Raw genomic sequence first — 57671 nt, 5'->3', positions numbered from 1 at the left:
CGGCGCAGGTTACCAGTTCGCCGGTTAAACGCGGGTAGGCGGTAGACGTGTAGGCGAAGCAGGCGGCGTCAGACCGGCTCCACCCTTCTTCCAGCTTGACTACCATGGTTTCAATGGTGATAATGGCATCGTCAACCAAGAGCCCCAGGGCGATAATGAGCGCGCCCAGCGAAATTCTTTGCAGATCAATTCCCATGAGGCTCATGAAGGTAAAGACAACAGCAATAACCAAAGGAATGCAGAGCGCCACGATAATGCCGGAACGCAGGCCCAGACTGGCAAAACTGACAATAAGCACAATGACGATGGCTTCCGACAGTGACTTGACGAACTCATCAATCGAAGTTTTTACCACTTTCGGCTGATTGACAGTCTGATGAACTTCCAGTCCTGCCGGCAGTTCTTTTTTAATCTGCTCTATGGTTTTCTCCAGGTTTTCCCCCAGGGTCAAAATATTGCCGCCTGGCTCCATCGCCAGGGAAATACCGATCGCCGGTTCGCCGTTATAGTAAAATTTCGGATCACTGGGCTCGGCGTAAGCACGGGTAACCTTGGCGATATCTCCCAGACGGAAGGTGCGGCCGCTGGCCTGAATCGGCGTATTTTTAATGTTGTCAAGGTTCTCAAACATCCCCGTTACCCGCAGGTACACATTATCGGCGACCGTTTCCAGCATCCCGGCTGCCGCCAGTGTATTTTGCGTCTGCAGCGTAGAGGTGATGAGGCTTGGGTCGATTCCTAACTGCGCCAGCTTACGGTTTTCTATTTCTATGTAAATTTTCTCGGTTTGCACGCCTAAGAGCTGTACTTTCTTTACACTGGGGGTATCCAGGAGAATACGGCGAATCTTCTCGGCTTTTTCCCGCATTTCTTCATAGGAATAGCCATCCCCGGTCAGGGCGTAGACAACGCCGTAAACTTCGTCAAACCGGTCATTGAATTGGGGAGCCATGACGCCTGAAGGCAAGGAAGAAGCCATGTCATTAACCATATTCCGGGCCTCCAGCCAGCGGCTGCGGACATCTTTTTTCAAAACGGTGTCTTTTAGATTGACGTAGATGACACTGTACCCCGGTGTGGAATAGCTTTTCAGATAATCGAGGCCAGGCAGGTCCTGGAGTTTTTTCTCTACCTTATCGGTAACCTGCTCTTCCATTTGCCGGGCTGTAGCTCCCGGCCAGGCCACCGTCACCACCATTTGCTTGATGGTAAAATCGGGATCTTCCATCCGGCCTAATTTATTATAAGAAACGATGCCGGCCAGGAAAAACAGGACAATAAAAAAATAAATAAACTGCTTGTGTTCAAGCGCCCATTTGGTTAAATTAAAACCTGTCATAAAGAATCACCGCCGGTTTTTACCTTTTGTCCTTCTTTCAGTTTATGAACACCGGCAACTACAATCCGTTCACCGGTCTTAAGCCCGCCTGCCACTTGAATGGCGCCATTGCCAAAGCTGCCTGTTTGAATGGGACGGAGTGTAACTAAATCGTCCCTCACTACCCATACTTTCGGTGTGTCACCGTCCTGATAAACGGCAGCCAGCGGTATGCTCATAACCGGCTGGGCGCCCGTGTCCGCCAATGTGACGGCTGCCGTCATTCCCAGTTTTATTTCCGGCGGGGGATTGAGTAAACTGATGCGGACTTTGAAGGTCCGGGTGGTTTGATCGGCCATAGGGGCAATTTCCCGGACCTTGCCATCTACCGCTACGTTGGGTAACGCCCAGAAAGATACTTTTATCTGGCCGGCTTTACGCAATTCTTCAATACGATTTTCCGGGACACTGATTTCCACTTCCCGCTCGCCGTCCTGCACTACAGTAACAACTACCTGACCCGCATTCACCACTTGTCCCCTTTCCGCCGTTATACCGGCAACGACACCCGGTTTATCGGCTCTGAGCAGACTGTAGTCCAGTTGATTGGAGCCCTGGGCATATTGGGCGGAAGCTTGCCGGACGCCGGCAAGGGCCACTTCATACGAACTGGCATACTGATCATATTGCGCCCGGCTGATAGCACCGGTCTCCAATAGCTGACGGTAGCGGTTCAAATTGCTTTGGGCCAGCTTAAGCTGGGATTCGGCTGAATACACTTGGGCCGAGCTGCTGTTAACCGTCTGTTCAATATCCTTGGCGTCAATTTGCATTAAGACATCGCCGGCGTTAACGGTGCTGCCAAGCTCGACATTTCTCTTAATGATTTTGCCGCCAACCTGAAAAGCTAACTGACTCTCAAACCGGCCGCGAACTTCGCCGGAATAGGTGTATCCCTGAGCCGTCCCGGCGGCGCCGACGACAGCTGTCCGCACCATGACAACGTCCTGGACAGCCGCTTTCGGTTCGGTTTGCTTGGCCCAAACCAGACTGCCGCCGGCCACGCATAAACCAAGGCCTGCGGCGATTAGCCCGTAATATAATTTCTTGTTGGGCTTTGTAGTAAGAAAATTAAGCTGTTTCATGCAATTACTCCTCCAATGCTTTGTTTAAGGCAACTACCTGCAAGGCCGGCTTTTCATAGGCCAGGATTTCAATCATCTGTCCGACCCGGCTGAGTTCAATCCTGCAGACCTGCCGTCCCTCCCAGCTCCAGGTCTGCTTTAAGTCATTAACAAGCCTGTTAACCTGCGCCTGTGGCAATACAGGATCGGCGGCAACAGGAATTCCCTGAATAATGGTAGTACACACTTTACTCTCCTCCTTACTTTACTGCATAACCTTCGCATCTGAGCGCGCTAAAATGGATTGATAGCTATTTGACTTAAGTCAGTTAATTGCCTCTTAAAACACATTCGGCATTTTACCGAACGGCGTTTTAAGAGGCTATGGTGTTATGTTGTCGATGGTGAACTGCAGAGATCCTTTGGGAGCGCCTAATGCGTAGGCAATCACTTCCTCGGACAGTTTAAACTGGCAATGCAATTGTTCCGCCGGTAAATTTTCATAGATGGCGGTAATTAAAGAATCCAGGATGGCATCGATGATATTTACTACGACTCGCGGCTGCGGCGTACGAAAACACTTCTCCTGATTCCCGGCCTCAATAATTTCCAGTAAGGTGGGCGCTAGCAGTTGTTTCCCCTGCCGTGACAGCCTGTCGAGAAAATGTATCGCCCGTTCGTTATGGAGATATTCAAAAACCAATCCTTCTTCCCGGTGCAGCGACTGCAACAAGGTCTGTATGGCAATTTGCATTTTACCGGTTGGAGTTGCATTCCCGGCATGAACCGTCAGTTTGATTCTGGCGATCAAATCGGCCATTTCCCGGTTTATTAACGCTTCTAACAAATCCTCTTTGGAGGCAAAATAATAATAGATTGTGCCTTGCGCAACACCTAATTTTTTCGCAATATCACTGATTGCCGTCTCATGATATCCTTGGCTATAGAACAGCGGTTCAGCCGCATCAAGTATTTCATTAATTCGGATTTGCGGGTCTTGCGGCGGTCGGGCCATAGTATCACCCCATTAATTGACTCAATTCAAATTATAAAATAAATTTACAGGATTAGTCAATATTTTTTTTATAAACATTTCTCCGAGCGTCTCCTATTTACCAGCTGCCATTAGGAAACCTGATTCGGCATTGCGCTTATAATACGGCTGAGCTGATCTCCGGAAATTACTTCCTGTTCTTTTAAGAACTTGGCTACTTCATGTAAAACTGCAAGATGATGTGTTAGGATTTCCCGGGCTGTGTTTTGCGCCTCCTCTAATAGACGGTGTATTTCTTCGTCAATTTGGGCAATGGTGGCAGGTCCCAAATCCTCCCGGCCTGAAATACCGCTTCTTAGGTAAGCGCCGGCTGCATGGGCATAGCGAACCGGCCCCAGTTTGGGAGACATCCCGAACTCAGTCACCATGCGCCGCGCCATTTCAGTAGCCCGTTCCAGGTCATTCGCGGCGCCGGTTGAACCTTCCTGAAAAATAATAAGTTCGGCTGCTCTGCCGCCAAGCATTACAGCCATGCGGGCCTTGAGCTCGTTTTCGCCGATAAGATAACGGTCTTCCTCCGGCATCTGCATAGTATAGCCTAATGCCCCCTTGGCGGTGGGAATAATACTTATTTTATGAACCGGATCAGTTCCGGCAAGATAATAAGCAGTGAGAGCGTGGCCGACTTCGTGATAGGCAACTTTCGTCCGGATATCATCGGAAAGCGGTGTTTTCCGCTGCAGGCCGGCGACCACCCGTTCTATGGCCAAATCAAAATCATCCATGGAAATAGTTTTAGCTTCCCGCCGGATGGCCAGCAGAGCGGCTTCATTAGCGATATTGGCCAGTTCGGCTCCGGAAAACCCGGCAGTTATTTTGGCAAGCCGTTCAAGGTTTACGTCATTGCCAAGCGACATGCTGCGGGTATGAATTTTAAGAATTTCAAGCCGTCCGGGCTCGGTAGGCAAGGTTATCTGGATCTGCCGGTCAAAGCGGCCCGGCCGTATCAAGGCGGGATCCAGTATTTCCGGACGATTGGTAGCCGCCATGATAACTACGCCCGAATTAGCCTGAAACCCATCCATTTCGGCTAACAACTGATTAAGCGTGTTCTCCTGTTCGCTGTTGCCCCCTATTCGCCCAACACTGGTACGGGCCTGACCAATCGCATCAATTTCATCAATAAAGATTATGCAGGGCGATTTTTTCTGGGCCTGTTCAAAGAGATCGCGTACTCTGGCCGCCCCCACACCGACAAACATTTCGACAAAACTGGAGCCTGTAAGAAAGAAAAACGGTACTCCCGCCTCTCCCGCCGTCGCTTTGGCCAGCAGGGTTTTACCTGTTCCGGGCGAGCCGGCCAGCAGCACTCCTTTGGGCAGCCTGGCCCCCATTTTGCTGAATTTTTCAGGATCTTTCAGGTATTCAATGATTTCCTTCAGCTCAGTTTCGGCTTCGCCCACCCCGCCGACATCGCTGAATTTGATGCCAATCATCTCTCCCTGAATCTCGTGCGCTTTACTTTTCCCTAACGACATGGCGTTAGGGCCGCCCCCGCCCATCCGGTTGAAAATGAAATACCAGATTAAGAGTAAAGGCAACAAGGGCAAAATCCAGCCCAGTAAGGTTGACAGCAAACTTTTCGTTGGCGCCTGCGCAGAAAAATCCACCCCTGCAGCGATTAGACGTTCAATCAGGTCAGGATCATTGACGGTTACCACATTCGCGACAGTTTCTTTCTGAGCTTCCGTAGCTTTCAGTATATAAACAATACGGTCACCGTTCAAAATAACCTTATCGATCTTATGCTCATTTAAATTCTGGAGAAAAACATTATAGCCGACTTCTGTTTCGCGAATGATGAACGGCTTATAAACAAAGTCATTAAAAACCCAGGTCGCCAGCATGGCTAAAATAAGATACCAGGCAGAAAAATTCCATTGTTTTTTATCCATATGATCCTTCCTTTGTTGCCGTAATTCCATCCTGGCCATATTGGCTTAGCTGATGCTCTATTAAGGGCAATCTGCCACGTCATTATAATGTTGACCGCCTGTTGACACAGTGCGATTACGCAGTTTTTTGACCTTATTATGTTTTGCATAATCATAAAATATATTAGTTACGGCCCGGCATCGATAATACAAAAAACCTTCCCCAACTCACAACTGTTACATTAATAACGCTGGTTAAGCCCATCGTATGGCTCAAAAACAAACCACGGAGCCAAATTCAGCTCCGCAATGAAAAAAAACAGCCATGAACATTTGTAAATTTTAGCCTAACCGGAATGCGGGGGAATTTACTGAAAATATTCCCATTCATTGACAACAACAATTTTTTTTTGATAGTATAAATGAGTTGAGTTGTATAGACTTCATCAAACTTAAATTCTATTTCGATGTGCTAGGGGATAATTGCAATATGTTTAAGGGTTCCTTGTTTAAATTGGCATGGCCAATATTCTTAGAACAGTTTCTCATTATGTTGGTTGGATTTGTAAACGTATATATATTAAGCAAATATGATAATTTGGCTGCAGCCGGAGTAGAAGCCACCAATCAAATTGTTTGGAATTTTCTACTGGTGTTTGCCATTATTTCTATGGGCACTTCAGTATTGGTGGCACAAAATTTTGGGGCCAAAAGACAAGAGGCGATTGACAAAATTGCAGCTGTATCGCTGCTTTTTAACGCCTTTTTGGGAACTGCGATCAGTCTTATCCTGGTGACCTTCGGTAATAGTATTCTCATACGGTTGGGTGTAGAGAATACATTACTAAGTTATGCTCACACCTACATGCAGATCGTAGGTGGTTTTATTTTTTTTGATGCTCTCTTATCTTCTGCGGACGCTATCTTAAAAGGCTTGGGCCGGACCAGGCAATGTTTGGCGATTACCGCTTTCATGAATGTATTAAATTTAATTGGTTCGTTTGTACTAGGCCTGGGATTATCGGAAATTCCGGCTCTGGGCGTGCAAGGCGTTGCCATAGCCGCTGTTTGCAGTAAGGGAATTGCCGTTGCCTCAGCTTTGTTTTATATATTTACGAAACTGTTGAAGATTAATTTCAAGAAATATTTGCAGGTGTTTCCCACCCATGAATTAAAGCAATTGCTTACCATTGGTTTTCCGGCAGCCATGGAAAATATGTCTTATAACCTGAGTCAGACCATGCTCATGATGATTATTATTGTCCACCTGGGGTCTGATGCTTACATTACCCGTACATATGCCTGGTCAGTAATTAAAATGGCTTTTTTATTTTCACTGTCTATCGGGCAAGCCAATATTATTATGATAGGGCAATTGGTAGGAGCCGGAAGATTTACAGAGGCAGAAAAAACCGGTATGCAAAATTTCAAGATTGCCTTTGGCGTGGCCTGGGCTATTGGCGGACTATTGTTCTTATTTCGCTATCAATTAATGGAAATATTTACTCACGATCCGGAAATTATTGCACTAGGTGCAATGGTATTTATGATTGATGCCTTTTTAGAACCGGGACGAACGTTTAACATTGTGTTTATCTATGGACTACGGGGAGCTGGCGATGTTATTTTTCCAGTAATTATGGCTATTTTTTCCATGTGGCTGATTACCATTGGGCTAGGCTATTATTTGGGAGTTGTCATGGGTTATGGATTGGCTGGAATTTGGATGGTCATGCTCGTTGATGAATGGTTTCGCGGTCTGGCTATGCTGTGGCGCTGGAGAAGCGGAACCTGGAAGTCAAAAGTTATGATCTGACAGCACTTTCTTATGCCAACAGCTGTTACATAAAATCAGAATTTAATAACACAATATAATCGCACGAGTACTTTATCTTTTTCGCAATGCAAGGCGGAGGAGCCGCGCATATCGGACATATGTAAGGCGACGACAACGACGCAGTGCGGAAAAAGATGCGCAATCTATCATTGGTTTTAGGGGAGCTGAAGTACTAGTTAATGAGTGTCCTGTCCAGGTACTCCGGAATCAGTCCATCCGGTCAAATTAGCAGTGCTGCTTAAAAAATACAGACAAAACAAGAGGGAACTATGTTTAGCAAGCGAATGCGACACATTAACCGCTATCATGAAATTGCTGTTGTTTTGGCGAATCACGGCTTTGGCTATCTCATTGAGGAAATAGATTTAATTCAAAAACTTCCTTATCATGAACGGCTGCGGGTAACTCCCCGGGACGCAAACCCTGCCGATCTTAGTGAGAGAATCCGAATGGTTCTGCAGGAGTTGGGGCCTACCTATATAAAACTTGGCCAGATCGCCAGCACCAGGCCGGATATTTTTCCGCATGAAATCATTGCCAATTTAGAAAAACTGCAGGACAATGTAGCTGCGTTTCCCTTTGAACAGGTCCAAAATTTAATCAGCAAGGAACTAGGCGCTGACATTGAGGAGATCTTTCAGGACTTCGAGGCGCAACCGCTAGCTGCAGCTTCTATTGGGCAGGTTCATGCCGCAACTTTAAAATCCGGACAAAAAGTTGCCGTAAAAATTCAGCGTCCTGATATTGCCGCCGTAATCGAAACAGACCTGGAAATTTTACTCGAGCTGGCCGTAACAGCGCAGAATCGCTTGCAATGGGCGAAAAAATATCAAATTGCCGATCTGATTGATGAATTCGCCAAAGCTCTGCGCAAAGAGCTTGACTATAGCATAGAAGCGCGCAATACCGATAAATTTGCTATGCAGTTAAAAAAGCAACCCTACTTTTATATTCCTCAAGTCCATTGGGATTATTCCACAAAAAGAATACTCACGACCGAGTTTCTTCAAGGCATAAAAATAAACCAGAGCGATATGCTCTCACAACAAGGATACAATCTTTCAGCAATAGCGAATCGGTTGGCCAAAGGTATCTTCCAGCAGATATTTGTGGAAGGTTTTTTCCATGGTGACCCGCATCCGGGAAATATTGTCGTAATGCCCCAAGAGGTCATTGCATTATTAGATTTTGGTATGGTAGGGAGACTTGGCTCCGATATGAAAAACTGCTTGTCGGCATTAGTGATCGGGCTTAAGCGCAATAACACGGATGATTTGTTAAAAGCTATTCTTTGCATGGAAATCGTCCCCGCGCAGGTCGACCTGCGCCAATTACGCGATGACATTGAGCTCTTTAAAGATACCTACTATGGGATTCCGCTTAGCAAAATCAGTATCGGTGAAGTAATTACCAATTTCTTCAGTCTGACACAAAAACACGCCATCCGGGTCCCTGCAGACCTGGTACTGGTCGGCAAAACGCTGCTTACTATAGAAAGCATTGTGAAAAGACTTGACCCTGTTTTGAGTCTGTTGGATATTGCCGAGCCCTTTGGGGAAAAATTGCTGCTGGAAAGAATGAATCCCAAAACAATTGCTGAATCGGTATGGAAAACCATAATTGAATTTGGCGATCTCTTTAACAATATTCCCAAAAGTGTTAAGGAATTGAGCGCTATTATCAAGCAAGGACGTTTGCATATAGATGTATCGCTTACCGAAACAGAACTTATCTTAAGACATCAGGACCGCATCAGCAACCGATTGTCGGTAAGCATAATGCTATTAGCCTTCAGCATTATCATGGGCAGTATTATTATTAGCCAATCACTTCGCGGGCAGTCTTCCTTGTCAAGCAACCTGCCCATTATTGAAATCGGCTTTTTTATTGCCGTATTTATGTTTGCCTGGATACTATATGCAATAATCCGTTCCGGAAAATTATGAATCCTGACGCCGTCCTACAGCAAAGACAGGGATCATGTCCATCACTTCGAATTAAGAAGAATAGAACATGCCCCCTGTCCTTTTAGATCGCCGCCTAACGCTGTCGTTAGATATGACTGTTGTTAATATCCACTTTTAAATCCAGCACATCGGTAAAGAATTCTACAGGTACAAGTGTTTTGCCATTAATAATTTCCGGTGCACGCTCCAGTAGAACAGCCATTTTCAACTTGCCATAAGTTTTGCTGCCTATTGTCAGGGTTGCCATTGTACATGCACCGTTTTGCAGATCGACCGTCCTGTTTTCCCCGTTCCAAACTATGTCATAACCCAAGCCTTCGGCAATGACGCTCAGCGGCAGCATTACCGCGCCGCCATCAGTTTTAATAATATCCTGTTCACTTAAGGCCAGTTCTTTTCCGTTTAGAACGATAGTGCCTGCGCCGGTATGAACTTTTATATCGGCTTTAGCAGGCAGTAATACCACCTTGGTTGCCTTAGCCTGAGCAGGCATGCTCATTGTCATTATGTCGTACCATACAATTAATTCCGAGCCCTCTTTAATGTCTGCAGTTTGGGCAAATACGTCCGGACTAATTGTCACAATTCTGTCAGCATTGGTGCACAGTGCCTTTATACTGCTGTCTTGATTTTTTTCCAGTTGGGCCACCTGCATATACATTCCTGCGCTGCCGGTCTTGGGTGTTCCCACAAGCAGAGCGATCGCATTGCCCTGCGGCGGTATACTTTTAGTAACCGCAGGACCGTAGTAAGCTGTTACTTTATCGCCCTTTTTTAAGTCTTGCAAGCCGATTTGTGCGCCATCCTCCGCATTTAGAATATAGGCGCCGGCCTGTACATTTAAAACGATTTCCCGGTAGGCACCTTCTCCTGAAATTCGTACCTGATCTTGGTTGATTTCTTTAATCGCGCCTGTGGTAAAAATCACATTTTGGCTTGGCTTCCCGCTAAGCGTGCAGAATTAACGTCTGCATTCTGTGCAAACACTACCGGCATAGTTAAAATCACTGCCATTGCTAAAATTGCTGCTACAAGTTTTTTCATTGTTCCCTCCGGGTGTGTTTTTGAGCGCCAGCCTGCTTACTGGTGCTCTCTTTATATTATTTAACGCTTATTTCAGCATAAGGTAACGCTGGCTGAGCCGATTCGCAATTTGAAGTTTCTCTATATTGCGCTATAGACCATATACCCGGCCGATCCCCAAATAAAAACCGCGGAAAGCTTATTTATCCAGCGAATTCCGGCTGTGAGCTGCGCCTCGCCGCTTACCAACCGCGCTGTAGCCGCCAGGAAAAAAAACCAAAACCACGATACAAGAATACAGGCCATTGTAAAGAAAAATTTTTCAGTTCCTTCATAGCTGGCCGAGCTGGTGCCGATTACCCCAATGGTATCCATGATGGCGTGCGGGTTCAATAAGGAAACGGTAGCCGCAAAAACAATCTGCTGCTTAACCGATAAGCTCGTGGCTTCCGCCTCCCTATATTCCATGGTGCTATTCCAGGTAAGCCAGCCCATATACAGTAAAAATACTACCCCCAGCCCGATCAGGACTACTTTTAACACAGCAAACTTCAGTAAAAATAAAGAAACCCCATTTACGGCCAGCAGGATCAACAGGGTGTCACAGACAGACGCGGCAATCACGGCAGGCAATGCCCTTAGGAGACTTGGCTGAGTTACACCTTGATTAAAAACGAATAAATTCTGCACTCCCAAAGGCAGTATTAAGCCCAGGGCGAGCAATGCGCCATGTAATAATGCTTGCATTCTTTTATCTCCCTATAACGTTTTTTATCATTATAAAAAGATTTTTTGCCAATGTCTCCAACCAATTGGATTGATACCACCCCAGCCAATTTGTTATAATAAAAAAAATAAATTTAGGGGAATAACTATGCTGCCTATCGACTGGACTCCCAATCCCAAAGACCGTATGCCTTTATACGTACAAATTATTGAATTTATAAGAAACAAAATTCGTCTTGGCGACTGGCCGGTAAACAGCAAGCTGCCTCCGCAGCGCGAGCTTGCCCGTATTTTTCAGGTAAACAGAAGCACACTGGCAACCGCGCTGGATGAGTTAATTGCTGACGGGCTGCTGGAGAGTAAAATAGGGAGCAGTATATGGGTAGCCAATAATACTTGGTCGGTATTGACTTCCCCGCCGCAAGTCAATTGGCATTCTTACGCTGAGTCCGGCATCTACCTGCCTAACTTTCCAACCATTCAGCAAATCAACCTGGAAGAATTCAATCTTAAAAATGTTAGACTGGGAACCGGCGAACTTTCACCCGAACTGATCCCTGCCGAGCTGCTAAAAGGCGTTGTAAGCAAAGTGCCTGACAAAATACAGTCATTCGGCTATGAGGAGCCCCGGGGTCTCCTGTATTTACGCCAGCAGTTAAGCCATTATCTGAGGGATTTTGGTATTATCGCAGCGCCGGAATCCATTTTAATCGTATCCGGCGCTTTGCAGGCTCTCCAACTTATATGCTTTGGGCTGCTGCCGAAAGATGCCACTATTTTACTGGAAAAGCCTTCCTACCTGCTGTCGCTTAAGTTATTTCAATCCCTGAGCATGCAATTTTCGGGAATACCGCTTGATGACGAGGGAATTCAGGTCACTTCGATTACTAATCATAAGAAATGCCAGAAAGCCTCCCTGTTGTATACCATCCCCTGTTTTCACAATCCTACGGGAACACTCATGACCAATCAGCGTCGCCAGGACCTCATCGTCCTGTCGCAAAATGAACTGCTGCCAATCATTGAGGATGATGTGTACCGGGAACTCTGGATCGATGCTCCGCCGCCTGCGCCGCTCAAAGCCCGAGATACCGACGGGCGCGTAATTTATATAGGCAGCTTATCCAAATCAGTCAGTCCCGGACTTAGAATCGGCTGGATTGTCGGTCCCGAACCAGTTATCGAACGACTAGCGGATATTAAAATGCAGAACGATTATGGTTCCAGTTCCCTGTCACAATGGGCGGCGGCGGAATGGCTTGCCAGCGGCCTTAATGAACAGCATCTGCACCAAATAAGAAAACAACTAAAAATTCGCCGTGATACTGCGATCGAAGCTTTGGAGAAGCACTTTGCCGGTATTGCCACCTGGACTATTCCCAAAGGGGGTTTTTATATCTGGCTCACGCTCACTCAGCCGGTTTCTATGCATAAATTATTTAAGGCTGCGCTGGATACGGGTCTTTTAATTAATCCCGGAAACATATATGACCCTCTCTCAAACCAGCATCTCCGCCTGTCTTATTCTTATGCCGCCTTACCTGATTTAAAAAAGGGACTATACCGGCTCGCCGGCATTATCAGGCAGCTCAATCGTTAAGACCACCGCTGCGGTATCTGCTAAATAGCGGGCGGATAAATTCACGCCTTACAGCTAAAAGTCCTTAGCCTTATGAACGAACATAATGGCTAAGGACTTTGTTAATCCTATAAGCTTTCAAACAGCCGATTGGCCGGACATTATATAACAAAAGATAGTTATATAATGAGCACCGCTTCCCGCAAGAACAAACAGATGCCAGACGGCATGATTATAGGGAAACCAGCGGCAAAGATAAATTAAAGCGCCAATTGTATACAAGAGCCCGCCGCCAATCAGCCAGTACAGCCCGGCAGCAGGTAACGCATCCATAAGCGGCTTTATTAACACAATCATCAGCCAGCCCATTACGAGATAACATATGGTTGATAAAAGTTTGAACCTTTTCACAAAAAAGATCTTAAAAACTGTGCCAATTAAAGCTAATGTCCAAACTACCCCGAATATCGTCCAGCCTAAAGCGCCGCGAAACAGCACGAGCGCAAAAGGGGTATATGTTCCGGCAATTAACAAATAGATGGCCGTATGGTCGAAAATTTTAAAAATATATTTGAGTCTTTCGTCACGAAAGCTATGGTATAGTGTTGAAGCCAGAAACAGCAAAACAAGTGACGTGCCGTAGATACCGGAACTTACAAGCTGCCAGATATCACCATGCAGCCAAGATGACATAAGCAACACAATAAGCCCGGCGAAAGCAAAGATTGCACCCACACCATGAGTTAGCGCATTTAAGTTTTCTTCCATACAAGCCTCCAGAACGTAAATTTTTACTCCCAACCGGCTGTATCTCCCGTTTGGGTGGTCATAAGCATTGCTTTCACCAAACATCCCTCGAGAAATGCCAGACATTCAAACTCCATAAAGCAAGAAGCATTTCGATCAAACAAAATCTGAACTTCGCAAGGAAATTCATCATCGCCGTCATGATAAACGATTTGGAGGGGGATCTTCGGCAATGCGTTCAGCAGCCACGAATAGCCGCCCGCTTTCAACTTACCGTCAAAAACACCGCCTAATCTGCACATGGTTTCACTGAATGTTGAATAATCTCCGGCGAATTGTTTACCGAGCGGATCGGTCATCCATTTTAAATTTGCAGTGAATATTATTCCGGCGCCGGCGTGATAAGAAATCGGCACATAGGAGCATGCCGGCTCGCCCACGCCCGGAGACAGCGTATAGTAAGCCAGAACACTGCGATTGTTGACATTAACCGGCTTCCCGTCCGCCGGTTTAACCCCCTGGGAACTAATCGAGTATTCCCGGCCAAGAAAATTGACGAACAGGGTACCCTCCGATTTCTGTGACAGGCCAAGCCGTTTTGCGATCTCTACAAAATCGCATTTGCTTAATTTGGGTATAAGGCTTTCATAAATCTGTTCATAACCACTGCTCATAAAACACTCCTTTCATTGCGCCGCCGCTGCTTAGAGCTCTTACCGGCAATGAGAATAGGGAATGTCGGAGGTCAGCCAAGCGCCTTAAAGATTTTGCCAGATCGCTGAGCTACGCTGAAAGCTCCAGTTTTTTTATTGCCCACGCTGCCATTTCTCTCACCTTCTCATTACTATCATAGCATGCTTTTAAAATATATTCTTTATAATGCTCCTGATAGTCATTAACCATGGCATTAATGGCATTGACCTTCCATTTCCAGACATCTTGCTTGTCTATATACCAAAACTTTGGCTGCACTTTTTCTTCTAAAAAACTATAGTCCATAGTAAGAATCTTTTCCGGCGAGATATGCGAGCTCAACTCGCTTAGCGCCGGAAACTCTTCTTTCGCCTGCCAACGGTTTTTGTTCATGGGACAAACATCCTGGCAAACATCACAGCCGAAAAGCCAGCAGCCGATTTGCGCATTATACTTGTCATTTGGCAAATCCCGGCCGCCGAATGTGGTAAGAAATGAAACACAGGCTAAAGGATTCATAATGTGGGGTTGTGATAAAGATGCCGTGGGGCAGGATTTTACACACCTGTTACAGTTTTCAGGGCAGGCCTTCAATGCGGGTGTCTCTATAGCTTCTAATTCCTGGTCAATAAGCCAGGCCTCCAGATGCAGCCATGAACCGGATTCTGTATAAAAAAAATTATTCCGGCGGGTTAACCCAAGCCCCGCTTTAAAAGCAGCCCAGCGTAAGGCAGTAATCCCAAATTTCCGTTCAGTTTCTGTTTTCAGTCCCAATTCCTTAAGATATGCTTCAAATTTCAAACTGTCCTGAAAGTCCCGGGAGTGTTTGTCTCTTCGGCTATCAAATAAATAGTATTTGCCAATCCGGCCTTGCAGATGCTCTGGAACTTTATATTTCCCATATTGTCTGACGCATACTACAACCGACTTTGCCCATGGATATGTCTTTTGCAAATAAGCAAAACGCTGAAATTTTTCATCAAAAGCCTTGGCTTCCGGAACATGCTCGCTTCGTTCCTTAAGTTTCCCTTCATAGTCTGCCATATCTGCAATTTTAATAATACCGCACTTTTCATACCCCATGCGCAACGCAGCTGTTTTTATTTGGTTCGAAAGTGAATTCATCTGTTCAACACCCTCCTTATAGAATATCATACTGTACTATTCGCCTTTAAGTGTATATGCACATTATTGATTACACAATCTCCCCCTTATTTTACAATAACTTAACTCTATTTTACGTGTATATGCACTGATAGTTTTATTATAGACTGCCTAATTTAGGGTGTCAAGCACTTGCAAGCTTGCTAATTCAACATAACTGCTGTTCTTTCATCTTGCAGAACACAGAAAAGAGCACTCTCACTAAACAAGAGTGCTCTTTTCCGTTATCACTTTATTAATAATTCCCGCTACAGCTCATAACTGCTGTCCTAAGTGAACGGCTACCGGCTATGCCAGTGTCCAATCCTTTCGTTGTCCGTAGCGGCCGGTTTATTTTCCAATGCATTTGCGGCAGGAGATTGCTGCACCAAATTATCTACCAGTTTTTTGGCTACGCGGGCATTAGCCAGTCCGCCGGGACCACCAATGCAGCCGCCAGGGCACGACATTCCCTCCAAAAAATTTGCCTCTGTTTTGCCGGACCGGAGCTGGATAACCGCTTCCGCGCAGTTCTCAAGGCCTTCCGCATTCAGCGGCTTGACTACAACAGCCGGATCAATACCGCCCACTGCAGCCTGAACTGCTTTAGCTACCCCGCCGGCGCAAGCAAAGCCATTCGCCGTACTGGAAGCTGACGACTGAAATTCCTTATCAAGCATAAAATCCATATCCATGCCCTTACCGGTAATCATAGCAGCAAGTTCTTCAAAGGTCAGGGCATAATCCACAAGTTCGGCATATTTGCGGGCTTCAGCTTTTTTGGCGATACACGGCCCGATAAACACGGTAACCGCTTCCGGGTTACTTGCTTTAGTTAGACGGGCGGTGGCTATCATGGGCGAAACAGTAGACGATACCATTGGCGTTACATCCGGATAATGCTTTTCAACCATACTTACGAAAGCCGGACAGCAGGAGGATGTCATAAACGGGCGCTCATTGGGCACAGTCGCCAAAAACTCCTCGGCTTCGTTAAGAGTTACAATATCGGCCCCGTAGGCTACTTCTTTTACCTCAGAAAAACCAAGCTGTTTGATGGCATCCACGATTTGACCCGGTTTGGTCCGGGGACCGAAATGCCCGGCAAAAGCAGGCGCAAGCATCGCGTATACTTGCTTACCGGCTAAAATCTGCTGGATAACCTGAACTAACACCGAGCTATCACTGATGGCTCCGAACGGACAGGCTTCACGGCAGCTGCCGCACTCCACGCATTTTTCCTGATCGATAACGGCCTTGCGGTCCCCGCCGGCGACAATCGCTTTGACAGCACATGCTCGCTCGCAGGGACGGCTTATCTCGATAATAGCGCCGTATTGGCAGGATCTTTTGCACAAACCGCATTCCACACAGCGGCTTTTGTCAATATAAGCCCTGTTCTGCACTACCATAATTGCTTTTTTGGGGCAACTGTTGATACAATTATGCGCTAAGCAGTTGCGGCAGGCATCGGTAACCAAATATTTATCAATAGGGCACTGGTCGCAGGCTTCCGGCAGCACCGAGATTACCGGCATAGCTTCCACTTTACCGGCCATAGCCCCCTCTGCGGCCTCTTCCTGGGTAATGTTTAGCGGTTGACTCAAAGTCAGATTAATACGTTGCCTGAGTACTGCTTTTTCTTTATGAACACAGCATCGGTACCTGGGCCCCTCTTCAGATACGATGATATCCATCACACCTGCAATGTCTTTTTCAAGACGGTTCTCATAGGTCAGTTTTGTAATTTCGGCCAAAACCTTGCTGCGAATCCTTACAACTTCCGTAGTTTGAGATATTGCCATGTATTCGGTCCTCCATTAGTTGAAATAAATAAGGTATGATTATTGCTGCAACTATACCAAAAGGGTCCTAGTTTATTTTCAACAAAAAAGTTCTATCCCCTTCTACTCCTCAGATAATCCTAACAAAAACGTCCCACCGGTTTAATTAAAATTCCTTATATACGTAAAACAGGGGGACAGGGGAAGTGTTTCACGATACAAGAAACAACTATTGATCTCTTAGCAGCTATTCGCCAGTAGTCCCGCGAAACACTGTCCCTGTCCCCGTGTTTTTTACCGGCGGTAATGGTTGCATACTGGGTATCTGTGAGGAAATACTAAAAAATGTTTTAGCAGGCACTCGCGGGGTTATTGGGGGCGATGTATTGAATAAAGATGATTGGAGCATTGCCGCGCTGATCGCCGGCAGTCTTCTGCTGTTAATTGTGCTTGGCCGCAAAGATAGGCTGCGTGAAAGTGTGTTTGCCTTCTCTGTAGCCCAATCGCTCAATTGGCCGCTCACTATTTTGCTAGTCTATTGGGGTAAACTCGAAAGTCCGGTACGTTTATTTGCTAAAGCCACCGACAGCAACTTCATGTTTTCTTTTGTTTTCTTGCCGTCCGTATTTGTTATTTATTACTTGTATTATCCACGCGCAAAAGGCCCTAGCCTTCAGCTCGCATTTACGCTGCTTGCAGCCGGCGGTATTGCCTTAGTGCATGTCGCTATCCAGGAATATACCAATTTGATAAAATATATCTCTTTCTCAGGTTACAAACTTTGGTTGATAGGAATTTTATCATTTTATATCACCCGCGTCTACATTGATTGGTACTTTAGACAATTAACAAAAAAAGGAACAGGCGGCCCACAATGATTTTAGAAGGCATTTTGCTGGCAGCAGCGGCTATCGTTTCTATACTTTCGCTTATTGCAACTCCGAAAGATAAGTTACTTCAAATGCAATTTATTCTTTTCTTAGTACAGGTGCCAACCTGGCTGCTTGGCCTGACCATGGTAGAGTTCGGGCTGCTGGAATATCCTTACAGGGAACTCGCCAGTGTCAATAGAACAAGTTTCATCTTCGAATATATTGTTTTTCCGGTAATATGCGTTCATGTAAACAATTATTTTCCCTGGCAGGCAACGCCTTTCCTAAAAACCATTTATCTGGCGACTATAGGTCTGTTGCTCACAGGCTTCGAATTCATGCTTGAGCATTATACCATGCTGATCAAATATACTGGCTGGCAATGGTACTGGACCTGGGGCAGCGAAGTATTAATATTTGGCCTGACCCAGAAAACAGTAGCCTGGTTCTTTCGCCTGCATGATAAACAATGACGCCTGATCAAATTTTCAGTTATTGCTCTCTTGCTCACGGAAAAGCTGAGACGGCTTTCTGCATTTTTGGGAAAACACGGGGACAGGGGAAGTGTTTTCGGGCTATTGGCAGGAAAAACGCAGCAATTGGGGACACCGTGTAATCTTTGGGCCGATAGTGCAAAAACACGGTCCCTGTCCCCGTGTTTTTTGCACCATCTGAAAATTATCAGCATATTATGTAATGTGATTGTAATATAAAGGAGGTTTTTGCCATGACAAATTGTGATGAGCATGGCGATTTAGGATTGCCCAGTAAAGCTAACAGTTGTTGTTTAAGTGAAATGGAACTTTATTTAAACGATAAGTTTCGCTTGCTGTGGGAACAACATATCTATTGGACAAGAATGGTTATTCTGGGCATTGCTTTTAAGTCACCGGATTTAAAATACACTACCAATCGGCTTCTCCGTAATGCAACTGATTTTGCCAAGGTTTTTTTACCGTTTTACGGGGACAGCGTCGCGTCTGAGTTTAAAAACCTTATACATGATCATCTGACTATTGCTGCCGAGCTTGTAACAACTGCCAAGGCCGGCGACAGCGAAGCCATGGAAGACAGCGAAAAACGCTGGTACGGAAATGCGAATGAAATTGCCTGTTTTCTAACCCATATCAACCATTGCTGGACATATCCAAGCGTAAAAGCGATGTGGTTTGAACATCTGGATTTAACTAAAGAAGAAGCCGTTGCCATACTTAACAAAAAATATAATAGAAGTATTCAAGTATTCGGGAAGATTGAAAATCTGGCTCTCAGAATGGCGGATGATTTTACTAATGCTTTTGTTTGTCAATTCGGCTGCAAATAATTAGAATTCAATTGCACTACTACTATTTTGATGCACTATATACTTGGCGCACGTACCGTTAAATCTGTCCACAATTAAGCCTTCAATGGCTTCCATGGCATTAGCCAGAGTAGCTTCCGTATTATCAAAGCCAACAAGCTGAAAAAAAACGTCTTTACTATCAACCGTAGTTTTACCCAGCTCGCTTTGGCGCCAAATCCACTTTCTGGTTTGAACTATGTTGCCGCTTGTGAAAACCAGCTCACCGGCATCCACGTTTTCATATTCTGTAGCGCCAAAGGGAAGAAATATATCTTCCCCATTGCTAAAGCGGACTTCCAGGTCTTTATGAATGTCCTTTAAGTCATGGGCGCCTAATGATATCATCTGTTCTATTGATACAGCATTGCATAGATCCACCAGGGCGTTAATTACCGGCAAAGCCCCGCCTTTAAGAATTCTTTTAAACATGGCTTCCACAGAAGGAAGATATTTGTTGGGATTAATGCCTGCATTTGTCATGAAATCTCTATATAAAGCAACGTTTGGCAGCGCTCTTACCAGGTCGGCCTGCAAACTTTCCCGCATCCTTTGCTCTGCAAATCTGAGGCGGCTTTCATCCGCAGCCGTTGTCTCTGAATTCTCAATGTCCCTGCCTATTAAAATGCCTATTTTTAGATTGGGATTAATATTAAAAACCGCTTTATCTACAGTATATCGCATAGCAGCCTCCAGCCAGCTGTATTTTCTAGTATTGATGCATATCAGCCATTATTTTCCTTTAATAACCTCGACCATTGTACGCTTCGGCTGACAGAACAATTCCTTAACACTTTCCCTAAATTGTTCATGGGTCACATGGGCGTCATGCGTGCCAATGATAATATCAATATCCGGGAATTTTTCTTTTAACAGGGCCTGATACTTGGTTTTATAGGGACATAAAGCATCAATGCAATAAGAAAAGTGGATTGCATCCACCCGGAAGTCTACTAATGACCGAATTCTGCCTAGCAATTTTTCCGGACCGGCCAAAGTTGGACATCCTGCACAATTTATAATGCCTATTAATTCTAAGCTCTGCTCGCCATAGCTTGCAAAAGCACCTTTTTTCTTTCGCAAATCATGCAGGCAGCAGACAGATGAGCAGCCTAAATCCTGCGTTGCCGCAGAGCAGGTTAATATAGCAATTCGCATTATCACACACTTCCTTTACACCTCTGCCTTGAACAGGCATTCACCGATATACAGTTTCTTTATCTGAAAATAAGTATATAACGAAATTCAATATACTGTAAACATATACAAACTTTTCAATTCACCATATCAATAGTCAAGCCACATATTAAAACGCTGCCTGATGTTAGGGCAGCGTTTTAACTAAACAGGAAAATGTATTGTGTGATGTTGCCGTTAGGTCTATTTTTTTATGGATCAGTAGCCCGCACTTTCGCCCATAATGACTACAGTTATATCGGTTACCATCGGCTTCTTCTTTATTACCGAATACACTCTACAGATTCTGGATTTTAACTGGCAATTGACACAGCCGCCTGTTTTGGTACATGGGTTCGGGGTATCCAGCCGTTTATTATTCATGGGTGCCGCAACGCCTTCCAGCCTTTCAAAGGCGGCTTCTTCATCTTTGCAAATTTTATCAGTGCTAACTACAACTATAACTTTTTTAGGACCAAAGCTCATCGCGCTTACTCTGTTACCCATGCCGTCAATATTGACAAGCGTACCGTCCAGCGTAATGGCATTGCTGCTGCACAAGTAGAGGTCGCTTAATATTTCTTCTTTAGCGATGGCAACCCTTTCCTCCAGTGTAAGGCCTGGCGCGCCGTGGTCAATGACCGTACCGCCGGCAGCTTTTACTTTTTCCTGGATCCCCATGCTGTTTATTGTCATTGACCCGCCAAATCCGACTTTAGTTCCCGGCTTAACATGCTGCATGATAAAAGTGGCTGCTTCTTGCGCATTTGCTGCATATATAGCATCAAATTCATTTTTAATCAATGCTTCAACTACCTTTTTGCCAACGGCTTCTTTATGCCATCCTTGTACTGTCATGCTTATCCCTCCTGAAGATTATTTATAAGTTATTTATAAATGATATTGTTCCCCGAGGCAAGTACGCACTTATTTGTGCTTTAGTATGCATTTGTATACCAGATGGAATTCTTTGATCGCGCAGCGCCAGCAGCGTGGCCAAACATTCGCTTTCAGATTTATAATATAAAAAAGTCCCAACCAATCCATGCAGGCGGTTGAGACGAAAGGTAACTAATTACAGACTTTTATTCAGCTCTGTAATTGGCTGGTATATATCTAATTCGCAATAATTATCTTTTGAAAGCGAACTGTCGATAAGTTCAAACCGGAAAGTATCTGCAAAGGTAAAGCCGGAACTGTAAATCCACTTAGAATACATGTGAACAAGCAGTCTCCCTACCTGTCTGCCGTTTATATCATCCGGCCGAAAGAAACCGACAAAGCGAAAAACCACATATTTGTGCGCTGGAATTTCGACGCCGGCCATTCCGGGCGGAACCTTTGATAAATCCCTGACTTGCACAGAAGGGACGTAATAGATATAGCCTTCGTTGCTCCAATCCGTATAGCCGAAGTAGACCTCCGGATTAACGGCGTTGGCTATTTTTTCTCTATGGTTATAGAAAAAGTCTCTTCCCAGAAGATTAGCGGCTCGATCGCCTGATTTGCTCATAATCTTATGTCTGGTACCTACCAGGCACAGTTTTTGCCTAAAGACAAAGAACGGCTTATATATAGCGGAGTTATTGACTGCGTAAATATCATTAATGTTTAATTTCTCGGTGATTCTTAATGATAGCTGTCCTGTCCTGACTTTTTGGGGTGTATGCCCAAACTTTTTGCGGAACGCTCTAATATACGACTGCTCATAATCGAATCCACAGTTTAAGGCGATGTCAATCACCCGCATCCTGGTATGAATCAGATCATTGATACTTGCCGAAAGCTTGCGGGACTGGACATAATCCATTATCGCCTCGCCGGTGAGCGATTTAAACATTCTGTGCAGATGGTATTTAGATATTTTACAGTGCATGGCAACGTCATCGAGGCTAATCTTATTAAAAATATTAGCCTCAATGAAATTAATGCACATTGCGATAGTCTCTTTTACGTCTATCATGGTACCCTCTCAGCTTACACGTATTTTCTGTTGGCGTGTAAATCAGTCTTAGAACCGCTTTAATACCAGTGTAGCATTTTGTCCGCCAAAACCAAAAGAATTTGTCATTGCATACGCAATATCAGACTTTCTGCTATCATTGGGAATATAATCCAAGTCGCAGGCCGGATCAGGGTTCTGATAATTAATGGTAGGCGGTAAGAGCCCATCCCGGAGGGCAGAGGCTGTAATTATGGCCTCAGTAGCCCCTGCCGCTCCCAATAAGTGCCCGGTCATTGATTTTGTGGAACTTACCGGAACCTGATTGGCATATTCTGCAAAAACCGATTTTATAGCGGCAGTTTCATTTTGATCCCCTATAGGCGTTGAAGTTCCGTGCGCATTAATATAGCCAATAGCCGATGCAGGTATGCCTGCATCGTTCAAGGCTAACCTCATACAATTCGCCGCGCCCTCCTGGTCGCTTGCAGTGATATGATACGCATCATTTGTACAACCGTATCCCACCACTTCCGCTATGATATTTGCCCCGCGGCTTACAGCATGATTCAGTTCTTCCAGAATCAGTACCCCGGCTCCTTCGCCGATGACAAATCCGTCCCGGTTCAAGTCGAATGGCCTGCTGGCCGCAGCCGCATCTGGATTTGTGGTCATAGCCTTCATTGCGCAAAAGCCCGCCATAGCCAGCCTGGTAATTGGCGCTTCCGTCCCTCCTGCCAGCATAACATCAGCCGCATCGCGCTGGATTACTTTATACGCGTCACCAATTGCATTGGCCGAAGATGCACAAGCCGTAACAATACACTCGGTAAAACCTTTGATGCCATACTTAATGGCGACAAGCCCGTTTGCCATATTAGGCAGCATCATGGGGATAAAGAAAGGACTAACCCTGTCTGCACCTTTTTCCGCCAGTATATTGTGCTGTTTCTCTAATGTTTCAATACCGCCGATACCGGAACCAATGATCGCTCCTGTTCGCTTGTGATTAATGGCATCCATATCAAGCCGTGCGTCTTTAACGGCCAAGCTTGTTGCCACCAGGGCATATTGCGCAAACCGGTCCATCCGTTTAAGTTCTTTTTTATCAATAAAGGCACCTGCGTCAAATTCTTTGATCTCCGCTCCCACCTGTGTAGGCAGATCGGCAACATCAACCCGCTCAATCCGGGTAATACCCGATTTTCCCTTACGGATTGAATGCCAAAAAATATCTGCCCCTAACCCCAGAGCAGTTACTGCCCCCATACCCGTAATAACGACACGTCTTTTCATAATGCGATCCTCCTTATGCATAATATATAAAGATTACAATCCCTGCGATATCAGAAAGCCTAGGCCATGTTCATTACTTTAACACACTTAGTTTTACTGCAATGAACAGGTATTGCTTCTTTACTTCCTTTTTTATACAGAAAAACAGTCCGTATTTTGGCTGTCTTGTTATCATACGCCCGATAGCAAAGTCAGTGATAAACAAATAATAAAAGCCGCTTTCATCAAGCGGCAGTGTAGAAACACGGGGACAGGGACCTTGTTTTTTGGTTTGGTTGGCCAAGAGTTGAGTGCCCTCAATCCGCTAACAATATTGCCAGCATTCTTTGGTGATTATTAATAAACTCCTTCATTACGGCATAGTGTTCTGTTTGCTCATAGGCCACGCTTTCAATGCCTTTTTCCGTTATTTGCAGTATAGTTGCATTAGGATATCCGATAATAATCGGGGAATGGGTGGCAATGATAAACTGAGATTGCTGGCGGACTAAATCATGTATCCGTGAAATCATGGCCATTTGCCGCATAGGTGATAAGGCTGCTTCCGGTTCGTCAAGTATATAGAGCCCATTGCCTTGAAAACGGTTCATAAAAGTTGAAAAGAAAGCCTCGCCATGGGATTGCTCATGCAGAGACCGCCCGCCATAGGAATGGGCGACCTTAAGTTCATCCACCTGGGTTGCAAAGTTATAAAAACTCTCTGCCCGCAGAAAAAAGCCATCCTTGGGTTTCTTATGCCCGCGAATTAAACGAATATGTTCGTGCAATTGCGAATGAGAGTCCTTAGAATAAAATGTGAAGTTTCGCGTCCCGCCTTCAGGATTAAAGCCAGCAGCAATGGCTATTGCCTCCAGCAGGGTAGATTTCCCGGTACCGTTTTCACCGATAATAAAGGTTACCTGTGGGTGAAAATCAAGATAATCCAAACTGAGGAAAGCGGGTAACGTAAAAGGAAATTGATTTACACAAGCATGATTATCATGCATAAATTCTATGGAGCGCAGGTAGTGTTTTGAAGTCATTGAGTCCATAATATAGCTCCTGTATTGAGATTACTTATAAATATAGTAAGCCAACAGCAGCCGCTTTTACAACACCTTTTTCTTAATGCGGCAGAGTCTCACTCTCTTACATTATCCCAATTCCCTTTTTTTTGTATAAGGCAAGAAGCACTGGCGCAAAGCAGGGACACCGTTTCGCGGCAGCGAAACAGTGTCCCTGTCCCCATATGTTCTATACCGTGCTTTTACTCGAATAGTTCTTTTACCCGTTTTAACTCGTCGCGAATGGCAATCCCCTGCGGGCAATGACTTTCACATTTGCCGCATTCCACACATTTAGAGGCAGGAGAGGCTAATTTGGCTAGTATCCCGTATCGTTGCCTAGCCTCCGGGGCGCCGTCAAAAACCCAATGGTCGTTGTAGGTTGCAAAGCAGTTAGGAATATTGATGCCCGCGGGGCAAGGCATGCAATAGGAGCAAGCGGTACAGTTCACTTTTATTCTGGTGTTAAAAATACTCTTTACATTCTCGATCATATCAAGTTCCTGCGATGATAAAGAGTTGGCTTGGGCTTCTTCAGCCACCTTAATATTTTCGGTGACCTGCTCCATGGTCGTCATACCGCTCAGCACGACAGATACTGCGGGATGATTCCACACCCATCTTAGCGCCCATTCGGCCGGCGATCTTTTCACTTCGGCCTGATCAATAACCGCTTTGGCCGCCTCAGGCAATCTAACAAGATTACCGCCCCGCAGGGGCTCCATAATAACAATTCCCAGGTTTCTTTCAGCCGCATACTCTAAGCCTGCTTTGCCGGCCTGGAAGTTTTCATCAAGATAATTGTACTGGATCTGACAGAAGGACCAATCGTAGTAGTCTACAATTTCCTTAAATAAGTCCGCCTGATCGTGAAAGGAAAATCCGGCGTACTTTATTCTCCCGTCTTTGAGGGCTTGTTCCAAAAAGTCTCTGAAATCGGCTTCCTGCAGCACAGGCCAAACACTCTTATTCAGGCTGTGTACCAGATAAAAATCAATGGAATCTGTCTCCAGGCGCTCCAGTTGCTCATTTAGATATTTGTCCATATCGGCCCGGGTTTTAATTAGCCAGCTGGGAAGCTTTGTCGCCAGCTTAACCCGCTCCCGATACCCGTCTTTTAAAGCTTTGGCGACAAAAAGCTCACTGGCGCCGCCGGTAGTGAAGCCGGTGCCGTGATAAGGGTAGGCCGTATCCACATAGTTTACGCCGGCGTCAATGGCGTAACGGACCATTTTTATTGCCTTGTCTTCGTCAATATTGGTCGGATCATTGCCGATAATCGGCAGTCGCATACAGCCGAATCCCAAAACTGAAACCTGTTCATTGGTCTTGCCGAATTTTCTGTACAGCATACGCTTGCTCCTCCATTTCATGTTTTACTTACGCATTCATCAGGTATTGTTAACCTGATTGGCGGTAATAATGTCCGCCAAATTCACATGCCTGTTGATGAACCTGGCATTGCTGCGTTCCGTTTTTAAATGTATGGCATTTTGCGGGCAGTGGTGTATACAGGCATAGCAGCCATCACATTCATGCAGGAATTCAGGTTTGCCCTGCAGTTTAATATTCCCTTTCGGACATACTTTTTCACATACTCCGCAACTGTTGCAAGTGTTTTGCACAATAAACTTCTTATCACCGGCATCAAACTGGCTTTTAGTGAAAAGATTATGAATCAATTTAGAAACGACATCTGAGACTCTCCCCTTTCTTGTAAGCATTTTTCGCCGCTGGCCAATATCACTGACGATTTGGTCTAATTTTTCCTCAATTCTTTTCGAACTCTCTTTTTTTAACTGATCTTCTATCTTAAACAAAGGCAAATAATTATCGATCATGAGTATTTCGTTGGTATAGTCAAATTGAATACCGGCCTCGCTACCGACTTGCTCCAGGTGTCTTAAACCGGAGGCAGCTTTATTGCCATAAGTCATAATTGCAAAAAAATAGTCGGCCTCAAATCGGCACTGGCGTAAAAAATCGACTACCATCCTTGGCAGGCCGAAGCCATAGCAGGGAAACACAAAACCAATTGCTTCATCGGTAAAAACTTGCTTTCCCTCCTTTATCATCCGGGGAATTGAGTATAACTCTCCGTCAATCCTTTTTGCCACATATAAACTATTGCCTGTGGCCGAAAAAGAAAAAACTTTCATTTTCGTTCTCCTTTATAGATCAAGTTTTGTCATAATGAACCCGGTATCGATATGATACTTTTACAATCTTCGAATTGAATGTTAAAAATTAAGTCAGAAAACTGCCCGTGTAATATCACAGGATTATTCAGGCGTATTCTGCAGTGCTAATAACTTACTGACTTCAGCCACCAGCTTTTCATTCACTCTGCATATTAAAAACTTGCCGCGTTTTTCCGTAAAAATCAAATCGGCATTTGACAGTTCTTTGATATGATGCGAGATAGTCGGCGCACCAATATTTAAAGAATCGATGAGGTCTGTAACAAAACACTCGCAGCCAGTCTCAAAACTGGCCTCATGCGCCTTGGCAATCTTTAAATATAATTCTAAGCGGTTGGGATTTGACAAAGCCTTAAAAATCTTTGCCATTTTCTTTGTATCCATTTTCCTAGGCATCCCCTGATCTATATTACAATTCGGCAACCATCGAATTGATTCTAGCGAATTTTTATTCGCTTGTCAATACTCTGTCAGCAAATAGCTTTCGCAGTAAAGGTCCGGACGGTCTTTTTTTCCCAAGTGCTTACCCAACGGCCAGACTAAGCCCGGCCTACATCTTTTTTCTCCGGAGTACTCAATACATACACCTTAACCGGCTTAATCCCGAAGCGATAGGCTTCTTTCACCGTCCACTTGGCCACATCAATCCGGTGTCCCTTGATGGCTCCGCCAGTATCTTCCGCTGTGGCATACTCTTTGGTTCCGTCAGGATATTTTATCATAACCTTGGACCCCAGGGGAATTACTCTGGGGTCCACCGCGATTACCCCTGGCCGGACTTGCGTTCCGAGATGAGTCTTATTGCCCCACTGCTCATTGTCATGCGGCCCTGGCGCATATGCTGTCGCGGTTATTGACAGTACTTTCTGGGCGGTCTCTTCTTCTGTCGGAGCGGGCTTAGCAGCCGGTTCAGTTTGCTGTGGCTGAGGAGACGGTACTTCCTGGGCAGTTACCGGTGTGGCCGGCGGCTCGGGGGCAGGAGCTGTTGTAACGGAAGCAACACCGGGAATGGTTGCAGCAGCCATGACAACAGCACTGCCGATAGCAGCCGCGATTTTCTTGAAATGCCACTTATTCTTACAATGACGCTTCTCTTTCATATATTCGCCTTCTTCTTAGTTCATTTTTGATGCTGCCGTGTACTGCAATTCGGTACAAAAAAGATCAGTCTTTTCATTTATTATCTACCAAAGGCGAATATCCATACACGCATTCCGCTGTAACGCCGCATGTATAGAAGCTGGTATTCACTTCCGTCCGGTCATCAATAACAAAACTTTGCATAGAAAAAATCCGGTCAATGTAAGGTCTGGTTATATCTGAACCTGAGGCATAAACAGGGCTGTATTAGCATACAGGCCTGGGGAGCCACCGGTATGCAAGAAAAGAATATTATCGGTTTTCTTGAATACTCCTTTTCTGGCGAGATCAATGAGGCCAGCCATCGCCTTGCCGGTATAAGTCGGGTCCAGCAAAATTCCTTCGGTTCTGGCAAGCAGCTTGACAGCCTCAATCATGCCGTCTGTAGGTCGTGTATAGCCTGGCCCTATGTACTCATCAAGACAAACGATGGCCTCCTGCGGTACTTTTACCTCAACTCCCACATACTCTGCGGTTTGTTGCATCAGTTCAGCTATCCTGTTTGCCAAAACGTCCTTGGGATTAAGCACGCTGATTCCGGTCACCGGAATGCGGCAGTTATTGGCGTATAGCCCAAAGAGCAGACCGCTGTGCGTACCCGCACTTCCCCCGGCAAGTACAATATGGCTGATATCAATACCGCTGTCAAAAGCCTGGTTCATGATTTCTTCCGCGCAGGCGACATAGCCAAGAGCCCCCAAATGGTTGGAACCTCCCATGGGGATAATATACGGCTTACGCCCTTCGTCAACTGCCTCGGCGGCGTTTTTTATAAGTTCGGCTGCTACATCTTCACTCCCGGAAATTACCTTGACCTTTTCTGCGCCAAGCAGCTGATAGAGGAAAACATTACCGCTTGTCGATGAATTATAGCTCCCCGGATCAATCTCCGTTAAAACAAGCCGGCAATTCAGTCCTTCTTTCACAGCGGCCGCTAACGTCAAACGACAGTGGTTAGACTGTATGCCCCCGCAGGTTATTAAAGTATCTGCCCCCTGCGCCAAGGCGTCGGCAACCAGAAATTCCAGTTTCCGGGTCTTATTGCCGCCCCCGGTTAGACCCAGCATATCGTCCCGCTTAATATAAATGGCAGGACCACCAATAACCTGGGAAAAACGAGACAATCTTTCCAATGGGGTCTGACCTGGCGTGTAACGCCGCCGTGGAAAACGAGCTAAATTCATCCTTTTACCTCCTCTGCTTAACAGACATTAAACAATGATAAAGTTTCTAAATTTGAATGTTTGCTGCAAACCATGCTTCTGTAAACTCTTCTGACCAGTCCCTGCGGCATGCTTGTAAAAAATAACGAATCAACGGTATACACATGGTTTTGGCTTCGGCAAGATCATCTACTTTACCATCTATGCGAAATAAAGTCGCTCTATGTTCAATTTTCAATCGATCCTTACCGTTTGTCGTCCATTGAATGGCTGTATCAGCAAGGTCGACAACCTCAAACCATAACCGGATCGGTCCCCAATAACCAAGGGTAGAATACGTTTCGGAGTAAAATCTTAACGCTTTGGTCCAATCATGCACCAGCCATGTTAACGCAAGCGGTTCCTGCGGCAAAATATGAAATCCCATGCCGTAGGTTATATCGCCGCTTTCATAAATTTTGATGCCAAAACTATTATTTGCCCCTAGGTTAACACCTTCGAACCTATCGACAAACGGCCGGAGTAAGTTGCCGTTAAACCAGTCCACATAATGAGCGGAATTTAGCTGATCACGCTGAATCGATAAAGTGTTAGCGATTTCCAAATTGTTGATCATCGGCATGCAGGTAAGAAGAAGTGATCCCCAGGGCGCAGGATCAAACAGTATTTTTTCCATATCCGCATAGCGCTGGCGAATACTGGTTTTCGCCAGTGCCGTGACTGTATACATATCGCGGATTTCCGGTTCCGTCAAAGGAACATTGTCCTGATTCCGCCGCGCATAATAGTAGATACGTTTATCCCAGATGATGGCATGTGGTTTGATGTGGCTTTCGGGAACATAGGCTATTATGTAATACCCGCCTTGCTCTGCCTCAATCTTATATAAATAAAACTGTAATCCGGGCGCAACGTTGGTCCTTACTATCCGGGTGGCCCTGTCAATTAAATCCGGTTCCACTATAGGCGTTAATTTAGCGGCTATAGACCCCAGATCCGGATGCTTTTCTTCTTGCATGCCATATATAATGATTCCCCCGTTGCTATTGGCAAGGGATGTAATATCTTTTAACAACTCACGGCGTTCTTTCGGTGGTTCGAGATTAAGCTCACGCTTATAGTCCAAGCGCTGGTTTTCCGGAATTCTTTCCGTACATAACATGAGCAGGTCATTTTCATCCCAGTTCTCCGGTGCTTTGCTAATTGGTAGCAGCATGTGGCCAGCCTCCGTAAAATAGTAAATTACATACTGACTGATTCTACAACAAATCACTAAACCCTGTATAAATCTAATGAGTATATATTTAGACGTTGCAAGTTTTGCATCGGCATAGTTGTATTATGTGAGAGTAAACGAGGTGTAAAAATACCGGATCATCGCTTTTCTTCAATCAAAAAATACAGGCTATTGACTTTATGATTTGTCAACGGCCTGTATCCCTTCCTGACTTTATCTTTTCATATATGCTATTAATGGCCTAAATGATCATTCTTTCGCTATACCGCATCGAACGCATAGCCTTTTTCAAATACTTTTAAGCAGGCCTCAACTACATCAGAATCGTATTGAATGCCCTTTAAGAGATTAATTTCCGTGATAGCTTTAACGATTCCCAGGGCAGGCCTGTATGGTCTGTGTGACGATATCGCTTCCACTACATCGGCCACCATAAGTATGCGTGCTTCCAACAAAACTTCTTTGCCGCTGAGTCCCCGGGGATATCCCGATCCATCCAGGCGCTCATGATGCTGACGAACTATTTCCGCAACCGGGTATGGGAAATCTATTGATTTTAGGATTTCAAAACCGGTCTCAGAGTGTCCTTTTACTATTTCGAATTCATGAAAGGAAAGTTTCCCAGGTTTAGTCAGTATTTCAGAGGGTATAGAAATCTTCCCGATATCGTGCAGCAATGCCGCTACTTCTACAGCCTGGATGGTGTCCTCCGGCAAGTTCATTTCCCGGGCAATTGCGAGTGAAAGACCGGATACCCGTTGTTGGTGTCCGGCAGTATAAATATCTCTCATCTCAGTGATGGTCGCCATAGCCTGAACAGTTTGATTTAAAACAAGGCTTAGTTTCTCGGAAGTCTGTTTTAATGCCAGCTCGATTTGTTTTTGTTTACTCACATCCACAATTGCGCCAACGATTCCCGCCAATTCTCCCGACGAGCTGTTAAAGGTGGCTTTGTTAAAAATAACATCACGAAAGCTGCCATCGGCATACTTTACTCTACTCTCATATTCCTGACGACCACGGTAATTCAGGAGATCATTATCCATGTCAAAATACTTTTGCGCTAATTGCTTGGGCGAAATATCAAAAACAGATTTACCCGTCAGTTCTTTTCTCGGCAAGCCGATATAAGCTTCAAAGGCTGTATTGCATCCCTTATAAATCCCATGTTTATCCTTGTAAAAAATCGGATTAGGTATCGAATCGATCAAAATCTGGAGAAAATGGACCTGTTCTTTTAATTCTCTATCTATTGCAGCATAAGGACATTGCTGACATACATCCTCTAGCTTACTCGTTTCGGTGTCGTTCATTGTTATCACTCCACTTTGCGGTATAACGTCAATATTCGACACACAATGATTTCTCCCTTTAGCGAAAATATAACATGCGGGAAAATTAGCGTCTAATTGCTGCTTGAACATTTCTCAGCTTAGCTTCTACAGCAAAATAAAAAATCAGAAAATATCCATAAGATAGTTTCTGATCTGAAGAGTTATCGCGCCAAAAGTCCTTAGCCGAGAGATTTTTTATAGGCCATCCCATCCTGGAATACCGTGCCAATAGCCTGCCCTAATTTAAAATAGCCAGGATACATCATAATTATGGGATTTATTTTTTTAGGATCCAAATTGCCGTCTGTCAGACCTGCTTCATCCACATATACCGCCGTTATTTCCCCTAGAAACATTACAAACTCTGAAAAGGGCATGCTTTGGCTTACCCGACAAAGAATATTGATCGGACATTCCTGATCATAGGCGCCCGCCCCGTTTCGTCATAAAACGGAGTATACAGCCTGGATTTATCTGTCTCTTTCCCTGATACGACACCACAAAAATCCACTTTCTGAACCAAATCTGACGATGGCAGGTTAACGCTAAAAAAACCATTTTCTTTGACGCCCGAAGTTGTATAATGAGTATCCTTCAACGAGATATACAGCATTGGTTCCAAATTGACTACACCACAGGCGCCAACCGTGCAGTAATTAGGTTTTCCTTGAACATCCGCGCCGACCAGTATCGTAGGAAAAACTATAGCCGGCCTGTTAGGCATTTTTATTTTGTTCAGCTTAAATCCTCCCAATGTTTTTAATTAGTATTTACAGGCCGTATAGATGTATGCAGCATGAGCCAGGTATCAGCTTCCCCCTGAGCAATCAGACTACCCGCCAAAATACCTGCGACAAGCCTATATAATTCGATTTATTTTTTGATGTTTCAGAATAATCTGATTGACACTCTTCCTTGCGTTAGCTAAGATATGTACAGATTCTACATTCTGAGGAACAAGACACTCACTCTTCCACTTGAACCTAACGAACCAGTCTGTGCAGCAGCCAGTTGACAACTTCGTTAAGTAAAACAAGTAAAGGAGCTGAGAAAATTGAGTATCCCCGCGACTCTTCCCATGCCGGCCGCAAATGCCCCTCCGGCAGTTAGCGCCGATACCGCCCGGCAAATACTGTCAGAAGGTAACAACCGCTTTATTCAGGGAAAGCTGTCTACCTACGATGTGGGAACTAACCGGCGAGCAGAACTAGCTCATGGCCAACATCCTTATGCCGTGGTAGTAACTTGTTCAGACTCAAGGGTACCACCCGAGCTGATTTTTGATCAGGCCTTAGGCAATATTTTTGTTATCCGTGTAGCCGGCAATGTATTGGATGCCGTTGCGCTCGGCAGTATAGAATACGCTGTTGAGCACTTAAACACCAAACTAATCGTCGTCATGGGACATGAAAAGTGCGGTGCAGTAAAAGCAACGGTGGACGGAGGTCATGTGCCGCCAAATATTGGCGCCATTGCAGCTAAAATTCAGCCTGCCGTTGACATTGCCAAAGCAGCTAACCCCGATAATATTTATGAAGCGGCCACAGACGCTAATATTGTTAACATGGTAAACCTTGTCAAAGTCGACCAGATTATAAATCAAATTGATGGGGTTAAAGTAGTCGGCGCTAAGTATCATTTTCACTCCGGCGAAGTTATGTTCACCGATTAATTTATTTTCAGGATTATTGCACTTTTTCTGTTGTTCATTTTATGTTCTGATATTCTTAAAGATATTAATCCGTTGCTATCCGCTACTGTTATAAAATCATAAATGGACCTAAGTCAGAATCTGACTTAGGTCCATTTACATATAACAAGTTATTTCAAGGAAAATTCGACTGCAACCGCAGCATGTATTTGCATGGTGTCAAAAACTGGCACCGTGCAATCTTTCTGGGTAATTATCAGGGGAATTTCCGTACAGCCCAGCACAATCCCTTCGGCGCCAAGATGTTGCATGTGCTCGATGATCTTCACAAACGCCTGCCGTGACGTCCCCAGTATTTTCCCCAATACTAACTCACTGTAGATAACAGAGTGAATCACTTCCCGCTCAGCCGGGTCTGGTACCAGCACTTCAATACCATGTCTGCTGGCCAGGCGTCCTTTGTAAAAATCTTGTTCCATAGTAAATTTCGTTCCCAATAAGGCGACTTTACGCAACCCCTTTTTCTGCACTTCAGTCGCGGCGGTATCAGCAAGCAATATGCAGTAGTGGAATTCCAACCTGCTCTTCAACCTCATCCGCCATTTTATGCATGGTGTTTGTGCAGATCACTATAAAATCCGCCCCACCTCTTTTTAAGCGCATGCCGGCGTCAATCATCAATTCAGTAAGCTCAGCCCATTTGCCCTGATGCTGAAGCTTCTCAAACTCCGCGAAATTGACAGAATACATTATACTCTGTGCTGAATGGGTGTTGCCTAACTTAGCTCTCACTATTTCGTTGATTAAACGATAATAGACAGCAGATGATTCCCAGCTTAATCCGCCGATCAAACCAATGGTCTTCATTCTTTCAGCCTCGCTTCTCCCGGTATGCAAACCAGTTATCACTTTACTAGATTCCCCGGCAAATAAAAAGTTCCTGTTTAATTCTCACAGATTTTTACAGGAATTTTATTACCGAAGGCTCTTGGGAATCTTATGTGTAAACCTATATAAAACCATGGAGTGTATATTATGTATTGACAAGCTACCGTTGGAGGAGTATAGTAGGAACAAGTTACTTTACAATTTAATTCAATATGATAAATGTGATGAGGGAGAATGTTATATTTTGATTCATTTCAGAGAACCGGTGGTTGGTGCGAACCGGCAATGATAGAAATATAAAAATCACTCCTGAACAGCAAAGCTGAATCGATAAGAAGTAAGCTGCGCCGGTCTCGGCTCCGCAAGGAGTGCAGTCGTTATTCTGCTAGGGTTGTTGGACCTGAAGAGAGATACAGATATCTTATCTGTAAAAAGGGTGGTACCGCGAGAATTGCCTCTTGCCCCTTTAAGTCTGTGGACTTAAGGGCAAGAGTTTTTTATTTTTATAGGTCTATATATTTAGGAGGTAACCGTAATGAAATTTTTAGAAAAGTTGGCCCAGTTTATTTGCCGGTACATGACCCTGTGGGTAATCCTTATCTCTGTCATTGCTTTCTTTCAACCGGCCCCGTTCAAGCCGATCGGCAAATACATCTCGTATATGCTTGGGGTTATCATGCTGGGAATGGGCCTTACCATGTCCCTGGAAGATTTCCGTCTTATTCTCACCCGTCCTAAAGATGTTTTTTATGGCGTGTTTTTTCGCTATTTAATCATGCCGTTCGTTGGCTTTGGCGTTGCTAAACTGCTGGGACTGTCACCGGCCCTGGCTGCAGGCATGGTTCTTTTGGGTGCTTGTCCCAGCGGCACCGGCTCAAATGTTATGACCTATATCGCCAAGGGAGATACTGCCCTTTCTGTAACGGTTTCCAGTGTTAATACCATACTGGCCCCTGTACTCACCACATATATTTTTTCGTTTCTGGCTGGCGCTATGATTCCTATCGATGTTGTCGCCCTGCTTATTGATATTGTTAAAATCGTGCTGATTCCCGTAGGAGTTGGCGTTGCCCTGCATACGGCGGCTCCCAGGCTGGTAGAGAAGCTTATCAAAGTAGTTCCGGCGGTTTCGGTCATTTTCATTATTACCATTATGTCGTCGGTAGTAGCATTAAATGCCTCCAAAATGGCGACTATGGCACTAATACTTTGTCTGGCCGTCGCCATTCATAATATAGCCGGACTGGTTCTCGGGTATTATGCGGGCAGAGCGGTGGGTATGTCCGTCAAAAAATCCAAAGCAGTAACATTTGAGATCGGCATGGAGAATTCAGGCCTGGCTGTTGCCCTGGCCTTAGCCCATTTAGATCCCATGGCGGCTTTGCCAGGCGCCGTTATGACAGTTTGGGAATATATGACCGGTAGTCTACTGGCCAGTTATTGGGGTAATAAGGCTGAGAAAGAAACGCCGGCCGGCGAAGCCCTGGCTCTTAAATAGCCGTGGGCAAATAATTGATACACGGCTGCAGCAGTGTTCCGCAAAGAGGCTGGGATCAACAAAACTTTTAGTTGATCCCAGCCTCTTAATCACGTCAGTAAATTTTTATCCAGAGACTAACCTTCTGATGGGGTTAAAACCCCACCTGAAGCTACGTCTACTTTATCACTGCACTTTAAGTTGTCGGTCCGTATACTTTTTTTAATAATGTGGGTTTGCGCAAATTAGCGCAGCCACAGGTCTGCTCAATATCCATTCGGCTGACAGCGTCCAGCAAGATATGGCCAATTTTGTCCGCATCTTCATAGAAGATTTGGCTAAGCTCACTGTGTTCCCAGTCTTTCACAACACCTTCGCCGTAGTTGACAACAGTATACAAGCCGGCGTAACAGGCGCCAATTTCGCGGGCCAGATAGACTTCAGGGCAAAGACTTTGACCAATAATGTCGGCCTGGCCTTTCAGCATCGCCACCTCGGCAGGACTTTCAAAATGCCGCCCGTCGGTTACAGCATATACGCCCCGGCGGAAAACACGGTGCAAAGGTCTGGTTTCGGCCGCGGTGATCAGTATTTGTCTCAGGTGCGGGCAGAGCGCCTGCCGCATAATCAGCAGATAATGCCCTTCCAGCCCGACATCTTTGCGCATAGACTGATCGATATAGTCTGAGGCGATAACCACGTCACGGGTGTCAAGTAAATGGTTGACAGTGCCCACACCGCCCTCGGCCAGTATTTTTTTCACACCTGCCTCCCGGAATAACCAGAATATTTGCCTTGAGGCGTCAGCCCGGCTGGTTCCTTGCCGCCAGCCGTGCATCCGGCAGGTCAGCACCTTTTTGTCACCGAGACGAAATAAGAGAAAAGGCGGGGTCTGGCCATACGGTGTGTCAAACACCATTTCATGCTGTAAAATCTCGACATCCTGGCGGTTTAACGCCGCCGGAAAATCCAATGACAACGTTCCGGACCCACCGATAATAGCGATTTCGGCCTGCGGTAAAGAGTTCATTTTCATCCCTCGCAATCGTTTAAAGCATTAAATAAAAGTTTTTAAAATTGCATACTGCGTATCCCGTTGAGCCGGGATTCTCCCTGCAGCGCGTATCATTTCCGTCATTTTGTCAATCGACATCTGATAAGCGGTACCGGCTGCCCTGACCACATTTTCCTCCAGCATAATGCTGCCCAAGTCATCAGCGCCAAAGGCCAGCGTCAACTGACCGATTGACTGCCCCTGCGTCACCCAGGATCCCTGTAAATGAGAAATATTGTCCAGATACAGGCGGGCGACCGCTAAAGTGCGCAGATAATCCCAGGCGCTGGTTTTTTCACCGCCCAGCTCCGTATTGCCCGGCTGGAACGTCCACATGATAAACGCCCGGAAACCACCTGTGCGGTCCTGTAGTTCGCGAATCGCGCGGAAATGATTAATGCGCTGCTGATAGGTCTCCTGCATCCCGATCACCATGGTAGCCGTTGTGCCTATCCCCATGTGCTGGGCCGATTCCATAACATCCAGCCACTGTTTTGCCGTAATTTTCAAGGGGCTGACCCGCTGCCGCACAGCATCGTCCAGTATTTCCGCACCGCCGCCCGGCAGGGAATCCAGACCGGAATTCTTTAAGCGGCACAGGGTCTCAGCCACGGTTATCCCGGCGTGTGCGGCCAAATGAACAATCTCGGCCGGCGAAAAAGAATGAATGGTAAGGGGAAAACGCTCCTTGATCCCCTGCAGCAGATTTTCAAAATAATCCAGTTTTAATGCCGGATTGAGTCCCCCCTGCAGCATGATCTGCGTACCGCCGGCTGCCAATGCTTCCTCTATTTTTCGATAAAGCTCATCCGTCCCCAGTACATAAGCATCGGCTGCATCCTTCGTACGGAAAAAAGCGCAGAATCTGCATTTACTTTCACAGACATTAGTGTAATTGATATTCCGGTCCACAACAAAAGTTACATAGGGTCCCGGATGTTTTTTCTGACGGATTACGTCTGCCGCTTGCCCTAGTTGAAGTAAATCTCCCGCAGCCATAAGCTCGATCGCCTCAGCGTCCTGCAACCGGCTGCCCTGAAGAACCCGGTCAATAATGTCCTGTCCTCTGTCCACCGCGGTTACACCTCCAGAAAAGTCAGCTGCGGTATTTCAGCGATGTATCCTAAGGCATGGGCCCGCCGGAAATATTCCCGCAAGCCTTGCTGATGTTCAGCGTCCAAACCAAACTGCAACGTTGTGAAATATTCCTTAAGAAAATCAGCGCTAAAAGCTTCCCAGCGGGCAGCCTCGTTTGACAATTGATCAACATGCGCCAGGCTGTACGACATTGAGTGCGAGAAAGAGCGTTGCACTTCCCGGACGAGTTCAGGGTCTTCCTCGGCAAAACTTTGCCGGGCAGCCCAAACGGCAAAAACCATCTTGCAGCCGGTTAGCTTCTTCCACTCACTGCCCAAGTCATAGGCAAATAACCCTTCCGGGGGATAACAATGAATGTAGAGGGCAGGATCACCGATAAGCAGCGCCGCATCGGCTTCCCGCAGCATTGAGCCTAAATTAGGCGGGCATTCAAAAAATTCAGGGCGCACCTGGTATCGATCTTCGAGAATAATCTTTAACAGAACCTGGGATGTACGCGAGGTATTGGTAAGGGCTATAACCTTGTTGTTTAAATCCTGAATAGGTACTTTGCTGACCAGGAAGATGCTCGTTACCGGGCCATCACAGCTTACCGACAGGTCAGGCAGCAAGGTAAGTTCACGCCAGTGCCGGGAGTATTCAATCGATGGGATTGGCGAGATATCCAGCCTGCCTGCCAGCAAATGGCAGCTAAGCTCTCTTGCTGTGTCTTTGATCAACTCTACATTCCATAAAACACCGTTTTTTACCAAGCCGTAATAGAGCGGCAGGCAATTAATAAACTGAATATGGCCTACTCTTGGTCTCATCATGCTTGGCACCTGTCATACACCTGTACTAACTGGTACAGTGTATCCCGTTCAACTGGTACGTTCCCCGTTTCCCGGATTAAAGCGATAATATCCTGCTTGCCAATGCCTATTGCGGTCTTTGCTCCGGCCGCATGCAGTATTTTTTCCTCCACAACGGTACCGTCCAGATCATCAATGCCAAAACCAAGTGAAATCTGGGCAATGGGAACTGTCAGCATAATCCAAAAAGCCTTGACATGGTCAAAATTATCCAGCATTAGCCGGCTGACTGCCAGCATTTTCAGATCTTCCCAGGCGGTTGTCCGCTTGATATCACTAAGTCCGGTATTCTCCGGATGAAAAGGGAATGGAATAAAGGCCTGGAATCCGCCAGTTTCATCCTGTAGTTCGCGCAGGGTCAATAAATGATCAATTCGTTCTTCCGGTGTTTCAACATGACCGTACAACATGGTTGCATTGCTGCGTATCCCCATCTGATGGGCTGTACGCGCCACGTCCAGCCACTCGGCGGCGCTAGCCTTATTCGGACACAAGATTTGCCGTACCCTGTCATTTAATATTTCGGCGCCGCCGCCAGGCATGGAACCCAACCCTGCCTCTTTAAGCACGGTAAACACTTCCCGGACGGACAGGCCGGCGATTTTAGCAAAATGGGCAATTTCTACCGCCGTAAACGCTTTTAAATGCAAATTGGGAAATTCCGTATGAATAGAACGAATGATATTTACATAATATTCAAAAGGCTTGTCCGGATGCAAAGCGCTTACAATATGCAGTTCGGTAATTTCCGGCGCATCCTGAACGGCTTGGCGGGCAATTGACAGAGCTTGCTCCGGTTCCATTACATAAGCCTGAGCTGCTCCGGCCTCACAGCCAAAGGCGCACAAATTACAGCCGGCCGCACAGATATTAGTCAGATTAATGTGCCGGTTAACATTGAAATATACATACTTGCCGGATTTACGTTCTTTTACTTTCCTGGCAAGTCCGCCAATGCGCAGCAAATCGTTACATTTGAGCAGAAATAAGCCGTCTTCCCGCGTTAGCCGCTCCCCGGCGGCAACTTTCTGTTCTATTAATGACAATTGCTCTTTTATATTACTCATCTCCTTAATCTATAGCATGTTGCGCACGCAGCGTCCGCATTCTCTCTTTTGTTTAAGCGTTAGTCCGCTTCACGCAAGAACGCGCTGCGGGTGCAGGCAATTATATGACAAAAAAAAAGAACCTTTTGTCAAATGTCCAAATACTGGAATACAAAACTCTTCGCTAACCACATGCTAAAATCCTGCCAAAAATAGTCACCGGATAGCCTGTATAGAACTTGAATACCCAGTCTTACTTGTTTTACCGTGACAAAAGTCCCAGAAAAAAATAAAATTACTAGGACTTTTGGTCCATTTTCGCAATTTTCACTAATAAGGAGCCTGATTTGCCAATTAAGTGGCAGGGATTATTTCTAAAATGTCGAAAATTTGAGAAAACAATTAGGAGGAATGGCCTATGACCAATTTAGAAGCAGTAGTTGCTGCCGCCAAGTTCTACCGGGATCTCAATGCTTTTGACTGTTCTGTGCTGGTGGCCAATGCGGATGGAATCATTATCCACTATGTCGAGGCAGAAACATTTAGGGCCAATGTTACAATAGGCGAACCGGCGCCAGGAACCTCGGTCAAAAATTGCATTGCCACAAGGAAAGTGGTAAAAACATTAATTCCCCACAACCTATATGGAGTAAAATTACGTTCTATTGTCAGACCGGTTTTTGAGGAAGATGGGACATTATCCGGTGTAGTCGGCATGGCGATCAGTTTAATGACGGAAGAGGCTTTGCATAATGCCGCCCACACCATAGCCGCAACCACCGAGGAAATGACTGCTACTACCGAAGAACTGGCGGCGTCCGCCACCCGTCTGGCCCACGATTTGAGCAAAGTAAAAGCCGGCAGTGAGCGCGTTATCGCCGAAATAAACAAAACAGATGAAATACTGCGCTTTGTCAGTGACGTTGCCTCAAACTCGAATTTACTTGGTCTTAACGCTGCTATCGAAGCCGCCCGCGCCGGCGAGCAAGGCCGAGGGTTTGCCGTAGTGGCGGATGAGATACGCAAAATGGCGGTAAATAGTGCACAATCGGTAAACGACATCAAAAAAATTCTGCAAAACATTCAAACTGAAGTGATAGGAGTCGTTGCTACCATTGTCAGTACTGCCCAGTTGAGCGATCATCAGGCAATCGCTACCGAGCAGATAGGAAAAACCATGCTGGAGTTAACTGCTACTGCCAATGAAGTAGAACGGATAGCCGATTCAGTATAATTTAATTACCCTGGTAAATCTCCGTAACCTTAAAAAATAGGTTTTTATTTTTGAGTCAACATGTCTACACATCTAAACGGTTAGCTGTGTAGAAATTTGAAGGCGTCTGCTATCATTTGACAGATACTTTATTTTTATAAGGCTGGGTGATTCAATGAAAAACGGCGCTTGTTATTCGCAGTATCGGTGGGTCATTTTAGTATTATGCGCATTGTGTTTTTTGTTTACTTTTGTAACCCGGTTTACCTGGCCGCCATTAATCTCGGTTGTTGTGCCGGCATTAGGAATGACTATGAGCCAGGCCGGAGCTTTTATGAGTGCATTTTATCTGGGGTATGTGGTGACGCAAATACCGGCCGGGATGCTGGCTGACAGGTTCGGCGTACGAATGATTTTAGCATTCAGTCTGATTGCCGAAGGTTTGGCAACCATGTCTTTGTCACTGATCAGCAGCTATGAGGTAGGCTTTACCTTGCGGATACTGGCCGGACTCGGCGCCGGGGCCGTTTTTGCCTCGTGCTCGCGTGCATTGGTCGAATGGTTCCCGCCCAAAGAGCAGGGACTGGCGTTCGGCATTTTATTTGCCGCCCCATCCGGCGGCATACTCGTGACCAATATAATGGTGCCTCCTTTAAATCAAGCACTGGGCTGGCACGGCGCCTTTCAGTCTGTCGGATCCTTGACCTTTGCCGCCGGCCTGCTGGTCCTGGCATTTATGAAATCTAACCGGGATGCGGAATCCCGGGCGGAAAATGTTTTAACCGGCCTCCGGTACATTTTTAGCAACCGGCTGCTGATAATGACTGCTGCCGCTGGCTTCTGCCTGATGTGGCTGCAGTTAGGGATCGCGACCTGGGCCAACGTATATATCAAAGGTCTTGGTTTTACGGTAAACGAAGCCGGGCGCGTCATGGCCCTTTATGGACTGGGCGGAGTCATAGCGCCGCTCCTGTCCGGTGTCATCTCCGATAGAATTGGTAACCGGAGCTGGCTGGCACTTTTCGCTTTGACCGTGACGATTCCTGTCACAATTTTATTTGGCAGTCAAACCAGTTTTACTGCGCTGTGTATTGCCGGCTTTGCCGCCGGATTTACCTCGTATGCGGTAAATCCCCAGCTTACGGTTATGATTTCTCAATTTGCCGGCCTGACACTGGCAGCAACCGCCAACGGCGTGTCCAATTTTCTGTTTCAACTGGCATCGCTCGTAAGTCCGTTGTTCATCGGCCTGGTTTTGGACTTAACCGGCAACTTTAGCTATGTATGGTGGATTCTGGCACTGGGACCCGTTATCGCTATTGTACTACTCTTGCGTGTTCAGGCGGAATCCGCGCTTTATGCAATGAAAACAGATGAAAGTACCTAGAAAAATAAGAAACACTGGCATTTAAGCAAATACCAGTGTTTCTCTGTATCTGAGAGACTTATGGAGTTGTCATACACATTTCCTGCGTCTTAAAGGTTTTTAACCGTTGTACATGCCTTTGCTGCTCATGTAGTTATAGATTCCCTCACCATGCTGCTGTTCTTCTTTTTGTATATGGTTTAATACCTGACGAACGTTTGCGTCTGCAAATTCAAAAATAGCGGTATCATAAGCGCCGGAAACATACTTCTCTGTCATCAGCATATCACTGCAAAGCATTGAGTCAGCCTGACTGGCTGCTGTTGAAGCAGTTGCTGAAGTCGCCTGGCTGCTGCTTTGCTGCGCGGTTTGCGATTGTTGTGACTGTTGTGATTGTTGTCCCTGCTGCCCTTGGTTCATAGCAGGTACCTGACCATTTAAAATGGAGTTGATTGTGTTCAAATGCTGCTGCTCCTGCTGGGCATAGGATTGAAATAATTGTTTCAATTGAGGATCGCTCGCTTGTTGCGCATTACTTTGATACTTCTGAATGCAAACCTTCTCATGGGACTGTTGATCTTGCAGTAGCTGTCTTTCTTTTTGGCTCAATTGTAAAGTCATCTGTCTGCCTCCCGGCTTTTTTCCATAGCTTTCCCGGCAATTGATGATACCATTCACCAAAATGAAATCATGCTGATAAATTCCACAAACAAAACACTGTCCCCGTGTTTTAAGGGATAAAAAAATAAGACCAATAAGTGCTGCTTATTAGTCTCATATCATTATTCAGTTAGAATTTATAGTTTACGCCAACATTAGCACCTTTGGCCTTAATACCTAAGCCATCATTTTCAAAGTAACGGTAGCCTAAATCAACTGACGCATTGTCGTTAAGGCGATAGTTCATACCAACCTTACCGTCCTGCACGTTGCTGGAGCGAATATAGGACGCATACCCGTCCATATTGTTATTGATAGCGGCCTTATAGGCCACACCGCCAAACATTTCATTGGTAGAAGCCGAAACAGCATAGTTATTGTCAGTTGCATTGACTTCTGATCTTACATTACCAACAGAAAGAGCCAGGTTTTTATTTAGCTTGTACTGAAGCCCAATTTGGCTGGTATTATAATTTAAGTCGTCCAGCGAGTAGCCCCCGCCGTAGTAATAGCTTTTCGATTGTGAATCAAGATAATCGCCTGTAAGCGCAAACTTATCGCTCAAACCGTAAGCAGCCTGAAAACTATTGGCGTTAAAAGAACCCAGCTCACCAAGGCCTTCTGCATTTGTGTCCAAATGATTGTAGGAGTAGCCAAGCTGGGTTTGCCCTGCGGCTACGTCCATTCCTGGTGCGGCTGCAAAAGCAGTGCTGGCGAACGCCAGTGAGGCAAGTACAGACATAATAACCTTTTTCATTTTTTGATTCATCTCCGGTCTAGTTTTAATGTTTTGGGTTATTATGTAGTTATTATAATTAATAACTTTTAGAAATTATTTAGAAAGCCGTTCACAAAAATTGCTAGTCTAAGTAAGGTGTACACATATATCAAAAGCGATCAGAAGACGCTCTTCGCGTCTCCTGATCGTTATCTTTTGCCAGAAAGCTACTCGGCAAGCCAACCACCCAATTGCCGGGCTTCTGCCACAACCGTAGGCTGACTGAGCAAATCTTCCGGTTTGCGTGTTCCCCCGGCGATAAGGATCTTATAGTCGCCAAAGCCAAGGAACGAAAGCGTTTTGCCCATATGCTCAAAATAGTGGTGAAACATGGACGTATCCGGTCTGCCTTGGGTAACGGCCAGCAGAACTTTCTTGCCGGGAGTCAGATAGCTGGAATAGTCGGGTTTAAGAAAAGGGTACAAACGGTCAACCGCGAGTTTTAACTGCGCCGTCATCTGCCACATATATACCGGTGTGGCAAAAATAATGCCGCCGGCAGTGGCAATTTCCTCATATAACTCTTGCATATCGTCCTGCAGAACGCAATGGCCCTGCGTTTTACATGCATAACAGCTCTGGCAGCCTTTTATGTTCATGGTATTTACATTATACGTTTTGACCTGCGCACCTTTTTCCCCGGCGCCCTTTAAGATCGCATCCACCAGAGCAGCCGTGCTCCCCTGCGCACGCGGACTCCCATTAATAGCAACAATTTTTTGCACTCTCATGACCTCCAAACCATACAACACCTTCCACGCTTTATCCTGGGTTACTGTTTTAGATCACTTTATTCAAAGCAGCCATTAATGCATCAATATCAATCCCATGCGCCTGCGCACCCTGGGCAACATTTTCAAAACGTGCAGCAGCGCAGCCAAAACAGCCCATACCGTAATTACGGAATACTTCTACCGTCTGCGGATATTGACTAACGACCTCACCAATGCCCATTTCTTTTGTAATCATGATTATCTACCTTCCCTTCACAGATATTAGGTACTTGCATCTCCAGATTACTGCCTGTTCTAATAATAGTTAATATTATCAAAAATAACAAGTACGCACTTATTTGTATCCTAGTATCTAAATATATACCGCCACTGCTAACTCAGCCATCTGACCTTTTGGGTTAAAGCCGGATCCAGCCGCGGCCGGGGATTAGGAATGACTTCCGGATAACCGATTGGCGTAATGGCAACGATTTCTCTATCTGATGAAATTTCCAGTACATCGCGCAGATATGTTTCACCTTCCAGCGGGCCTGTCATCCAGCAGCCGCCTAAACCCAGTGCGGTAGCGGCAAGCAGCATATTTTCCATTGCCGCACTGGCACTCTCAAGCAAAGCCTTTTGGTAAACCGGATCAGCATGAGCCGCGACTAAAACTATGATTATAACCGGGGCGCCTCCGTAAATTTGGGCAAATTGCATAAATTCCCGACGGGGCATAAATGCTTTGTCAGGAGCTTCATCCCAGTCTTTCGTGTAATTATCAACAATCTTCCCGTAATTATTTCCAAGCAGGTTTTTCTTATCGCCAGTCACCACCAAGAACTCCCATGGCTGCAAATTCAGGGCAGACGGAGCCCAGTTGGCGGCGTCCAGAATCTTGATGATATTTTCTCTGGCAACAGGGGTAGGCTTAAATTTGCGAATTGACCGCCGCTTATTTATTACCTCAAAAAAATCCATATGTACGTCACTCCTTTGTCAGTTTTCTAGCCATCTAACAAAAGATTATCTTTATATGAACAAAATTGCAAGTACGCATATTTTTAGTATATACTATTAAAAATAGTACCATTAGAGGGAGGAAAGAATTTGTCAAGAGTACGTTATCAAGAAGGCGATTGTCCGGTGCTGGCTGTCCAAAATCTTATCGCCGGCAAATGGAAACTACCGATTTTATCTCATTTGCGCCAGGGCAAAAAACGTTTCAATGAATTACAAAGGCTATTACCGGAGATTTCTCAGGGAATACTCACAGGCCAGCTGCGGGAGCTGGAACAAGACCGGCTGGTTCACCGGGAAGTCTATAAAGAAGTTCCGCCCAAAGTTGAATATTCATTGACGGAAATTGGCGAAAGCTTTATACCTGTCTTAAACGTCTTATGCGACTGGGGCAAGGGTTATCTGAAGAGTCGCTGAATCTTTTTAACAAAAATATACCTCACACAAATATAAAAGCCGCTCACAATTGAGCAGCTAAAGGCTTACGTATAATGTAAAGAGCCCGCAATGATCTACGCTACAGCCTACATCGATCATTACATACCTATACGCAGACTTTCGCCTACCCACAAGCATTACACAACCGGTGCAAACCTTTGCTCGACTACCACAGATAGCTACTGAACCGCCTGCAATCTCCCGACTGCAAACGACCCGTATAATTCACAACCCATAGCAGTCTTAGCTCGACCGACATAAATCCCTTGGGACCACACGGCAACAGTTGGGCTACCGTACAGCCTTTCAAGACCCATGCCAGTCTTCCCGCCGACTAACGCCGAACCCTCACGGACCCGACGCCAATCTTTGGCCGACTAATGCCGAGCCCTTGTGAGACCCGACACCAATCTTGGCTCAACCATTACGAACCCTTTACACTCATAGTATCTGCCAACTTAAATATCTGATACCATGAAATATATGGAAAAAACTTTTTAAAATATACGGGGACAGGGACTTTGTTTCGCACAATTGATTTGAGCACGCGTAAAACACGGGGACAGGGACTTTGTTTCGCACAATTGATTTGAGCACGCGAAACAGTGTCCCTGTCCCCATGTTTTTGGGATGCGTATGTACGCATCCGGCGGCATTACTTAAGATAAGTAATGGTGGTCGGCGTGATACTGAGGGATTCAGGACCTTTTTCAGTCATAACATAGCTGTTTTCTATGCCAATGGCCCCTTCGGGGAATACAAACTTAGGTTCCAGGGCAAAAGTCATCCCCGGCATTATAGGTGCAACAAGCCCCTTGGCCATGATCGGCCATTCATCAAGCTCCAGGCCGATTCCATGACCAATAAATTTCACCTGATCGTCTTTATAGCCCATGAAACTATCCTTGTAGCCCAATTCTTCAGCTAATTTTACCGCTAATAGATAGGGCTCCTCGGCGGGAGTTCCCGGTTTCATAGCTTTAATGGTTTCTGCTTCAATCAGCAAGGCGTCTTCGTATGCCTTTACCAGTCTCGGACTGAGTTCGCCGATACAAAAGATTCTGGTCTGATCACCCGTATAGCCATCAATCACACAGGTATAATCGACATAGACTACTTCATTACGGTTGATCTTTTTCCAGCCTGCGCCTTGCGGCTGGGACAGGCTAACCCCCATGCCTCCGACCGGCCCGTCGAAAAAGCTTGGAAATGCGCCGCTACTGCCGGTACAGAGATTACCGAAGAAGAAGTCCTGATTAAAAGCGCGCATTTTACAGCAGCTTGAGTAACCGCGCTTACGCATTTCCGCTTCAAAACAGGCAGCTAATTCAATTTCCAGCATGCCCTCCCGCAGAAAAGACGGAATAGCGGAAAATGCCTTATCGATTACACCAAGCGCCTGGCGGATAAGGCCTATTTCGTAGATTGACTTTACCGCCCGCACTTCTTTCACCGCCGGGGAAATATCGCTGAATTCGGCATTAGGGAATATTTTTTTATAGGTATTATACAAATTGACCGGCATCACATCTAATTCCAGGCCAAGCTTCACCGGGCTTGTACCAGAAGCCTCTGCAATAATCCCGGCAATTTCTTTGGGACTTTTAATGGGAATTATATTTTTCAGCGGTGATTCCTGCTGAGCCCGGCTTACACTTTTCTTCACCATCAGCAAAGGTTCGCCGCTGGCAGGAATATATAAAACCGAATTTTGCACTGTGCCGGTAAAATAGAACAGGTCGCTGTTGAGTAAAATAATGGCTCCCGGCATTTCTTTGGCCTGTAAGCTGCTTTGAAAACGCTCAATTCTAGCCTTAATTTCCGATTCCGGGGTAACGTTCATTGTACTTTCCTCCATTCAAATCAAACAAATTCGTGCCACCCAATGATTAACTTTAGAGTGTATTACAGTATATCTTCCAGGGATATCCTGCTAATTCCTTCCGCCCGGTGTTTAAGCAACTCTCTGCACATTTATTATTGGCCGAGCATGATCTCATGCGCAAATAAAAGGATTTTAATCATGCCGCTAAGCCTCCAAAATCATATCTATCCTGTATCCTAAGCCGAATCCGCAACAGAAAATCGCCGTATTGCTATTTTCGCATATATGTTAGATTCTATCATGATACTATATCCAACGCATTAAAGTTTTACAGGCACTTTTCAGCCTGCTAACCTTTTCCTATATAAAAGTTTATTCACCCGACCTCAGTGTATATTGTCGTCTATACACTACCATAGTAGTATATAGGAAAGGGAAGTGACTTGCATGAATGTTTTAAAAAGAATGGAGTCGCTAGGCTTTAGCGCTTACGAAGCCAAAGCCTACTATGCCTTGCTGCGGCGATTTCCGGCTAAAGGCTATGAAATCAGTAAGCTGTCCGAAATTCCACCATCAAAAATTTATGAAGTGCTCACCAAATTAAAAAACCGCGGCGCCGTGCTTGACAGCCAGTGTGAGCCGGTTCTGTATTATCCGGTACAGCCTGACATCCTGTTTTCCCGTATGGAGCAAGATCTGCAGAAAAACATTCAGTCGCTGTTGACTGACCTGGCTTTTGTTCCCCCCATGGATGCTTTTGATCTCACCTGGAACTTGCAAGGAACTGATGGGATTAATGCGAAAATAGATGAATTAATCACCCAGGCCAAAAAAGAAATATATGCTTCTCTCTGGCCTGAACAAATACCTTTTCTTAATTCCAGTCTGGCCAAAGCCGTAAAGCGAGGCGTATATGTCGTGGCTGCCACCTTTGGGGACTGCGAGGTTGCGGCCAGCCGGACAGTCAATCTGGAAGTATGCAGCCAAAATGCGTACCAGCGAGTAGGCGCCAAGCTCTGTACTATCATCACCGACGATACCGAAGTAGTCATTGGCAGATTAAGTACTGCCGGTCATTCCACAGGCGTTTGGACCAAGACACCATCATTAGTGCTGGTCACAAAAGAATATGTCACACATGACATTATCGTCAATGTGCTGGTAAGCGAGATTGGCCAAGAGCGGTATGATGCCATTTGCCGCCAACAGGATATTTTACAGAGGCTACAGCAGAAAAAATAACAGATGCAAAGGAGTACACTATGAAGATTTCTTTTATTGGCAGCGGTAAAGTAGGAGTGGCAGTCGCTTATACAACAGCATTAAAGGGACTGGCTCAGGAAATTGTGTTGACAGATGCCTCCGCTGACAAGGCTCACGGTGAAGCGCTCGATACCCTGCAGTGCCAGGCTTTTTGCCCCCAGGCCCGCATCAGACATGGCCAAATCAAAGATACGGCCAACTCAGACATCGTTGTTATCAGCGCCGGTATCCCTCGCCGGGCCGATGAGCCACGGGTAATGCTACTTTCCCGTAACGCAAGTTTAATTGCCGATATTGTAAAAGAGGTAGTTAAGCTAAGCCCCCATTGTATATTACTGATGATTACCAACCCGCTGGATGTCATGACGCACCTTGCTTATCAGGTTTCCGGACTCCCAGCCGGACGGGTTATCGGTATGGGAACTGTTCTGGACACCGCCCGTTACCGTTCTTATCTGGCGCAGCACTTCAATGTGGATGCCCGCGATATCGACGCCTATGTCATTGGCGAACACGGCGAAACCATGGTTCCCTTGACAGCAAATATAAGCATCAAAGGCATCCCCTTAACTACCCTCCCCACCTATGACGAAACCGCCGTAAGCAACATTTGCGGGGAAGTACTAACGGCTTCAGGACAAGTTATTGCCTTGAAAGGAGGCACAGTCTACGCTCCTGCCGCGTCTGCCTGTGCAATCCTGGAGGCCATAGTAAACGACAGTCGCCAGGTTTTGTCTGTTGCCACCTATAACAGCAAGCATGGCGTTGCCGTTAGTCTGCCCACTGTAGTTGGCAGGCACGGCGCAGAACCGGTCCTTGATATCCCTATGTCAGCTTCGGAAAAAGCTGCTTTCGAGCATTCAGTAGCTACTATCCTGGCATCTGTCGGCGAATTAGCGGTCTGACGTTCTTAATGGATAACCCTGCTACTCAGCGAAATGCTGGTAGCAGGTTTTTTTAGTATATAAGCCTCTTTAACTCTTGTCGCCTGTCGTTTTTATCACTTTCAAACAGCTAATTCCCAGGAATATCACCAGCAAAATAATCCCCACAGACTGTCTGCCTTAGAGACACACAGGTTAACAGCTAAATTTACGGGTTGCTTTTTTGCGCAATCTTGCTGTAAACTAGGCTAAGGAACTCATTGCCAGCATAATAAAGCAGACTAACCTTCAGTAGGGCTTTAGCCCCAGCTGAAGGTTAGTCGCCCTTATCCAGGAACTTAGCCGCTCGCCTGTGCCCACTTGTAGAAGTGGGAGTTAAGAAGCGGGTCAGTCGTCGGATAAGCTCTTTATTGTATCATCCGTAAAAAAAGTTACATAGGAGGAAACTATGCTCTCGCAAAATATTCATGACAAAATAGCCAAGTCTTCGTGGATACGCGCCATGTTTGAAGAAGGAGAAAAGCTCCGTAAAATTCATGGGGCTGACAAAGTATATGACTTTAGCCTGGGAAACCCGGATTACGAACCGCCAGCCGAAGTAAAAGCCGCTTTGAGAAAATATGCAAACGGCGCCGGCTTGGGCCTGCATCGTTACATGAGCAATGCCGGGTATCCTGATGTTCGCGAAAAAATAGCAGCAAAAGTCAGTGAAGAATGCAACCGGCCTCTGACCCCAAATCATATTATCATGACATCCGGCGCCGCCGGCGGACTAAATGTTGTTTTAAAAGCCATTTTGAATCCGGGCGACGAAGTAATCGTCCTGGCGCCGTTTTTCGTTGAATATTTGTTTTATATTGAAAACCATGGCGGCAAACCAGTAGTCGTCCAGACCGATCCCAGAACCTTTGAGCCATCGCTCGCCGCCCTTGAGCAAAGTATTACACCGAAATGCAAAGCCATTATTCTTAACTCTCCCAATAATCCAACAGGGGTTATTTACAGTGAAGAAACCCTCAAACAATTATCTGCTTTACTGGCAAGCAAGGAAAAAGAATTCCAGTCCGAAATTCTGGTAATATCAGACGAACCCTATAGCAAAATTGTCTATGAAGATGCCCGGGTCCCACAGATTCTAAAACTATTCAGTCACTCTGTCCTTGTCAACTCCTACAGCAAGTCGTTGGCTATTCCCGGAGAACGCATCGGCTATATTGCAGTAAGCCCGGCAATAGACAATGCCGATTTATTCATAAACGGGCTGATATTCGCCCATCGTACCCTGGGATTCGTTAACGCACCGGCCTTGTTCCAGAAGATTGTCGGCGACTCCCTGGATGCCGCCGTAAACACCGAAGAATACCAAAACAGGCGTGATTACTTATACGAAAAGCTTACAGAACTCGGGTATTCCTGTGTAAAACCGCAGGGAGCCTTCTACTTGTTCCCGCAATCGCTCATTCCCGATGATATCGAATTTACCAAACGGGCGCTCAAGCACAATCTCTTATTAGTCCCCGGCAGCGGCTTTGGCTGCCCCGGCCACTTCCGCCTCGCTTATTGCGTGGACTTTACCACAATTAAAAATTCTATCCCCGCATTTGAAGCACTGGCAAAAGAATTTCGTTAGCCTACATTAAAAAAAACGCTGTTTTTCTGTTGAAATACAGCGTTTTTTTGTGTCATTTTTTGATTTTTACAGGCGCTTTGCCATTTTTGGGCTTATTGGGAGCCGCCATGAAGTCAGGTTTAAGAATATCCAGCTTAGGTTTGGGGATATTGGGCCTAGGCGGCGGAGCGATAGGTATACCGGGCAGGACAGGCGGTAACGAAGTCTTGATTAGCCCGGCGCCTGCTCTCATTTCTGGCGGAGCCCCTTTCGGCAAAGCAGGCTTAGGCGGCCTGGCCCTGGGTGGTTTATTATGTTTAGGCGGAACAGCCGGTGCTGCACTCTTGGCAGGTTTAGCAACTGCCGCCGGGGGTTCCAGGACTGGTTTAGCGTCTTGCTGCACTTCCTGCTGCGGCTTAACCGGATTGGCGGCAGCAAGCTTGGGGAGAGGCGCCGTACAGTAAGCCGCCCCGGAAAAAGCGGCCTTTTTTTGTAAAGCAGGATTGTTGGTTATAAGAACCACTTGCGATTGCGGATTTGCCTTGACAAATTCATAATAAGAGGCTATGATCCTGTCTTCATCATTATCCATATCAAGCCAAAGTAACACTTGGTCTGATTTGCGTCTGCCCGTAAAATTGCTCCGGTCCTGTCCTTTCGCCTTTATTCCTGCAATAATTACGCCGGCTTTGAACCCCTCCAGCAGTCTATTTCTAACTACACTTTTTATCTCTTCATTTTTTAAGTTTTTATCAAGCTCTTCTATCACTACAGGCATTAATGCTACTTTAAACTTATCTATGCCTTCGATTTCCCATTTTCCCAGTTCCGTCTGGGAAATCAGGGTAGTACTATCCGGCAACAAGATATAAACGTTATCTGTCACTTTATACGCGGCAGATATCATATTACACTGAGTATCAACCGCATTTAACGCCGCGCTATATAATTCTTCTTTGTTCATCCTAACAAGGTAGCCGCTCTGCTCAATGATGCCAAGGACTTTTTGCGCCGATAATCCTAAAATGCATTGCTGGGTATCAGACAAATCGGTTGCCAGGAAACGGATAAGACTGATAAAACGCTTATACATAGTAAGTAATTGGTTTTGTATTTCTTTGCCCTGCTCATTCAATTCTCCCCACTTGTAATCGCCCGCCCCCGCCATTACGATTCTTGAGTAGTTCCAGCGGACAATCTCCGAGCATTCCATAAGATTAGTTAACAAATTCTTTATATGTATTGTCTCTGTAGTAATATGCTGGCTTATCGATTGCACGCTTTCTACTCTCCTCCGTGTTTTGAATGTATCCTTGTGAATACCGCAGCGACTTTGTCTTAATTATAGCCATTTAATATTAAATTTAAGTTTGTTAAACCGTCTTCATATTTTCATTTATTTAGTTTTCACCTGCATTTTTTACTCTCTTAAATAAAGAAAACACGGCCTCAGCCGAGCCTTTGGCGAAAGTGGAAGCCGATGTTGCCCTTATCCAGGCGAAAGTTATACTTTCTATCAGGACAAAAAAAGAGTGCCTCCCATAGGTCAAAAGACCTGTTTTGAGACACTCCTTACAGTGACTTTGCATTTTAAAAAAATCTGTTCAATTTTTCACCAAGATATCTAAACTTACATTTTATTAACAGCTGCTTCAATACGCCTGAGCGCCTCGGCAAGCACTGCCCGTCTGCAAGCGATATTGATACGCATAAAGCCTGTTCCGCTCTTGCCGAAGGTTGAGCCTTCGTTCAGGGCCACTTTCGCCTGTTCCAGAAAAAATCTTTGCAGCTCGTCAGGAGGCATAGCAAGCGCCCGGCAGTCAAGCCAGAGCAGATAGGTTGCCTCCGGTTTGATTACTTTAATGGCGGGTATCCTCTCGGCAAAATACTGGAGCAGATAGTCAAGATTGCCTTGTAGATAGGTCATGAGCTGATCTGCATAATAATCGCATTCATTGTAGGCAACTTCCACTGGCAGAGTACCGAACACCGTACGGCCATAGGCTTTATTATTGGCGACACTCTCATGAAATCTTTCCCGCAATATCTTATTGGGAATAATCGCAGCACCGGTGCGCACGCCGGCAATATTAAACGTCTTGCTGGGATTAACACAAACAATGCAATTATTCGCACATTCCGCCGACAAGGTTGCAAACGGAATGTGCTTCTGCCCGTAAACAATATCGGCATGAATTTCATCCGCCACCACCAGCACATCGTGTTTTAAACATAAATTGCCGATTGTCAGTAATTCTTCCCTGGTGAAACAGCGTCCTACCGGATTGTGCGGATTGCACAATAAAAACATTCGGGCCCGCGGATGACTTAGTTTACGCTCCAGATCTTCAAAGTCAATAACATATCGCCCGTCTCTCAGTTGAAGCTCATTAGCTGCTATGAGCCGGCCATTATCGGGAATAATCTGATGAAAAGGGTGATACGCAGGCATTTGCAGGACAACGTGATCACCCGGCTGCGTAAATGCCCGCAAGGCGAAAATAATGGCCGGCACGACAGCCGGAGTATACTCAACCCATTCTGCGTCAACATCCCAGCCGAAACGTTTTCTCTGCCAATTTGCTATTGCTTCATGAAATTGATGGGTATTAATCGGATACCCGTAGATGCCGTGTTCGGCTCTTTTAATCATGGCATCCACCACCGGCTGCGGGCATTTAAAGTCTGTATCCGCAATCCACATTGGGATGACGTCTTCCCCGTAAGTATCCCATTTTTTGCATTCTGTTCCCCGCCGGTCGATAAATTCATCAAAATTATGTATCATTTTATATTCTCCTAGTTACCTTTGAATTGCTGCGTTCCGGCTGGTATATCGGTATACCAGCCGGAATTAAGGTCATTCCGGTTCCAATTGGTTTTGGATAACCAAGCGGGCTTCATCAAGATGCTCCCGCATTACGGCAACCGCACCGTCAGCATCCTGCGCAATGATCTTTTGTAAAATGCGTTGATGATAGCCGAGTGCAACTTCATGGCGCCGGGGGTCTTTTAGTGAATATTGACGGGAAATGCTTAACATATCCAGTAAATATTCATTTAACTTTGGAATCACCTGGTTGTGAGTGGCATCAACAATAGCGGTATGAAACTTTACCGAAGAAGTCCCTACATCTTTGCCCAGATTGATGTTCAATTGCATTTCAACAATAGCCGCCTCCATGGCTGCAATATCTTCAGCGGTCCTTCTTGCAGCCGCTAACCGCACAGCCTGCAATTCAATCGCTTCGCGCGCCTCGAACAGATCAAACAGGGCATGCATAGGGTCCATAATCATAAACTCAATGTGATCCAACACCTGCCGCATCCTAATTCTTTTAACAAAGATACCTTTGCCGCGAACATGTTGAACCACACCTAAAAACTCCAATACCTTCAACGCCTCGCGCACCGGAACACGGCTTACATCATAAAAATTCGCCAAATCCCGCTCAGACGGAAGCAAATCCCCTTCCCTCAGGTGGCCTTGACGTATGGCCTCCCGGAGATCGTCGACAATGCGCATATACAGATTATCACTGGATTTGTCCAGGATTTTGCCCTGTGGCAGCCGGGTAAAAAAAGCTTCCATTCTTTCCGTCCTTTCGTTATCGAAGGGCCCGCAGCCAAATGTTTGGCGGAAATACTGTCTCTTAAACTACGCCGTCAATTCCCAGTTTGCGCCGCCAGTAACGGGAGTAAACTGCTCCCAACGGATTATGAGCCAGTACCCGGTCCTTGGTTGCCAGGCAAGTTACCGGCGCAACCGACGCCCGCTGGAACAAAATATCATGTCCAACGCACAGGCCGATGGAAAAGTTTAGTTCCGTACCGGCATCGGCCAGAACCTTAGCCTGTGTTTTCGGATTGCACATAGCCTCAAAGCGGCCGGCTTGAATTTGTTCAAGCTCTAAATGCTCTTTACTCATTCCACATACCTTGCAGCATACAGAATGAACCTCAAAAAACTTTGTAAAGTATGCCGCGATGACTTTTGCTTCTGCTGATAGTCCAATGCAGAAAGCCAGTCCTACTTTCTTCACGCCAAGTTCTTGCGCAAAAGCCGCACTCTCTTCCAGGCGGCACATTTGCATATAATGCCGTCCTTCCGTACAGGCAGCAGCCGTCATTATGCTGCGATCGTCCCCGGCATACATTTCTATTATATCTTCTACACCAACACCTGTACAGTTTTGTCCGACAGTAGAACATTGATTATGTTTACATTGTGCACAATTCATACGACATCCCCTTATCCGCTAATCAGTTTTTAATAGTCCGGCCTTTCAATATTCTCGCAGCAATAACCCGCAATGATCGCTGCAGTCTTTGCTGCCGGCCTGCCGCAAGGCATACCAGAGACTGGCCTGATTGGAAGTAATCACCGGCTTCCCCAAATGCATTTCCAGATACGGGATGACCTCCATCGCTCTGATATTGGTGCAACTGATAAATAAGGCATCACTTTCATTATCAAAATGCCTGACGCAAAAACGGTAAATTTCCTCCGGTGCCAGGCCGGGCAGCTTGCTGGTCTGTTCAATATTCATGCCCTCTAGAGCGGTAACACTAAAGCCGTTGCCGGTAAAAAAATCGCTCTCCCGCCGATTGATTTCATCAATATACGGCGTAATAATGGTTAAGCGTTTAAGCTTCATTGCCTGCAGCGCCTCAATGACAGCGGTGGCCGTAGTGACCACCGGGATACCCGCAGAAGCCTGCAGCGACGCTGACAGGGTCCGGTCCTGACCGCAGCCCTGTAGAAAGCTGGCGGCGGTACAGCCGAAAACAGCAATGTCTGCCCCGGCCTGACCAATTATCACGGCAGCCTCGTGGGCGGCTGCCTGCAATTCGGTCATGGTGTCGACATTGGTATAATCCTGATCTTTTTTAATGCGTGTACTGTGCACAGTGACACCGGCCGGCTTATAGCGGTTAAAATCCGGTTCAATTACCTGGTTTCTGGCTGAAATCAGCAAACCAATTTTATATTTCCACGCAAACATTCTATCAGTCCTTATCATGTTTCAGTGCTTTAAGACTCATATTACTCGGCCTCGTGCCATTCATAGCCGACAAAGGCCAGGCGGTCGCCGCTGGAAACAACCGGATTAAAACAAGCGGCAATTACAAACAGATCCTGCTCGGCGTATACCCGGTCCACTTCCTGCCAGAAATCATATATCGTAGCAAGTAAGCCGCCGGCCGGCACAAAACTCCCCGGCTCCACCGCCATTCGCACCAACCCGCCGACGTTGCTCCGTAAGAACTTCCGTTTGGTAATCATCAGCTGTTTCCGTGGGGCCAGCGGTTCGCCGGCAAGCATCCCGAGGCTTACCATCACATTCTGTATGCCCTCATAGGCAACCTGAATGACCGGTTCGTCCCAGCGGCCGCCGCCGCCCAGTTCCGCCATAAAGCAAGGAATATTATGCTGCATGCAAAGAATATCCAAAGCGCCGCTGGTAGCGCCGGGAAGTTCCCCGCTGGCGCTTTGCAAATCCACCCGGCAGTTCGGGTAAACGCCAAAAGCCCTGGTCATGCTGAGCGCAGTCTTATTCGTACTGTCAGCGGCGCCGGGCACAATTTTAGACACCGTATACGGCGTGGCGCTAAACAAGTGATTCAAGGTATGAAAATCAATTACATAATCGGCTTTGTCCCGCAACTCGCTGAAGACAGCATGGGCAACCCGCTCGGAGTAAAGCCCCTGCGGATTTCCCGGAAACTGCTGATCCATATCCAAATAATCCAGCGGGCTGATTTTCGAACGGGCCAAAAAAGCCATTGGATTTAATAGCGGCGTAAGCACCAATGTTCCCCGCAAATCTTTCACAGCCAGATCCCAGAAAAGCCGACGCATAGCCCACAAACCGTTGAGCTCGTCCCCGTGAACAGCTCCGGTCAACCATAAGGTAGGCCCTGCCTGCTCGCCGCGGATTACCAGCACGGGAATACGGATATCACTAAAACAAGCCAGTTCACCCACTTTGACATACTCACACAGCCGGGTTCCCGGTTCTACCTGATAGCCAAAAATCTTCATAGTATCACCTCATTTTTTTATGAAAAAACACTGTACGGCTGACCGGATTAACGGCCAAACCAGAATTAAAGCCGCCAAGCCCATCATAACCCCCGACAAGGGACGTGACAGGAATCCCAGCATATCTCCCCGGAACAAAACCAGCGACTGCCGAAAGCTGTCTTCCAGCATAGGCC

At 46.0% G+C, this 57671-nt stretch carries 59 protein-coding genes and 1 other annotated feature (2 of these 60 running past the window's edge); of the genes, 14 read left to right on the top strand and 45 right to left on the bottom strand.

What is annotated here, in order from left to right:
- The 5 genes from SATMO3_RS08815 to ftsH all read right to left on the bottom strand — a co-directional run.
- Positions 1-1339: the 5' end (the start) of an efflux RND transporter permease subunit gene (locus SATMO3_RS08815; RefSeq protein ID WP_371380145.1), read on the bottom strand. 1754 nt of this gene lie to the left of the window's left edge; only the first 1339 of its 3093 coding nucleotides appear in the window; the start codon lies at positions 1337-1339; the stop codon falls past the left edge of the window.
- Positions 1336-2463, bottom strand: a complete 1128-nt coding sequence (locus SATMO3_RS08810; protein ID WP_371380144.1) for an efflux RND transporter periplasmic adaptor subunit — start codon at positions 2461-2463, stop codon at positions 1336-1338. Before SATMO3_RS08810 ends, SATMO3_RS08815 begins: the two co-directional genes overlap by 4 nt.
- Positions 2464-2467: 4 nt before the next feature.
- Positions 2468-2689: a hypothetical protein gene (locus SATMO3_RS08805; RefSeq protein ID WP_371380142.1), complete on the bottom strand. Its 222-nt coding sequence runs from the start codon at positions 2687-2689 to the stop codon at positions 2468-2470.
- Positions 2690-2824: 135 nt separating this feature from the next.
- Positions 2825-3457, bottom strand: coding sequence for a TetR/AcrR family transcriptional regulator (locus SATMO3_RS08800; RefSeq protein WP_371380141.1), 633 nt, complete (start codon positions 3455-3457; stop codon positions 2825-2827).
- Positions 3458-3567: 110 nt separating this feature from the next.
- A complete protein-coding gene (gene ftsH, locus SATMO3_RS08795; RefSeq protein ID WP_371380139.1) occupies positions 3568-5391 on the bottom strand; it encodes an ATP-dependent zinc metalloprotease FtsH in 1824 nt (607 codons plus the stop codon).
- A 469-nt stretch (positions 5392-5860) separates the two neighbouring features.
- Between ftsH and SATMO3_RS08790 the strand changes: the two genes are divergently transcribed.
- Both SATMO3_RS08790 and SATMO3_RS08785 read left to right on the top strand, forming a co-directional pair.
- Complete coding sequence (locus tag SATMO3_RS08790; protein WP_371380137.1) at positions 5861-7186, top strand: MATE family efflux transporter; 1326 nt, start codon at positions 5861-5863, stop codon at positions 7184-7186.
- 290 nt (positions 7187-7476) lie between these two features.
- Positions 7477-9153: an ABC1 kinase family protein gene (locus tag SATMO3_RS08785; protein WP_371380134.1), complete on the top strand. Its 1677-nt coding sequence runs from the start codon at positions 7477-7479 to the stop codon at positions 9151-9153.
- A gap of 106 nt (positions 9154-9259) precedes the next feature.
- Here SATMO3_RS08785 and SATMO3_RS08780 read toward each other — a convergent pair whose 3' ends face one another.
- Both SATMO3_RS08780 and SATMO3_RS08775 read right to left on the bottom strand, forming a co-directional pair.
- Positions 9260-10102: a stalk domain-containing protein gene (locus SATMO3_RS08780; protein WP_371380132.1), complete on the bottom strand. Its 843-nt coding sequence runs from the start codon at positions 10100-10102 to the stop codon at positions 9260-9262.
- A 236-nt stretch (positions 10103-10338) separates the two neighbouring features.
- Positions 10339-10944 carry a LysE/ArgO family amino acid transporter gene (locus SATMO3_RS08775; protein WP_371380130.1) on the bottom strand — a complete coding sequence of 202 codons (606 nt, stop codon included), beginning with the start codon at positions 10942-10944 and terminating at the stop codon, positions 10339-10341.
- Between the two features lie 127 nt (positions 10945-11071).
- On the opposite strand from SATMO3_RS08775, the gene SATMO3_RS08770 reads away from it, so the two are divergent.
- A complete protein-coding gene (locus SATMO3_RS08770; RefSeq protein ID WP_371380129.1) occupies positions 11072-12523 on the top strand; it encodes a PLP-dependent aminotransferase family protein in 1452 nt (483 codons plus the stop codon).
- Positions 12524-12640: 117 nt separating this feature from the next.
- Here SATMO3_RS08770 and SATMO3_RS08765 read toward each other — a convergent pair whose 3' ends face one another.
- The 4 genes from SATMO3_RS08765 to SATMO3_RS08750 all read right to left on the bottom strand — a co-directional run bounded on the left by SATMO3_RS08765 (position 12641) and on the right by SATMO3_RS08750 (position 16890).
- A complete protein-coding gene (locus tag SATMO3_RS08765; protein WP_371380127.1) occupies positions 12641-13270 on the bottom strand; it encodes a hemolysin III family protein in 630 nt (209 codons plus the stop codon).
- 23 nt (positions 13271-13293) lie between these two features.
- On the bottom strand, positions 13294-13923 hold the full coding sequence (locus tag SATMO3_RS08760) for a DUF3786 domain-containing protein (protein WP_371380125.1): 630 nt from the start codon (positions 13921-13923) through the stop codon (positions 13294-13296).
- A 109-nt stretch (positions 13924-14032) separates the two neighbouring features.
- On the bottom strand, positions 14033-15067 hold the full coding sequence (locus SATMO3_RS08755; RefSeq protein WP_371380123.1) for an epoxyqueuosine reductase: 1035 nt from the start codon (positions 15065-15067) through the stop codon (positions 14033-14035).
- A gap of 320 nt (positions 15068-15387) precedes the next feature.
- Entirely contained in the window at positions 15388-16890 is a 1503-nt protein-coding gene (locus SATMO3_RS08750) for a 4Fe-4S dicluster domain-containing protein (protein WP_371380122.1), read from the bottom strand.
- 365 nt (positions 16891-17255) lie between these two features.
- On the opposite strand from SATMO3_RS08750, the gene SATMO3_RS08745 reads away from it, so the two are divergent.
- From SATMO3_RS08745 to SATMO3_RS08735, 3 genes are all read left to right on the top strand, one after another.
- Positions 17256-17747, top strand: coding sequence for a CBO0543 family protein (locus SATMO3_RS08745; protein ID WP_371380120.1), 492 nt, complete (start codon positions 17256-17258; stop codon positions 17745-17747).
- Positions 17744-18214, top strand: coding sequence for a CBO0543 family protein (locus SATMO3_RS08740; protein WP_371380118.1), 471 nt, complete (start codon positions 17744-17746; stop codon positions 18212-18214). The genes SATMO3_RS08745 and SATMO3_RS08740 overlap by 4 nt, the downstream gene beginning before the upstream one ends.
- Before the next feature lie 254 nt (positions 18215-18468).
- Entirely contained in the window at positions 18469-19065 is a 597-nt protein-coding gene (locus tag SATMO3_RS08735) for a hypothetical protein (protein WP_371380117.1), read from the top strand.
- Here SATMO3_RS08735 and SATMO3_RS08730 read toward each other — a convergent pair whose 3' ends face one another.
- The 15 genes from SATMO3_RS08730 to SATMO3_RS08660 form a co-directional block, all read right to left on the bottom strand.
- Positions 19066-19767 carry a B3/4 domain-containing protein gene (locus tag SATMO3_RS08730; RefSeq protein WP_371380115.1) on the bottom strand — a complete coding sequence of 234 codons (702 nt, stop codon included), beginning with the start codon at positions 19765-19767 and terminating at the stop codon, positions 19066-19068.
- A gap of 48 nt (positions 19768-19815) precedes the next feature.
- Positions 19816-20241, bottom strand: coding sequence for a CGGC domain-containing protein (locus tag SATMO3_RS08725; RefSeq protein WP_371380113.1), 426 nt, complete (start codon positions 20239-20241; stop codon positions 19816-19818).
- A gap of 237 nt (positions 20242-20478) precedes the next feature.
- Entirely contained in the window at positions 20479-21117 is a 639-nt protein-coding gene (locus tag SATMO3_RS08720) for a lactate utilization protein (protein WP_371380111.1), read from the bottom strand.
- A gap of 217 nt (positions 21118-21334) precedes the next feature.
- Positions 21335-22222 (bottom strand): helix-turn-helix domain-containing protein, encoded by an 888-nt coding sequence (locus tag SATMO3_RS08715; RefSeq protein WP_371380109.1) that lies wholly within the window; start codon positions 22220-22222, stop codon positions 21335-21337.
- A gap of 48 nt (positions 22223-22270) precedes the next feature.
- Positions 22271-23497: a beta-ketoacyl-ACP synthase II gene (gene fabF / locus SATMO3_RS08710; RefSeq protein ID WP_371380107.1), complete on the bottom strand. Its 1227-nt coding sequence runs from the start codon at positions 23495-23497 to the stop codon at positions 22271-22273.
- Positions 23498-23793: 296 nt separating this feature from the next.
- Positions 23794-24528, bottom strand: coding sequence for an AAA family ATPase (locus SATMO3_RS08705; protein WP_371380105.1), 735 nt, complete (start codon positions 24526-24528; stop codon positions 23794-23796).
- A gap of 215 nt (positions 24529-24743) precedes the next feature.
- A complete protein-coding gene (locus SATMO3_RS08700; protein ID WP_371380103.1) occupies positions 24744-25892 on the bottom strand; it encodes an aldo/keto reductase in 1149 nt (382 codons plus the stop codon).
- 39 nt (positions 25893-25931) lie between these two features.
- Positions 25932-26699: an EFR1 family ferrodoxin gene (locus SATMO3_RS08695; RefSeq protein WP_371380101.1), complete on the bottom strand. Its 768-nt coding sequence runs from the start codon at positions 26697-26699 to the stop codon at positions 25932-25934.
- Between the two features lie 123 nt (positions 26700-26822).
- Positions 26823-27125, bottom strand: a complete 303-nt coding sequence (locus SATMO3_RS08690) for an ArsR/SmtB family transcription factor (RefSeq protein ID WP_371380099.1) — start codon at positions 27123-27125, stop codon at positions 26823-26825.
- A gap of 155 nt (positions 27126-27280) precedes the next feature.
- Positions 27281-27841: a 3D domain-containing protein gene (locus SATMO3_RS08685; protein ID WP_371380097.1), complete on the bottom strand. Its 561-nt coding sequence runs from the start codon at positions 27839-27841 to the stop codon at positions 27281-27283.
- Positions 27842-28054: 213 nt separating this feature from the next.
- Positions 28055-29065, bottom strand: coding sequence for a D-cysteine desulfhydrase (locus tag SATMO3_RS08680; protein ID WP_371380095.1), 1011 nt, complete (start codon positions 29063-29065; stop codon positions 28055-28057).
- Between the two features lie 46 nt (positions 29066-29111).
- The gene (locus SATMO3_RS08675; RefSeq protein WP_371380094.1) at positions 29112-30260 is read right to left on the bottom strand and encodes a helix-turn-helix domain-containing protein; all 1149 of its coding nucleotides are present in this window, start codon (positions 30258-30260) and stop codon (positions 29112-29114) included.
- Between the two features lie 281 nt (positions 30261-30541).
- Positions 30542-31594: an HD domain-containing phosphohydrolase gene (locus SATMO3_RS08670; protein ID WP_371380092.1), complete on the bottom strand. Its 1053-nt coding sequence runs from the start codon at positions 31592-31594 to the stop codon at positions 30542-30544.
- Positions 31595-31794: 200 nt separating this feature from the next.
- Positions 31795-31941: a hypothetical protein gene (locus SATMO3_RS08665; RefSeq protein WP_371380090.1), complete on the bottom strand. Its 147-nt coding sequence runs from the start codon at positions 31939-31941 to the stop codon at positions 31795-31797.
- 59 nt (positions 31942-32000) lie between these two features.
- Entirely contained in the window at positions 32001-32339 is a 339-nt protein-coding gene (locus SATMO3_RS08660) for a flavin reductase family protein (protein WP_371380088.1), read from the bottom strand.
- A 330-nt stretch (positions 32340-32669) separates the two neighbouring features.
- Between SATMO3_RS08660 and SATMO3_RS08655 the strand changes: the two genes are divergently transcribed.
- The gene (locus tag SATMO3_RS08655; RefSeq protein WP_371380086.1) at positions 32670-33287 is read left to right on the top strand and encodes a carbonic anhydrase; all 618 of its coding nucleotides are present in this window, start codon (positions 32670-32672) and stop codon (positions 33285-33287) included.
- A gap of 149 nt (positions 33288-33436) precedes the next feature.
- On the opposite strand, the gene SATMO3_RS08650 is transcribed toward SATMO3_RS08655, so the two are convergent.
- Both SATMO3_RS08650 and SATMO3_RS08645 read right to left on the bottom strand, forming a co-directional pair.
- Positions 33437-33856, bottom strand: a complete 420-nt coding sequence (locus SATMO3_RS08650) for an aspartate/glutamate racemase family protein (protein ID WP_371380084.1) — start codon at positions 33854-33856, stop codon at positions 33437-33439.
- Positions 33813-34133 carry an aspartate/glutamate racemase family protein gene (locus SATMO3_RS08645; RefSeq protein WP_371380082.1) on the bottom strand — a complete coding sequence of 107 codons (321 nt, stop codon included), beginning with the start codon at positions 34131-34133 and terminating at the stop codon, positions 33813-33815. The genes SATMO3_RS08650 and SATMO3_RS08645 overlap by 44 nt, the downstream gene beginning before the upstream one ends.
- Positions 34134-34369: 236 nt before the next feature.
- Positions 34370-34623 (top strand) — a binding site (T-box leader).
- Positions 34624-34689: 66 nt separating this feature from the next.
- Here SATMO3_RS08645 and SATMO3_RS08640 point away from each other — a divergent pair.
- Positions 34690-35652 (top strand): bile acid:sodium symporter family protein, encoded by a 963-nt coding sequence (locus SATMO3_RS08640; protein ID WP_371380081.1) that lies wholly within the window; start codon positions 34690-34692, stop codon positions 35650-35652.
- A 175-nt stretch (positions 35653-35827) separates the two neighbouring features.
- On the opposite strand, the gene SATMO3_RS08635 is transcribed toward SATMO3_RS08640, so the two are convergent.
- The 4 genes from SATMO3_RS08635 to mqnE form a co-directional block, all read right to left on the bottom strand.
- A complete protein-coding gene (locus tag SATMO3_RS08635; protein WP_371380079.1) occupies positions 35828-36667 on the bottom strand; it encodes an MTAP family purine nucleoside phosphorylase in 840 nt (279 codons plus the stop codon).
- A gap of 21 nt (positions 36668-36688) precedes the next feature.
- Positions 36689-37684, bottom strand: coding sequence for a cyclic dehypoxanthinyl futalosine synthase (gene mqnC / locus SATMO3_RS08630; RefSeq protein ID WP_371381690.1), 996 nt, complete (start codon positions 37682-37684; stop codon positions 36689-36691).
- An 80-nt stretch (positions 37685-37764) separates the two neighbouring features.
- Positions 37765-38595, bottom strand: coding sequence for a menaquinone biosynthetic enzyme MqnA/MqnD family protein (locus tag SATMO3_RS08625; RefSeq protein WP_371380077.1), 831 nt, complete (start codon positions 38593-38595; stop codon positions 37765-37767).
- Complete coding sequence (gene mqnE / locus SATMO3_RS08620) at positions 38592-39701, bottom strand: aminofutalosine synthase MqnE (protein WP_371380075.1); 1110 nt, start codon at positions 39699-39701, stop codon at positions 38592-38594. The genes SATMO3_RS08625 and mqnE overlap by 4 nt, the downstream gene beginning before the upstream one ends.
- 397 nt (positions 39702-40098) lie before the next feature.
- Between mqnE and SATMO3_RS08615 the strand changes: the two genes are divergently transcribed.
- Both SATMO3_RS08615 and SATMO3_RS08610 read left to right on the top strand, forming a co-directional pair.
- On the top strand, positions 40099-40914 hold the full coding sequence (locus tag SATMO3_RS08615; protein ID WP_371380073.1) for a methyl-accepting chemotaxis protein: 816 nt from the start codon (positions 40099-40101) through the stop codon (positions 40912-40914).
- A gap of 154 nt (positions 40915-41068) precedes the next feature.
- Positions 41069-42280: an MFS transporter gene (locus SATMO3_RS08610; RefSeq protein WP_371380072.1), complete on the top strand. Its 1212-nt coding sequence runs from the start codon at positions 41069-41071 to the stop codon at positions 42278-42280.
- A 99-nt stretch (positions 42281-42379) separates the two neighbouring features.
- On the opposite strand, the gene SATMO3_RS08605 is transcribed toward SATMO3_RS08610, so the two are convergent.
- The 5 genes from SATMO3_RS08605 to SATMO3_RS08585 all read right to left on the bottom strand — a co-directional run bounded on the left by SATMO3_RS08605 (position 42380) and on the right by SATMO3_RS08585 (position 45391).
- Positions 42380-42880, bottom strand: a complete 501-nt coding sequence (locus SATMO3_RS08605; protein ID WP_371380070.1) for a spore coat protein — start codon at positions 42878-42880, stop codon at positions 42380-42382.
- A gap of 169 nt (positions 42881-43049) precedes the next feature.
- Complete coding sequence (locus SATMO3_RS08600) at positions 43050-43676, bottom strand: hypothetical protein (RefSeq protein ID WP_371380069.1); 627 nt, start codon at positions 43674-43676, stop codon at positions 43050-43052.
- Between the two features lie 188 nt (positions 43677-43864).
- The gene (locus tag SATMO3_RS08595) at positions 43865-44422 is read right to left on the bottom strand and encodes a flavodoxin family protein (protein ID WP_371380067.1); all 558 of its coding nucleotides are present in this window, start codon (positions 44420-44422) and stop codon (positions 43865-43867) included.
- Between the two features lie 55 nt (positions 44423-44477).
- Positions 44478-44669: a DUF1858 domain-containing protein gene (locus tag SATMO3_RS08590; RefSeq protein ID WP_371381689.1), complete on the bottom strand. Its 192-nt coding sequence runs from the start codon at positions 44667-44669 to the stop codon at positions 44478-44480.
- A gap of 134 nt (positions 44670-44803) precedes the next feature.
- Positions 44804-45391, bottom strand: coding sequence for a nitroreductase family protein (locus SATMO3_RS08585; protein WP_371380065.1), 588 nt, complete (start codon positions 45389-45391; stop codon positions 44804-44806).
- A gap of 129 nt (positions 45392-45520) precedes the next feature.
- Here SATMO3_RS08585 and SATMO3_RS08580 point away from each other — a divergent pair, with 129 nt between their 5' ends.
- The gene (locus tag SATMO3_RS08580; protein WP_371380063.1) at positions 45521-45847 is read left to right on the top strand and encodes a winged helix-turn-helix transcriptional regulator; all 327 of its coding nucleotides are present in this window, start codon (positions 45521-45523) and stop codon (positions 45845-45847) included.
- A gap of 676 nt (positions 45848-46523) precedes the next feature.
- On the opposite strand, the gene SATMO3_RS08575 is transcribed toward SATMO3_RS08580, so the two are convergent.
- Positions 46524-47711, bottom strand: a complete 1188-nt coding sequence (locus SATMO3_RS08575; RefSeq protein WP_371380061.1) for a M24 family metallopeptidase — start codon at positions 47709-47711, stop codon at positions 46524-46526.
- Positions 47712-48140: 429 nt separating this feature from the next.
- Here SATMO3_RS08575 and SATMO3_RS08570 point away from each other — a divergent pair, with 429 nt between their 5' ends.
- The 3 genes from SATMO3_RS08570 to SATMO3_RS08560 all read left to right on the top strand — a co-directional run bounded on the left by SATMO3_RS08570 (position 48141) and on the right by SATMO3_RS08560 (position 51470).
- The gene (locus tag SATMO3_RS08570) at positions 48141-48935 is read left to right on the top strand and encodes a TrmB family transcriptional regulator (protein ID WP_371380059.1); all 795 of its coding nucleotides are present in this window, start codon (positions 48141-48143) and stop codon (positions 48933-48935) included.
- Between the two features lie 20 nt (positions 48936-48955).
- Complete coding sequence (locus SATMO3_RS08565) at positions 48956-49861, top strand: malate dehydrogenase (RefSeq protein ID WP_371380057.1); 906 nt, start codon at positions 48956-48958, stop codon at positions 49859-49861.
- Between the two features lie 427 nt (positions 49862-50288).
- Positions 50289-51470, top strand: a complete 1182-nt coding sequence (locus SATMO3_RS08560; protein WP_371380056.1) for a pyridoxal phosphate-dependent aminotransferase — start codon at positions 50289-50291, stop codon at positions 51468-51470.
- Positions 51471-51522: 52 nt separating this feature from the next.
- Here SATMO3_RS08560 and SATMO3_RS08555 read toward each other — a convergent pair whose 3' ends face one another.
- The 7 genes from SATMO3_RS08555 to SATMO3_RS08525 form a co-directional block, all read right to left on the bottom strand.
- Positions 51523-52728 (bottom strand): PIN domain-containing protein, encoded by a 1206-nt coding sequence (locus tag SATMO3_RS08555; RefSeq protein ID WP_371380055.1) that lies wholly within the window; start codon positions 52726-52728, stop codon positions 51523-51525.
- Between the two features lie 351 nt (positions 52729-53079).
- A complete protein-coding gene (locus tag SATMO3_RS08550) occupies positions 53080-54237 on the bottom strand; it encodes a MalY/PatB family protein (RefSeq protein WP_371380053.1) in 1158 nt (385 codons plus the stop codon).
- A 72-nt stretch (positions 54238-54309) separates the two neighbouring features.
- Complete coding sequence (locus SATMO3_RS08545; protein ID WP_371380051.1) at positions 54310-55041, bottom strand: FadR/GntR family transcriptional regulator; 732 nt, start codon at positions 55039-55041, stop codon at positions 54310-54312.
- Between the two features lie 61 nt (positions 55042-55102).
- Entirely contained in the window at positions 55103-55690 is a 588-nt protein-coding gene (locus SATMO3_RS08540) for a DUF1847 domain-containing protein (RefSeq protein ID WP_371380050.1), read from the bottom strand.
- A gap of 45 nt (positions 55691-55735) precedes the next feature.
- Complete coding sequence (locus tag SATMO3_RS08535) at positions 55736-56455, bottom strand: aspartate/glutamate racemase family protein (protein WP_371380048.1); 720 nt, start codon at positions 56453-56455, stop codon at positions 55736-55738.
- Positions 56456-56496: 41 nt separating this feature from the next.
- Entirely contained in the window at positions 56497-57495 is a 999-nt protein-coding gene (locus SATMO3_RS08530) for a M14 family metallopeptidase (protein ID WP_371380047.1), read from the bottom strand.
- 9 nt (positions 57496-57504) lie between these two features.
- Positions 57505-57671: the end of a tripartite tricarboxylate transporter permease gene (locus SATMO3_RS08525; protein WP_371380045.1), read on the bottom strand. 1321 nt of this gene lie beyond the right edge of the window; 167 of the gene's 1488 nt are visible here — the last part of the coding sequence; its start codon lies off the right edge, out of view; it ends in the stop codon at positions 57505-57507.

This window comes from Sporomusa aerivorans (genome assembly GCF_041428895.1).
GTDB classification, from domain to species: domain Bacteria; phylum Bacillota; class Negativicutes; order Sporomusales; family Sporomusaceae; genus Sporomusa; species Sporomusa aerivorans.
This window is presented reverse-complemented; position numbering and strand designations above follow the sequence as displayed.

Coding starts and splice junctions, on each gene's coding strand:
- SATMO3_RS08550 (WP_371380053.1), bottom strand. CDS start 54,237: ATGATACATAATTTTGATGAATTTATCGACCGGCGGGGAACAGAATGC.
- SATMO3_RS08740 (WP_371380118.1), top strand. CDS start 17,744: ATGATTTTAGAAGGCATTTTGCTGGCAGCAGCGGCTATCGTTTCTATA.
- SATMO3_RS08560 (WP_371380056.1), top strand. CDS start 50,289: ATGCTCTCGCAAAATATTCATGACAAAATAGCCAAGTCTTCGTGGATA.
- SATMO3_RS08535 (WP_371380048.1), bottom strand. CDS start 56,455: ATGTTTGCGTGGAAATATAAAATTGGTTTGCTGATTTCAGCCAGAAAC.
- mqnE (WP_371380075.1), bottom strand. CDS start 39,701: ATGAGTAATATAAAAGAGCAATTGTCATTAATAGAACAGAAAGTTGCC.
- SATMO3_RS08645 (WP_371380082.1), bottom strand. CDS start 34,133: ATGAAGACCATTGGTTTGATCGGCGGATTAAGCTGGGAATCATCTGCT.
- SATMO3_RS08770 (WP_371380129.1), top strand. CDS start 11,072: ATGCTGCCTATCGACTGGACTCCCAATCCCAAAGACCGTATGCCTTTA.
- SATMO3_RS08600 (WP_371380069.1), bottom strand. CDS start 43,676: ATGAAAAAGGTTATTATGTCTGTACTTGCCTCACTGGCGTTCGCCAGC.
- SATMO3_RS08690 (WP_371380099.1), bottom strand. CDS start 27,125: ATGGATACAAAGAAAATGGCAAAGATTTTTAAGGCTTTGTCAAATCCC.
- SATMO3_RS08680 (WP_371380095.1), bottom strand. CDS start 29,065: ATGAATTTAGCTCGTTTTCCACGGCGGCGTTACACGCCAGGTCAGACC.
- SATMO3_RS08615 (WP_371380073.1), top strand. CDS start 40,099: ATGACCAATTTAGAAGCAGTAGTTGCTGCCGCCAAGTTCTACCGGGAT.
- SATMO3_RS08760 (WP_371380125.1), bottom strand. CDS start 13,923: ATGAGCAGTGGTTATGAACAGATTTATGAAAGCCTTATACCCAAATTA.
- SATMO3_RS08705 (WP_371380105.1), bottom strand. CDS start 24,528: ATGGACTCAATGACTTCAAAACACTACCTGCGCTCCATAGAATTTATG.
- SATMO3_RS08570 (WP_371380059.1), top strand. CDS start 48,141: ATGAATGTTTTAAAAAGAATGGAGTCGCTAGGCTTTAGCGCTTACGAA.
- SATMO3_RS08575 (WP_371380061.1), bottom strand. CDS start 47,711: ATGAACGTTACCCCGGAATCGGAAATTAAGGCTAGAATTGAGCGTTTT.
- SATMO3_RS08625 (WP_371380077.1), bottom strand. CDS start 38,595: ATGATGAGACCAAGAGTAGGCCATATTCAGTTTATTAATTGCCTGCCG.
- SATMO3_RS08605 (WP_371380070.1), bottom strand. CDS start 42,880: ATGACTTTACAATTGAGCCAAAAAGAAAGACAGCTACTGCAAGATCAA.
- SATMO3_RS08675 (WP_371380094.1), bottom strand. CDS start 30,260: ATGCTGCTACCAATTAGCAAAGCACCGGAGAACTGGGATGAAAATGAC.
- fabF (WP_371380107.1), bottom strand. CDS start 23,497: ATGAAAAGACGTGTCGTTATTACGGGTATGGGGGCAGTAACTGCTCTG.
- SATMO3_RS08695 (WP_371380101.1), bottom strand. CDS start 26,699: ATGAAAGTTTTTTCTTTTTCGGCCACAGGCAATAGTTTATATGTGGCA.
- SATMO3_RS08640 (WP_371380081.1), top strand. CDS start 34,690: ATGAAATTTTTAGAAAAGTTGGCCCAGTTTATTTGCCGGTACATGACC.
- SATMO3_RS08810 (WP_371380144.1), bottom strand. CDS start 2,463: ATGAAACAGCTTAATTTTCTTACTACAAAGCCCAACAAGAAATTATAT.
- SATMO3_RS08790 (WP_371380137.1), top strand. CDS start 5,861: ATGTTTAAGGGTTCCTTGTTTAAATTGGCATGGCCAATATTCTTAGAA.
- SATMO3_RS08670 (WP_371380092.1), bottom strand. CDS start 31,594: ATGAACGACACCGAAACGAGTAAGCTAGAGGATGTATGTCAGCAATGT.
- SATMO3_RS08530 (WP_371380047.1), bottom strand. CDS start 57,495: ATGAAGATTTTTGGCTATCAGGTAGAACCGGGAACCCGGCTGTGTGAG.
- SATMO3_RS08750 (WP_371380122.1), bottom strand. CDS start 16,890: ATGGCAATATCTCAAACTACGGAAGTTGTAAGGATTCGCAGCAAGGTT.
- ftsH (WP_371380139.1), bottom strand. CDS start 5,391: ATGGATAAAAAACAATGGAATTTTTCTGCCTGGTATCTTATTTTAGCC.
- SATMO3_RS08735 (WP_371380117.1), top strand. CDS start 18,469: ATGACAAATTGTGATGAGCATGGCGATTTAGGATTGCCCAGTAAAGCT.
- SATMO3_RS08765 (WP_371380127.1), bottom strand. CDS start 13,270: ATGGAAGAAAACTTAAATGCGCTAACTCATGGTGTGGGTGCAATCTTT.
- SATMO3_RS08585 (WP_371380065.1), bottom strand. CDS start 45,391: ATGGATTTTTTTGAGGTAATAAATAAGCGGCGGTCAATTCGCAAATTT.
- SATMO3_RS08730 (WP_371380115.1), bottom strand. CDS start 19,767: ATGCGATATACTGTAGATAAAGCGGTTTTTAATATTAATCCCAATCTA.
- SATMO3_RS08725 (WP_371380113.1), bottom strand. CDS start 20,241: ATGCGAATTGCTATATTAACCTGCTCTGCGGCAACGCAGGATTTAGGC.
- SATMO3_RS08755 (WP_371380123.1), bottom strand. CDS start 15,067: ATGAATTCACTTTCGAACCAAATAAAAACAGCTGCGTTGCGCATGGGG.
- mqnC (WP_371381690.1), bottom strand. CDS start 37,684: ATGGCTGCGGGAGATTTACTTCAACTAGGGCAAGCGGCAGACGTAATC.
- SATMO3_RS08545 (WP_371380051.1), bottom strand. CDS start 55,041: ATGGAAGCTTTTTTTACCCGGCTGCCACAGGGCAAAATCCTGGACAAA.
- SATMO3_RS08660 (WP_371380088.1), bottom strand. CDS start 32,339: ATGCCTAACAGGCCGGCTATAGTTTTTCCTACGATACTGGTCGGCGCG.
- SATMO3_RS08635 (WP_371380079.1), bottom strand. CDS start 36,667: ATGAAAATGAACTCTTTACCGCAGGCCGAAATCGCTATTATCGGTGGG.
- SATMO3_RS08720 (WP_371380111.1), bottom strand. CDS start 21,117: ATGACAGTACAAGGATGGCATAAAGAAGCCGTTGGCAAAAAGGTAGTT.
- SATMO3_RS08715 (WP_371380109.1), bottom strand. CDS start 22,222: ATGATAGACGTAAAAGAGACTATCGCAATGTGCATTAATTTCATTGAG.
- SATMO3_RS08775 (WP_371380130.1), bottom strand. CDS start 10,944: ATGCAAGCATTATTACATGGCGCATTGCTCGCCCTGGGCTTAATACTG.
- SATMO3_RS08700 (WP_371380103.1), bottom strand. CDS start 25,892: ATGCTGTACAGAAAATTCGGCAAGACCAATGAACAGGTTTCAGTTTTG.
- SATMO3_RS08540 (WP_371380050.1), bottom strand. CDS start 55,690: ATGAATTGTGCACAATGTAAACATAATCAATGTTCTACTGTCGGACAA.
- SATMO3_RS08785 (WP_371380134.1), top strand. CDS start 7,477: ATGTTTAGCAAGCGAATGCGACACATTAACCGCTATCATGAAATTGCT.
- SATMO3_RS08610 (WP_371380072.1), top strand. CDS start 41,069: ATGAAAAACGGCGCTTGTTATTCGCAGTATCGGTGGGTCATTTTAGTA.
- SATMO3_RS08685 (WP_371380097.1), bottom strand. CDS start 27,841: ATGAAAGAGAAGCGTCATTGTAAGAATAAGTGGCATTTCAAGAAAATC.
- SATMO3_RS08800 (WP_371380141.1), bottom strand. CDS start 3,457: ATGGCCCGACCGCCGCAAGACCCGCAAATCCGAATTAATGAAATACTT.
- SATMO3_RS08565 (WP_371380057.1), top strand. CDS start 48,956: ATGAAGATTTCTTTTATTGGCAGCGGTAAAGTAGGAGTGGCAGTCGCT.